Here is a 43,231-nt window from a genome sequence, read left to right on the forward strand (position 1 = left end):
GGTTCCCCTTCACCCGTCTTGCTACGCACGGCAGTTCAACGAGGCAGCCGTACGAGAGACGATGCCCGAGCCCTACCCGCTGTACGCGGCGGTATGCATTGCGTGGCGCTCACCGGTGCGCCGTCGGCGCCCCTTTACGCCCCCGTGCGACGGGGCGCACGGACGGTCACATCTCCTTGCGGAAGCGCTCCCGCAGATTCTCGATGAACTTGCCGCGCTTGGGCTTCGCCTCCACACCGCCGAAGATCCCCGCGCCCTGGACCAGCACCGTCGGCGCCTCCGGATCGGGCGACTCGGTGACCTTGACGTCGAAACCGCCGAAGATCCCGGAGCCCTTCTGTTGCAGCGTGACGTTCTCCGGGACGCGGATCTCGACACCGCCGAAGATCGCCGTCGCGTTGATCACCACGTGCCGGTGCTCGAACAGCGCCTCGGTCAGATCGATTTCCACACCGCCGAACAGCGCGAAGGCGTTCACCTTGCGCGGGACCCGCCAGCGACCCTTGCGCACGGAGCCGCCGAAGATCGCGACCAGGTTCTCGGCGGAGTCGTCCTCCCCGGCGTCCGAAGTCGAGTAGGCCGCCGTGAACTTGGCGGAGGCCGAGGAGTACGGGCGCTCACCGGCCGGCTCCCGCGACTGCCCGCCGGCGGAGCGGGAACCGTCCTGGCCCGCGGGCAGATCGCGCACCAGCGGCTCCAACTCGCCCATCGTCTTGGCCGCGTAGACGGCGTCGACCCGCTCGGAGTGCTCCTCCGCGTCCAGCCGCCCCTCGGCGAGGGCCTCACGGAGGATGTCGGCCACCCGGTCGCGGTCGGCGTCCGAGGCCCGCACATCCGCCTGCGCCACGGGCGCGGGGGCCGGCACACGCCCGGCGGACGGCTGCTTGTCGAGAGAGGTGCGCGGAGTCTCTTCAGTCACCACGCCAGCGTACCCAAACGCGATAGATCGCGACTACCCCCGCAGACCGGGATCACGGCGGGGTTCTACCCTGTCCCTGTCCCGGAAGGGCCCACGGGCCCGGGCGGTTCCGGACGGACCCTCCGCCCCGGGGCGGCCGCGCTCCCACCGCCGAGAGCCGTAAGCGAGAGGAAGAAGCCCCCGTCATGTCTGCCAGCTCACGCCCCGCCGGGCCGGAGTTCACCTACACCGACCTGCTGCCCACCGGCGCCGACCCGACGCCGTACCGCCTCGTCACCAGCGAGGGCGTGAGCACCTTCGAGGCCGGCGGGCGCACCTTCCTCAAGGTCGAGCCGGAGGCCCTGCGCAAGCTCGCCGCCGAGGCCGTGCACGACATCCAGCACTATCTGCGGCCCGAACACCTCGGCCAGCTGCGCCGCATCCTGGACGACCCCGAGGCCAGCGCCAACGACAAGTTCGTCGCCCTGGACCTGCTGAAGAACGCCAACATCGCCGCCGCCGGTGTCCTGCCCATGTGCCAGGACACCGGCACCGCCATCGTCATGGGCAAGCGCGGCCAGAACGTGCTGACCGAGGGAGGCGACGAGGAGGCGCTCTCCCGCGGCATCCACGACGCCTACACCGAACTGAACCTGCGCTACTCGCAGATGGCCCCGCTGACCATGTGGGAGGAGAAGAACACCGGCAGCAACCTGCCGGCCCAGATCGAGCTGTACGCCACCGACGGCGACGCGTACAAGTTCCTCTTCATGGCCAAGGGCGGCGGCAGCGCCAACAAGTCCTTCCTCTACCAGGAGACGAAGGCGGTGCTGAACGAGGCGTCGATGATGACGTTCCTGGAGCAGAAGATCCGCTCCCTCGGCACGGCCGCCTGCCCGCCCTACCACCTGGCGATCGTCGTGGGCGGCACCAGCGCCGAGTACGCCCTCAAGACCGCCAAGTACGCCTCGGCGCACTACCTGGACGAGCTGCCCGAGAGCGGTTCGCCCTCCGGGCACGGCTTCCGCGACAAGGAGCTGGAGGAGAAGGTCTTCCAGCTCACCCAGAAGATCGGCATCGGGGCGCAGTTCGGCGGCAAGTACTTCTGCCACGACGTGCGCGTGGTCCGGCTGCCCCGGCACGGCGCCTCCTGCCCGGTCGCCATCGCCGTCTCCTGCTCCGCCGACCGGCAGGCCAAGGCGAAGATCACCCCGGAGGGCGTCTTCCTGGAACAGCTGGAGACCGACCCGGCGCGCTTCCTGCCCGACACCACCGACGAACAGCTGACCGAGGGCGCGGGGCCCGACCTGGACGCCGTCCGCATCGACCTCTCCCGCCCCATGTCCGAGATCCGCGCCGAGCTGAGCAAGCACCCGGTCAAGACCCGGCTCTCGCTCACCGGCACGCTCGTCGTCGCCCGGGACATCGCCCACGCCAAGATCAAGGAACGGCTCGACGCGGGCGAGGAGATGCCGCAGTACCTGCGCGACCACCCCGTCTACTACGCCGGCCCGGCCAAGACCCCCGAGGGCTACGCCTCCGGCTCCTTCGGGCCGACGACGGCCGGCCGGATGGACGCCTACGTCGAGCAGTTCCAGGCGGCCGGCGGCTCCCTGGTGATGCTCGCCAAGGGCAACCGCAGCAAGCAGGTCACCGACGCCTGCGCCACGCACGGCGGCTTCTACCTCGGCTCCATCGGCGGCCCCGCGGCCCGGCTGGCGCAGGACTGCATCAAGAAGGTCGAGGTCCTGGAGTACGAGGAGCTCGGCATGGAGGCCGTCTGGCGCATCGAGGTCGAGGACTTCCCGGCCTTCGTCGTCGTCGACGACAAGGGCAACGACTTCTTCGCCGACCCGGCCCCCGAACAGCCCTTCGTCACCTCGATCCCGGTCCGCACCGGGGCCTGACCCGGGCACGGGGCCGTTCCGGCCCCTCGACGCTGGGCGCGGGGCCCGGCGAGCACACCGCCCGCCCCGCGCCCACCACACCGCCCGCCCCGGCCGCAAGCCGGCCGCGTCCGTACGAGTGAAGGACGATCCGACAAGCGGGGAAGCACACCTGGGGCCCGTAGCTTCGCGCCCATGGTCAACTCCCCGCACGAGGCGCACCACCGGGCCTTCCAGGAGCTTCCCGGACTGTTCGCGAGCGCCTTCCGACTCCTCGGTCTGCCCGCACCGGGCCGGGCCCGCGTGGACGTCCTCAACTGCGACCTCACCGAGATCAGACCCGTCGAGCGGCGGGTGGACACACTGCTGCGCCTCAGCTGCGCGGACACCACCTATCTGCTGATCGTCGAGGCGCAGACCAGGAAGGACCCCGACAAGGCGCTCAGCTGGGGCTACTATCTGGGCTTCCTCGCCAACAAGTACCCCCGCGAGCAGCCGGTGCTGCTCGTCGTCTGCCGGGACAGCCGCACCGCGCGATGGGCCGCCGGCCCCTTCCGCATCGGCCACCCGGACCAGCCGAACATGCACATCACGCCGTTCGTCCTGGGGCCGGACAACGTGCCCGTCATCACCGACATCGAACGCGCGTCCGCGGATCTGCCGCTCGCGGTCTTCTCCGCTCTGACACACAGTGACGACCCACGCATCGGTGAGATACTGGACGTCCTCGCAACGGCTCTGAAGACGAGCGACAACCCCGAGCGCGTCACCGTCTGCGCCGACATCACCGCCAGCGGCCTCGCCGACTCCCCGGCGGGCGAACTGTGGAGGGAACTCATGGCAGCAGGACTCTTCGAACTCCGCGGCTTCGTGGCCGAAGGGTTGCGGGAGGAAGGGCGCGAGAAGGGCCGGGAAGAAGGCCGCGAGGAGGGCCTCGCCGCAGGGCTGGAGAAGGGCCTGGAGAAGGGGCTCGGCCGGGGCCGCTTCGAGGGACGGCTGATGTGCCTGTTCCAGCTGTGCGAAGCGCGGGGGATCACCCTCAGCGAGGAACAGCGGGCTCGCATCTCCGCCTGCAAGGACAGCGGCCTCATCACGCGCTGGTTCCACCGGGCCGCCACGGTGGAGACGGCCGAGGAGATGCTCGCCGGAGAGGGCGTCCCCGCACGCCCGGACGACACCGTCCGCTGACCGACTCGTACGCCGCGGACCGGCCGGGCACGACAGCGCACCGGTCCGGCCGCTTTCGATGGTGAGGACCATGGCACCAGGACTCTTCGCATTTCGCGGCTTCGTGGCCGAGGGGCTGCGCGACCAGGGACGCTCCCAGGGGTGGGCCAAGGGCTGGACCGAAGGATGGCGCGAGGGGCGCGTGTACGCCCTCACGCACACGCTCCTCCGGCTGCTCGAACTGCGCCGGATCGCCCTCTCCGAGACGGACCGCGAACGCATCAGCTCGTGCCGCGACTGCGTGCTTCTCGCCCGCTGGACCGACCGGGCGCTCACGGCCCGGACGGCCGAAGACCTCTTCTCCGGCGACGGGCTGCCCCGCCCGTCCGGCGCCGCCGCGTCCTGACGCCCCGCCCCGCGTCGGCGCCGGGAATGCGCGCGGCCTCCACGATGCTGGAAGGCATGGAGGTGCGACACGAGATGAGTGAGAGCGCTGAGTACCGGATCGAGCACGACTCCATGGGGGAGGTGCGGGTTCCGGCGGAGGCGAAGTGGCGGGCGCAGACGCAGCGGGCCGTGGAGAATTTCCCGGTCAGCGGGCAGCGGCTGGAGCGGGCGCACATCGAGGCGCTGGCCCGGATCAAGGCGGCGGCCGCCGTGGTGAACGGGCGGCTGGGGGTGCTCGGCGCCGAGCAGGCGGAGGCGGTGCGCGGCGCGGCGGAGGAGGTCGCGACGGGCCGCTGGGACGAGCACTTCCCGGTGGACGTCTTCCAGACGGGTTCGGGCACCTCGTCGAACATGAACATGAACGAGGTCGTGGCCACGCTGGCGAGCGAGCGTCTGGGCGCCCCGGTCCACCCGAACGACCACGTCAACGCGAGCCAGTCGTCGAACGACGTGTTCCCCTCCTCGATCCATGTCGCGGCGACGGCCGCGGTGACGGCGGATCTGATCCCGGCGCTGGAGCATCTGGCCGCCGCGCTGGAGCGGAAGTCCGAGGAGTTCGCCGACGTCGTCAAGTCGGGGCGTACGCATCTGATGGACGCGACCCCGGTGACGCTCGGCCAGGAGTTCGGGGGCTATGCCGCGCAGATGCGGCGCGGGGTCGAGCGGCTGCGCGCCGCGCTGCCGCGGCTGGCCGAACTCCCGCTGGGCGGCACGGCGGTGGGCACGGGGATCAACACCCCGCCCGGCTTCTCGGCCGCGGTCATCGAGGAGTTGGCGCGGGTCACGGGCCTGCCGCTGACGGAGGCGCGCGACCACTTCGAGGCGCAGGGGGCGCGGGACGGCCTGGTCGAGACGAGCGGGCAGCTGCGGACGATCGCCGTCGGTCTGACGAAGATCGCCAATGATCTGCGCTGGATGTCCTCCGGGCCGCGGACGGGGCTGGCCGAGATCGCGCTGCCGGATCTCCAGCCCGGTTCGTCGATCATGCCGGGCAAGGTCAATCCGGTCGTCCCGGAGGCGGTGCTGATGGTCGCCGCGCAGGTCACGGGGAACGACACGACGGTCGCCACGGCGGGCGCGGCGGGCAACTTCGAGCTGAACGTGATGCTGCCGGTGATCGCCAAGAATCTGCTGGAGTCGGTCCGGCTGCTGACGAACGCCTCGCGGCTGCTGGCGGACCGCACGGTGGACGGCATCACCGCGAACGCCGAACGGGCCCGTGCGTACGCGGAGTCGTCGCCGTCCGTGGTCACGCCGCTGAACAAGTACATCGGGTACGAGAACGCCGCCGCGGTCGCCAAGAAGGCGATGGCCGAGCAGTTGACGATCCGCGAGGCGGTGCTGCGCAGTGGCCATGTCGAGCGGGGCGAGCTGACGGTCGAGCAGTTGGACGAGGCGCTGGACGTGCTGCGTATGACCCGTCCCTGAGCCGGCAGCTCACCTCCGGGCCGCCGCCCGCGCCGGTGCGCCCCCCTGGGCGGGGTGTTGCCGAGGGCGGCCGTGACCTGCGCCTTCGTCCGGTGGGGCCGAGCGGACGCGGGAGGTGGCCGCCGGAGGAGGACTAGTATCCGGCCATGACAGCGGAAACCTCGGCGCCACCCGCCCATTGGCCCGTCGGCGCCCACATCCTGTGGCGTTACCGGGCCAACGGCGCCACACATCCCCATATCTGTCGCCCCGTCACCGTCGTCCGCGATACGCCCGCTCTGCTCGCGGTCTGGGTCGCGCCGGGCACGGTGTGTGTGAAGCCGGAGCTCGCGGACGGTACGCCGGTGCACCGCGAGCCGCTGGCCACGAGGTACACGAAGCCCCGCAGAACCACGCTTTCCCGGTGGTTCGGTACGGGAGTCCTGAAGCTGGCACGCCCGGGCGAACCGTGGTCGGTGTGGCTTTTCTGGGACAGGGACTGGCAGTTCCGGAATTTCTACGTGAACCTGGAGGAGCCACGCACGCGCTGGGCGGGCGGGGTGGACTCCGAGGATCACTTCCTGGATCTGGAGGTCGGCCCCGACGGCAGCTGGCGCTGGCGGGACGAGGACGAGTTCGCGCAGGCACAGCATGTCGGCCTGTTGGACGGGGAACAGGCCGAGCGGGTCCGTGCTGCCGGCCGTCGCGCCGTGGCCGCCGTCCGGGCGTGGGGCACGCCGTTCGCGGACGGCTGGGAGCGGTGGCGGCCGGATCCGCACTGGCCGGTGCCCGAACTCCCGGACGACTGGGACCGCTCGCCGTTCAACACGTGACTGCACCCACCTCCCGATGCCCCTTGATACGCCCCCATACTGCAAACGTAGGATCAACGTCCGTGAGCGTGCCGCCGTAACTCCCCTGATGATCCGGGGAATTGACCGGCGGCCAGAGAGGAGCAGGCTGTGGCCAGCAGCGCGGGGGCGCACGGTCCTTCCCGGGCGTACGACGGCTTCGACCGCGCAAGCATCGACAGGTCCGGCCAGGCCGAGGCGTTCGACGCAATCGGCGACCGGTACGACGAGGCGTTCCCGCACAAGGAAGGCCAGGTGTCGGCGGCCGCGTGGTTCAGCGGGCAACTTCCGGCCGGTGCCCGTGTGCTGGACGTCGGCTGCGGTACGGGACTGCCCACGGCACGGCAGCTCACGGACGACGGCCACCATGTCGTCGGGATCGACCTGTCCCGGGCGATGCTGAAGCTGAGCCGGGACAACGTTCCCGAGGCCGAGTTCCGCCGGCTGGATCTGGCCGACGCGGAGACCGCCGGCCTGGGCCCGTTCGACGGCGCGGTCGCGTTCTTCTCGCTGCTGATGCTCCCCCGCGCGGAGATCCCGGTGGCGCTGCGTGCGCTGCACGGGCTGATCCGGGAGGGCGGGCCCCTCGCCTTGGGCATGGTGGAGTCGGACGTCGACGACTTCGCCGTCCCGTTCCTGGGGCACACCCTCCGCGTGTCGGGTTTCCTGCGGGACGAGCTGCGGCAGGTGGTCGAGGGAGCGGGTTTCGAGGTCGTCGGGGAGGACGCGTACGCGTTCGCTCCCGCGAGCACGGATGTGCCGCCCGAGATGCAGCTCTTCCTTCAGTGCCGGCGACGCCCATAGACCGCGAGCACCCAGCGCTGGGCGTGCGCCGGCGCGCAGCCCCGGATGGATGGAAACCGAACGCGTGACGGAGCACGAAAAGCCTGCGGCGAGCAGCACGACGGAGCCTGCGCAGCCCGGCGCCGCCGCACAGGTCCCCGGTGGCCCCCAGGGCACGCCGGCGGCCCCGCGTACCCATGACGCCGTACCCGCCGAGGGGCCGGTTCCGGGCGCCCGCGCCGCGGAGGAGGCCGGGGCGGGCGGCACGGCGCCGAACGGCGGTCCTGGAGCGGCGGGTTCCGGTGGGCAGGACGGCGGCGAGCGGGCCGAGCGGGAGCGGCGGGGCGGTGACCGGCTGCGCTTCGTCGGCGCCGCCACCCGCCGGATCGCCCGCGGTGTCGATCTGGACGAGACCGTGCTGGGCCTGTGCCGCGCGAGCGTTCCCGCCTATTCCGACGCGATCCTGGTCTATCTGCGCGATCCGCTTCCGGTCGGTGACGAGAGACCGACCGGGCCGTTCGTCCTGCGGCTGCGCCGCAGCGACCGCATACCCGAGGGCCCGCTGGCCGCGCCCACGGCGGCGGCCCTCTCCGACCTGGTGCCGCCGGTGATCCCGGGCCAGGAGTTCGCGGGCGGCGACCCGGTGGCCGCTCCCGGGCTCGGGGGCGGCGCGGCCGAGTTGACCGAGGTGCGGCCGGGCGGGCCGCTGGCCGAGGTGCTGCGCGGGGTCCGGCCGGTCTTCGCGGACTCCCCCGCGGCGGGCACCGCTCTGCCCGAACTCCTCGGCCCGGGCCGGGACATTCCCGAAGGCAACCGGGCCATCCTCGCGCCGCTGCGCGGCCGTCGCCGGGTGATCGGTGCGGCGGTCTTCCTGCGCAGGCCGGAGCGCCCGGCGTTCGAGCACGAGGATCTGCTCATCGCCGCACAGTTGGCCACGCACACCGCGCTCGGTGTGGACAAGGCCGTCCTGTACGGCCGCGAGGCGTACATCGCCGACGAGTTGCAGCGCACGATGCTGCCCGACGAACTCCCCCAGCCCACCGGCGTCCAGCTGGCGAGCCGCTATCTGCCGGCGGCGGAGACGGCGCGGGTCGGCGGCGACTGGTACGACGCCATTCCGCTGCCGGGCTCCCGGGTCGCGCTGGTCGTCGGGGACGTGATGGGCCACTCGATGACCTCCGCGGCGATCATGGGCCAGTTGCGGACGACGGCACAGACCCTGGCCGGTCTCGACCTGCCGCCGCAGGAGGTGCTGCACCACCTGGACGAGCAGGCCCAGCGGCTCGGCAGCGACCGCATGGCGACCTGTATGTACGCGGTCTACGACCCGGTGGCGCACCGCATCATCGTGGCCAACGCGGGGCATCCGCCGCCGGTGATGCTGCACCGCAGCGGCCGCGCCGAGGTGCTGCGCATCCCGGCGGGTGCGCCGATCGGCGTCGGCGGGGTGGACTTCGAGGCGGTGGAGCTGGACGCGCCGGCCGGTGCGACGCTGCTGCTGTACACCGACGGGCTCGTCGAGTCCCGGCAGCGCGATGTGTGGACCGGCATCGAGCATCTGCGCGAGAAGCTCTCGGCGACGGCCCGGCTCACCCGCCCGGGTGCCGCCGCCCCGCTGGAGCCGCTCTGCGACGAGGTGCTCGACATCCTCGGCCCGGGTGACCGCGACGACGACATCGCCCTGCTGGCCGCCCGGTTCGACGGGATCGCGCCGAGCGATGTCGCGTACTGGTACCTCGATCCCCGGGCGCAGACGGCGCGTCAGGCGCGCAGACTCGCGCGCCGTGCGCTCTCGCGCTGGGGCCTGGAGGAGCTGACGGACTCGGTCGAGCTGCTGGTCAGCGAAGTGGTCACGAACGCCGTCCGGTATGCCGAACGCCCCATCACGCTCCGGCTGTTGCGTACCGACACGCTGCGCTGCGAGGTGGGCGACGACGTCCCGCAGCTGCCCCGGCTGCGGCAGGCGCGCGCCACGGACGAGGGCGGGCGCGGGCTGTATCTGGTGAACCGTCTCGCCCGGCGGTGGGGAGCGACCCGGCTGTCGACCGGCAAGGTCGTCTGGTTCGAACTCGCCCTGTCCTGACCGTTCGCGAACGCTGCTGAACTCTCCCGGGCGCCCTGGGTCTTCGGGAGGCCCGGGAGGGGCCCGGCACGCCGACGCCCCGTGCCGGCCGCGACATGGCGGCCGTGCACGGGGCGTTCGTCCCGGTGGATCCGGGTGCCGCGCGCGGCGGCGGCGCGAGGGTCAGCCGGCGAGCTGGTTCTCGGCCTCCAGGGTGGTGCCGACGGCCTGCACGACCGAGGCGATCTTGAAGGCTTCCTGGATGGTCTCGCGGTCGACACCGGCCTTGCGCAGCACCTGCTCGTGCGAGTCCAGGCACTGGCCGCAGCCGTTGATCGCGGAGACGGCGAGCGACCACAGCTCGAAGTCGGTCTTCTCGACACCGGGGTTGCCGATGACGTTCATCCGCAGGCCGGCGCGCATGGTGCCGTACTCGGGGTCCGACAGCAGGTGCCGGGTGCGGTAGAAGACGTTGTTCATCGCCATGATGGCGGCGGCCGACTTGGCGGCGGCGTACGCCTCGTCGCTCAGGTTCTCCTTGGCCTCCGGCTCCAGCGCACGCAGCGCGATGCCCGAGCGGGACGCGATGGCGCAGGCCAGAACGGTGCCCCAGAGCTGCTGCTTGGGCAGCTCGGAGTTGCCTATGACGGAGCCGAGGTTCAGCTTCAGGTCCTTCGCGTAGTCCGGAAGGGCCTGCTTGAGGTCATCGAGCGCCATGGTGATCACTCACCGGCCAGCAGCGCGACCGGGTCCAGGGTCTCGTCGCCCTTGCTCCAGTTGCAGGGGCACAGCTCGTCGGTCTGGAGGGCGTCGAGCACCCGCAGGACCTCCTTGGGGTTACGGCCGACGGAGCCGGCGGTCACCATCGTGAACTGGATCTCGTTGTTCTGGTCCACGATGAAGACGGCACGCTGCGCGAAGCCGTCCTCGCCCTCGATGCCCAGGGCACGCATCAGCTCGTGCTTGGAGTCGGCCATCATCGGGAACGGCAGGTCCGTCAGGTCCGGGTGGTCCTTGCGCCAGGCGTGGTGCACGAACTCGGAGTCGCCGGAGAAGCCCAGGATCTGCGCGTCGCGGTCCGCGAACTCGTCATTCAGCTTGCCGAAGGCCGAGATCTCGGTCGGGCAGACGAAAGTGAAGTCCTTCGGCCAGGCGAAGATCACCTTCCACTTGCCCTCGTAGGTCTTGTGGTTGATCTGCTCGAACTCCTTGCCCTTCTCCAGCGAGACGCAGGCAGTGAGATCGAACTCGGGGAACTTGTCACCGACAGTGAGCAACGCGCACTCCTTGCAGGGCGGAACGCCCCTATTTGCAGGCATTCCTCGGGGTTGGACGCCCCCACCTTGCCACAGGCCGCATTGATCGCGGAAATAGCTAAGCTTGGTGCCGTTGATTGGAGTGAGTTATCAGTGACCTCAGTGCCGGACCGCAGCACCACCCGTGGCCGTCCCCGCGGTCAGGAGGCCCCGGCGCCCGGCATACCGGCACCCCGCGCCGCACAGCCCGCGCGGGGAAAGCAGCCGAGCCTCTCCCAACTGAGGGCCTTCGCCGCCGTCGCGGAGCATCTGCACTTCCGTGACGCGGCGGGCGCCATCGGCATGAGCCAGCCCGCCCTCTCCGGAGCGGTGGCCGCGCTGGAGGAGACGCTCGGGGTGCAGTTGCTGGAGAGAACCACCCGAAAGGTACTGCTCTCCCCGGCCGGTGAACGCATGGCGGCCCGCGCACGGACCGTACTGCACGCGGTCGGCGAGCTGCTGGAGGAGGCCGAGGCGGCGCGAGCGCCGTTCACCGGCGTCCTGCGGCTGGGCGTCATCCCCACCGTCGCGCCGTATCTGCTGCCCACGGTGCTCGGGCTGGTGCACGAACGGTATCCGGACCTCGATCTTCAGGTCCACGAGGAGCAGACCGCCTCCCTGCTGGACGGTGTCTCCCAGGGGCGGCTCGATCTGCTGCTGCTCGCCCTGCCGCTGGGCGCGACCGGAGCGCCGGGGACCTCCCGGATACGGGAAATCCCGCTCTTCGAGGAGGACTTCGTCCTCGTCACTCCGCACGATCACCCCTGTGCCGGCCGTCGCGATCTGCCCCGCTCCGTGCTGCGCGAGCTGGATCTGCTGCTGCTCGATGAGGGGCACTGCATGCGGGACCAGGCCCTCGACATCTGCCGGGAGGCCGGACGTGCGGAAGGTCACACGGTGACGACCAGCGCGGCGGGGCTGTCCACACTGGTGCAACTCGTCGCCGGCGGCATGGGCGTCACGCTGCTGCCGCGGACCGCCGTCCAGGTCGAGGCGGGGCGCAACGAGGCGCTGCGCACGGGGTACTTCACCGACCCGGCGCCGCTGCGCCGGGTCGGGCTGGCCCTGCGCGCGGGCGCGGCGCGCGAGGAGGAGTTCGGCGCGTTCGCCGATGCGCTCCGCGGCGCCCTGCGCGGGCTTCCGGTACGGCTCGTCCTGCCCTGACGGCGTGCCGGTGGCCTCGCCCCTCGGGTCACCCGTCCTCGCGGGGCGGGCGGCCCCGGCGGGGGTGGGGGCGCGCCTCGCCGGGCAGGCGGCCGGCTTCCTTGAGGGCACGCCGCAACAGGTAGTCGATCTGGGCGTTGGTGGACCGCAGTTCATCGGCGGCCCAGCGTGCCAGCGCGTCGTGCATCGCCGGGTCGAGCCGCAGCAGCACCTGCTTGCGCTGCCGCGGCCGGGGGGCCGGCGAGGCGGGCTCCTCGCCCTCGTCCCGAGCGGTCACCGGTCGGCCGTCACTGGTAGAGCGACCCGGTGTTCATCACGGGCTGCGGAGCGCGGTCCCCGCACAGCACGATCAGCAGATTGCTCACCATCGACGCCTTGCGCTCCTCGTCCAGTTCCACGTAGTCCTGCGCCGTGATGCGTGCCAGCGCGTCCTCCACCATGCCGCACGCCCCCTCGACGATCTTCCGCCGGGCCGCGATCACGGCTCCCGCCTGCTGCCGCTGGAGCATCGCGGAGGCGATCTCGGGCGCGTAGGCGAGGTGGGTGAAGCGCGATTCGACGATGGTGACGCCGGCCGCCTGCACCCGGGCCGTCAGTTCGGCCGCGAGCTTCTCGGTGATCTCCTCGGCGTTGCCGCGCAGGGAGAGGGCGTCCTCCTCGTGGGCGTCGTAGGGGTATTCGATCGCGATGTGCCGGACGGCGGCCTCGGTCTGCGTGGAGACGAACTCGACGTAGTCGTCCACGGAGAAGGTGGCCTGCGCGGTGTCCTGCACCTGCCAGACGACGACGGCCGCCAGCTCGATCGGGTTGCCGTACGCGTCGTTCACCTTGAGGACGGCGGTCTCGTGGTTGCGGACCCGGGTGGAGATCCGCGTCCGGGTGGTGAGCGGATTGACCCAGCGCAGGCCGTCCACCCGGATCGTGCCGGTGTAGCGGCCGAAGAGCTGGACGACCCGGGCCTCACCGGGGGCGACCATGTTGAGCCCGGCCATCCCGAAGACCGAACCGATCACCACCAGCACCCCGACGACCAGGAGCGCCGCTCCCCCGGCGGTGCTGCCGTCGGCCAGCATCCGGCCGCCGCCGACGCAGGCGGCGGCCCCGGCCAGCACGCCGACCAGGCCGAGGAAGAGGGCCAGCCCGCCGTGCACGCTGCGGGCGGTGACCTCCCGTACCTCCGGGGTCGGCATCTCCGGCCCGCCGGCCGGCTCCGCTGTCCGTCCCCGCTCCGTGCGCTGGGTGTCGTCGAGGCTCATGGGGCCTCCCCCGTTCCTTGGTTTCCGTGGTCGACGCGGTGCGGGCGGGCGCGGGGACACCGAACGTCCGAGCACCTCGACTTATCGCACTGCTCTAGCAATGTGATAGCAGATTACCGTCAGCGTGCCGCTCTGGCCAGTGCGCGGACTGCCCGAAACGGCGCGAGGGCGCAAAGAGTGGTCAACTCCCCTGCGCCCTCGCCGCGTTCCGGACCGGCTCCACCCGGAGCCCGGGCCGGCCTCACTCCGTGCGGAGCCCCTCGGGCCGCATCGTCCGCCACAGGGACGGCAGGCTCAGCAGGGAGACCAGCGCGATCACCCCGGCGCCGACCCCGACCATCGGGGCGAACACCAGCCAGTCGGTGACCTTCCGGTCCATCGTCCGCAGCAGCATCCAGCCCAGCCCCAGCCCGAACCCGGACGCCAGCGTCAGGCCCAGCACCACCGGCACCGCCGACTGCCACAGGACGGAGGCCCCGAGCGTGGACCGGCGGGTACCGAAGGCCACCAGCACCGCCAACTGCCGCTTCCGCTCCCGCAGTTGTTCCACGATCGAGACGACCAGGCTGGCGCCGATGATCAACAGGACCGCCACGGAGGCCGCGAATATGGCCCGGCTGATCCCCGCGAAGTCCTGGGAGCTGCGCTTCATCGGAGCCGAGGAGAAGACCGCGCCCGCCGGGTCCTGGTGGAAGACGGTGGTGCGTACCTGCTCCAGCGCGTCCTGCTCGTCCTTCTTGTCGATGCTCACCCAGCCGCCGTACTGCGCCTCGGCCTGCTCCGGTGCGATCGCCGACGGCGTGGCCAGCAGGCCGCTGGCGTCGTAGCCGGTCCGCTCGTCCGGCTTGGGGCGCACGGAGGCGGCCGACGCGGGCACGCGCCACTCCTGTGTCCCGGAGCCGTGGATCTTCTTGAGCTTCATCGCGGTGCCGACCGCCGGGGGCTTCTCCTGGTCGTTGCCGGACGTGGGACGGAGACGGAAGACCTGGCCCTCCCGGCAGGAGTCCAGATGCGCCAGCTCGCGGAGCGTGGCACAGCTTCCGATCATGACGCTGGTGTACTCCTCCTTGCCCTTGGTCTTGAGCATCCCGCTCATGCTGCCGCTGACCTCCCGGACACCGGGGGTCCGCTCCAGCGCCCGGTCCAGCTCCTTGCTGCGGCCGAGATCGGACATGCCGGGCATCGAGATGTCGAACTCGGTACGCCCCGCCTGGGGCCTGCCCGAACCACCGACGGTCTCGGTGTTCTCGGACTGCACGCCCGCGAACAGCATCTGGAGCGCGATGGCACCGGCGACGGCGATGGTGATACCGCTGACCGCCCGCGTGGACGAGCCGCTGCTGAGCTGGAGCCGGCGGGTCGCCAGCTGCCAGGAGATGCCGCCACCGCGGATCCGCCGCACGAGCCGCTCGACCACCCACGGCAGCAGCAGCGCCACACCGCTCAGCAGCAGCACCACGCCTGCGGCGACCTGGAGTTCGTTGACGGAGCTGGGGGAATCGCCGCCCACTTTCCCGGAGAGCGGGAGCAGGAGCAGCGCACCGACCACCGGCGGGGCCAGTCGCCACCACAGGCGGCGGGGACGGGGCACGCTCTCCCGCAGCACGCCGAGCGGCTCGATGGTGATGCCGCGCATCGCGAACAGCGAGACCGCGACGGCCACCGCCGGCACTCCGAGGGCGACCAGTGCGGCCAGCGCCGGGCTGGGGGCGAGATCCGTGGCGAAGACGCTGACGTCGAAGAGCTGGATGCGCTCTATCAGGCCCCGACCCGCCAGGAAGATCCCGGTGCCCAGCACCAGCCCCAGCACGGCACCCACCAGGGACTCACCCGCCCCCATCCGGCGTGCCATCGCCGCATCCGCACCCACGAGGCGCAGGGCGGCCAGCCGCCGGTCCCGCCGCTCGCTGCCGAAACGCGCCGCCGTACCGACGAAGACGGCGATCGGCATCAACAGCACCGCACAGGCCACCACCGCGAGCAGCACTATCGACGGGTCGAGCTTCGTCTCACCCTCCGAGGTGCCGAAGGAGTCGATCCGGTGCGCGCCCTGCCCCGCGACGAGTTTGTCCGTGCCCCGGTAGAAGGCCAGATCGCCGGGGCCCCGGAGCCCGTCCTTGCCGATCGTCCCGACGATCTTGGCGTCCAGGCGCTTCACCAGGCCCTGGGCATCGCCGGAGGCGAGCACCTTCTCCAGGGCGGGCGAGACGACCATCTCGCCCGGGCCGGGGAACCGGTCCACACCGGGCGGGGTCACCGGGTGCGCGCCGTCGGCCTGGAGCGTCCTCCCGTAAAGCTCCAGGTCGCGGTAGGTGGTGTTGGCATCGCCGGTGACAATGGTGCGGTCGCCCGCCGACGGTTCGGCGGACTCGCCCCGGAGCGAATCGGGGAAGACGGACATGGCGTTGCCGCGGGCGTCGCGCTCGTTCATCAAAGTGGGCACGGACGCGGCGCCGAGCAGCAGCGCCACACCGAGTCCGACGCCGACGGCCGTGAGCAGCGTCCGGGCCCAGCCCTGACGGCCGGAGGTCGCGAACCGGCAGCCCATCGCCAGGTCCCGCACCCACACCCGCAGACCGTGCGGGGGCCGAGGGTCTGTCATGCGACACCTGCCATGGCGCTCATGTCACGTGCCTTTCCGTCCCGGACGACGATCTCGCGATCGGAATAGGCGGCGACCCGTGCCTCGTGGGTGACCAGGACGACAGCGGCGCCGGAATCCCGTGCGGCCTCCGTGAGCAGCTGCATCACGCGCTCGCCGTTGAGCGAGTCCAGCGCGCCCGTCGGCTCGTCCGCGAAGACCACGCTCGGACGGGCGGCGAGGGCGCGCGCCACCGCGACCCGCTGGCCCTGGCCGCCGGAGACCTGCCCGGGGCGGTGGTGCCGTATGTCGTCGACCTCCAGGCGCTCCAGCCATTGGCGGGCCTGGGCCTCGGCCTGCTTGCGGCCCGCGCCGGCCAGGCGGACCGGCAGCGCGGCGTTCTCCAGGCAGGTCAGCTCCGGGACGAGCTGGCCGAACTGGAAGACGAAGCCGAAGTCCCCACGGCGCAGGGCGCTGCGCTGCGCATCGGAGAGGGCCGACAGGTCCCGTCCCCGGTAGAGCACCCGGCCGGAGTCGGGCGGGACGATTCCGGCCAGGCAGTGCAGCAGCGTCGACTTGCCGGAGCCGGACGGGCCCATGACGGCCACCACTTCGCCCGCCCGGATGGAGAAGTCCGCACCGGCGAGGGCGGGCGTCGAGCCGTAGGTCTTGTGCAGGCCCTCGGCGTGCAGCAGCGCGGAGGTGCCGTCCGCGTGGGGTGCCGCGTCGGGCGCGTGGGCGGGCGAGGGGGTCGGGGTGGCGCTCATCGGCGCACCTCCTTCGCAAGCTTGTCGAGCCGCGCCGCCGCCGTCTCCAGCCAGCGGAGATCGGCCTCCAGATGGAAGAGCGCGTGGTCGCAGATGAGCTGGTCCGCGAGATCGCCGTGGGTCTTGCGCCGCGTCAGCTCACGCATCAGGCGCAGATGCTCGGAGCGCTGGGTGTCGAGCAGGCTGCTCGCGTCGCGGTCGGTCAGCAGCGCGAGGACGAGCTTGGTGTAGAGCGTGGACTGGAGATACGGCTCGGGCTTCTCCGGAGTGGCCAGCCACTCCTCGACATCGGTGATCCCCGCATCGGTGATGGCGTACCGCTTGCGCTCCGGGCCGCCCCCCGCCTCTATGCCGTCGACCTCCACGAGGCCGTTCTTCAGCAGGCGCGACATCGTCGAGTAGACCTGGCCGTAGTGCAACGGGCGGTCGTGGCCGAAGCGTTCGTCGAACGCCCGCTTGAGGTCGTATCCGTGCCGCGGCCCCGTCTCCAGCAGGCCGAGCAACGTATGGCTGATGGACATGGCGACGACTGTACACCATGCGTATACACCTGGTGTATACCCGGATCGAGTGACCCTCCCGTCGGAGAAACCGCAGGTGAGCGGCGGAGTGAGCGACGGGAGCCGGTCGGTGCGCGTGCGCACGCCTCCGCCCCCGGAGGCGGCCGTCCGGGGTCGTCCGGAGGCAGCCGCCCGGAGACAGCCGCCCGGAGACAGCGGCGATGGACCGGCGAACCGGCGGGTCGGCGAACAGACGAACCGGCGGGTCAGGGGGCGATGGGCCGGTGAGCCGATGGGCCGACCAACCGGCAGGCGTCGCCGGGCCGGTGGGCCGGTGGGTGCCGGCGGGCCGGTGGTGGCCTCAGCCGCCGTTCACCCTGGCGGCCACCCGGTCGCCCAGTGCCTTGTCGACGTTGCGCCAGTACTGGACGGCCCGCTCCAGCACGGGCTTGCTCACCCCGTCGAGCAGATGTCCGGAGATGTTGTTCACCAGCCGGTCGCGCGCCGCGTCGTCGAGGACCTCGCGGACCATCGTCCCGGGCTGGCCGAAGTCGTCGTCGTCCCGGCGCAGCGTGTAGGCGTGCCGCACCATCTCGCCCTCGTCCACCGTCCAGCCGGCGGGCCGGAACCGGCGGCTGTCCGCTGCCGGGCCGCCGTAGGAGTTGGGCGCGTAGGGGCGGGCCACGTTCGGCGGCTCGTACCGCATCGGCCCGTCCTTCGCATAGGAACGGACGGGCGCCTGCGGCCGGTTCGGCGGGAGCTGGGTGTAGTTCGGGCCGATCCGGTACCGGTGGGTGTCCGGGTAGGAGAACAGCCGGCCGAGCAGCATCTTGTCCGGGGACGGGGCGATGCCGGGCACCAGGTTCGACGGCTCGAACGCGGCCTGTTCGATGTGGAGGAAGAAGTCCTCCGGGTTCTCGTTCAGCGTCATCCGGCCGACGTCGATGAGCGGGTAGTCGCTGTGCGGCCACACCTTCGTCAGGTCGAACGGATTGAAGCGGTAGTCCGGGGCGTCCTCGAACGGCATGATCTGGACCTTGAGCGTCCATGCCGGGTGCTCGCCGCGCCGGATGGACTGCCACAGGTCCCTGCGGTGGAAGTCGGCGTCCTCACCGGCGAGCCGGTCGGCCTCCTCCTGAGTGAGGAAGTCGATGCCCTGGTCGGTCTTGAAGTGGTACTTGACCCAGAACTTTTCGCCGGCGGCGTTGACCCACATGTAGGTGTGCGAGCCGTAGCCGTTCATGTGCCGGTAGGTGCGAGGGATGCCGCGGTCGCCCATGAGCCAGGTGACCTGGTGGGCCGACTCGGGTGAGAGGGTCCAGAAGTCCCACTGCATGTCGTGGTCGCGCAGGCCGCTGCCGATCTGCCGCTTCTGGCTGCGGATGAAGTCCTGGAACTTGAGGGTGTCGCGCACGAAGAAGACCGGGGTGTTGTTCCCGACCAGGTCGTAATTGCCGTGCTGCGTATAGAACTTCAGCGCGAAGCCGCGGGGGTCCCGCCAGGTGTCGGGGCTGCCCTGCTCCCCCGCGACGGTCGAGAACCGCGCCAGCATGCGGGTGCGCCGGCCCGGCTGGAAGACGTCCGCCTTGGTGAACTGGCTGACGTCGTTGGTGACCTCGAAGAAGCCGTAGGCGCCGCTGCCCTTGGCGTGGACCACGCGTTCGGGGACGCGCTCCCGGTTGAACTGCGCCATCTTCTCGATGGCGTAGTGGTCCTGGAGGAGGATCGGCCCGTCGGGCCCGACGGTCAGGGAGTGCTCGTCGCTCTCGACCGGGATCCCGGCGTTCGTGGTGGTGAAGTCCGTCATGGAGCGTCCTCCCGCGTACGAGGGTGGTGACGGGTCCGGCCTCCCAGCAAAACTCGCCGACACCGTGTCGGCAACCCATGTGGAAAACCCTCCCGCTCGGCCCGCGCGCCCCTTCCGCCCCCTTCGCGCTCCCCCTCCGGGACCGCCCGGCCGGCCCGGGCAACCCCGCCGCCCCCGGCTGCGTCAGCCGGATCGGGTGGTGGCGATACTGGGCGGCCGGCACCGAACGGCTCCTCCGGGACGAGCAGCCCGAAACACATACGGCACACAGAAGAACAGAAACGGGCAGGAGCAGGCAGGAAAGGGACGATGCGGCAGGACACCACAGGCCGGCCCGCGACGGAGGAGCTGGACCGCCCCGCCGGGCACACCGGCCAGAGCCCTGCCGCACCGCCCGCACCGCAGCCGGACGGAGGCCCCGCCGAAGCCGAGACCGAACAGACGGCCGGACAGACGGCCGGACAGGCGACCGAGCAGGCGCAGGCGACCGAGCACACGGCCGAGCGACCTGCCGGACCGGCGGACGGGATCCCCGGACCGAGAGGCGGGGCAGCCGAGCCGACGGACGGGACGGCCGAACCGGCGGAAGGGGCGCCCCGCGGAGTGGCGGCGGGGTGGATCTGCCCGCTGCGGCGGGCCGTCCGCGTAGGGGCCGCGCTGGCCCGGCGGCCGTACTGGGAGCCGCCCAGCTCGGCCTGGATCGTGCGCCGCTGGCCCGGGCTGACGGCGCTGTGCTGCGCCACGCTCTTCTTCTGGGTCTCGCTGACGCCCTCGCTGGTGCCGCGCCCCTGGTTCCTCCAGGGCGTGATCGGCGGGATCAACGCGGCTCTCGGCTACGCCATCGGCGCACTGCTGGACTGGCTGGTCCGCGCGGCGCTGCGCCCGTTGCGCCGGCGGCGGCCGGGGCTCTTCCCCGGCGCGCGGGCCCGGGCGCGCGCCTGGCTGGCGTACTACGCGCTGAGCATCGGCCTCACCATCGCCGCGCTGTCGTGGAGCGCGGACGCGCAGCGCACCCTGCGCCGGCTCCAGGAGATGCCCGAGACGCTGACCTGGCACTCGATGATGATCGCGCTGATGGCGATGGCGATCTGCGCCGTGCTGGTGGCCGCGGCCCGCGCCGTGCGGCTGGCCACCAGGAAGCTGATACGGGCGCTGGGCCGGTACGTCCCACGGCCGCTGGCCATCGGTGTCGGCGTGCTGGTGAGCGCGACGGCGGTGCTCGTCGGCACCCGCGACGTCGTCTTCGACCGGGGCGTGGTGGACATCGCCGCGCGCATCGCGCACAGCACCGACCAGGGCACCAAGGAGGGCATCAGCAGGCCCGGTTCGCACCGGGTGTCCGGCGGCCCGGACTCCCTGGTCGACTGGGACGACCTGGGCTACGAGGGCCGCAACTTCACCGGCTCGTCGCTCACGCCGCAGACGATCACCGCCGTCACCGGTAAACCGGCGCGGCAGCCGATCCGGGTCTACGTCGGCCAGCAGGCGGCGTCCGACGCCACGGCGCGCGCCCGGCTCGCGGTCGCCGAGCTGGAGCGCACCGGCGCGTTCGACCGCGACGTCCTGGCCATCGCCGGGACGACCGGCATGGGCTGGGTCAACTCCACGGACGCCGAGCCGCTGGAGTACATGCACGGCGGCGACACGGCGATCGTCGCCGTCCAGTACTCCTACCTGCCCAGCTGGCTCTCGTTCCTCGTCGACAAGGACGAGGCCGGGCGGGCCACCCGGGCGCTGGTCGAGGCCGTCCGCGAGCGCTGGCTGCGGGAACCGGCCGACGACCGCCCCCAGCTGGTCGTGTTCGGCGAGAGCCTGGGCGCGTACGGGATCGAGGCGTCGTTCGACGGCCCGGACGACATGCTGGCCAAGGTGGACGGTGCCCTGCTCGCCGGCACCCCCGAGTTCTCGCCCGTCCGCCGGCAGCTCACCGCTGACCGCGATCCGGGCAGCCCGGTGTGGCGCCCGGAGTACGAGAACGGCCGGCACTTCCGGTTCGCCCAGTACCCGCGCCGGGATCTGGCCCGCCCCGGGCCGTTCTCCCGCTGGGAGCATCCGCGGGTGGTCCATTTGCAAAACGCCTCCGACGCGATCGCCTGGTGGAACCCGGACCTCGCCGTCCACCGGCCCGACTGGCTGCGCCATCCGGTCGGCCCGGACGTCACCGACTCGGTCACCTGGTTCCCCGTGGTGACGTTCTGGCAGACGACGGTGGACATGGCCGTCTCCTACGGCGTGGAGGCACCGCACGGCCACCGGTACGGCAACGGCTCCGTGGACGGCTGGGCCGCCGTGGCCCCCGCCGACGGCTGGACGGACGAGGACACCGCACGGCTCAGGGAGTTCATGGAACAGCGCGAGGCCCCGTACTGAGCCGCACCAACCCCGGTACCGGAGTTCCGTGACGGTCCCGGCCCGGCCCGGACCGGCGGAATCGCGGACTCCGGCCTGACGCCACATCGGTCACCGCCCTCTCCCCCGCCGGTGGCCGCATCGGCCGGTACGGAGACGGGGCGTCCCCGCCGGGCCCCGACGCATCCGAGGCCCGTGCGCGCGCGGTTCCGCACACACGAACGGGGCGCCCCGCGTCGACGGAGCGCCCCGTTCGTGTGAGTGCCGGGGTGGTGCGGCGATCGGCTAACCGCCCCCGGTGCCGCCGCCCGCGCCGGTGGGCCCGCTCGGACCGGACGAGGGTCCGCCGTCCCCGCGGTCGCCGGGCTCGCCCCGGGACGTCCCGCGCTCACCGGCCCCGCTCCCGGAGCCGCCGGAGGACCCGGGCGGCGGCGCCGCCCCCGGTGCACCGGCCGGTGTGCCCTGCCCGGCCCCGGCCGGTGCGGCCTCCCGCAGCGTGCGTACGGCCTGCTCGTTCGCGTACCCCCGCAGATAGCCGACGACGGTGTTCGCGACGGCGACCAGCGGCACCGCCACGACCGCGCCCGGAATGCCCGCGATCAGCCCGCCGGCGGTGACCGAGAGGACCACGGCCAGCGGATGGACGCGCACCAGCCGCCCCAGGATGAAGGGCTGGAGCACATGGCTCTCGATCTGCTGCACGGCCAGGACCACGGCCAGCGTGAGCACGGCGGTGAAGATGCCGTCGGTGACCAGGGCGACGACGACCGCCAGCGCCCCGGAGATCACCGCACCCACGATCGGGATGAACGCGAACAGGAAGATGAACACGGCCAGCGGCACCGCCATGGGCACCTTGAGGAAGTACAGGCCGATCCCGATGAAGATCGCGTCGATCAGGGCCACTATCACCGTGCCGCGCACATAGCCCGTCAGTGCGGCCCAGGCGCGCGGCCCGGCGCCCGCCACACCCTCGCGCGCCGCGAAGGGGACGAACTTCAGCGCCCAGTTCCAGATGCGGCGGCCGTCGTAGAGCAGGAAGAGCGTCACGAACATCGCCAGCACCGCGCCGGAGAGGAACTCGACGACGACGGTGACGCCCTCGATACCGGCGGAGGTCAGCTCCTTGCTGTTGTCCCCGATCCAGTCGCTGAGGTTCTTGGCGATGTCGTTGATCTGGTCCTCGGAGACATGGAACGGGCCGTTCAGCGCCCAGTTCTTCAGCTCCTGGATACCGTCTTGGACCTTGTCCGTGAGGGTGTCGAGGTTCTCCATGACCTGCCACACCACGAACCAGCCGACCAGGCCCATGACGACGAAGCCGCCGATGAACGTGATGGCCGTGGCGATCCCGCGGCCCAGCCCGATCCGGCGCAGCCGCGCGACGGTCGGCTGGAGCAGCGCCGTGATGAGCAGCCCCGCCGAGAACGCCACGATCACCAGGCTGACGGCGCTGACGATCTTCATCAGCACCCAGACGACACCGGCGAGCACCAGCAGCCGCCAGCCCGCCTCGGCCGCCACCCGGACCCCCCACGGCACGGCGGCCGCGGGCTCGGGCTTGGCCGCTATGGCGGGCGCGTACTCGGGCGGCGGCGGCACGAAGCCCCGGCCCGCCTGCCCGGCGTCCGCCTCGGCGTCGGCCTGCGCCCGGCCGGCTTCCGCGTTCGACAGGCCGGGGTCGACCCCGTCGGGGCCGGGCCCGCCGCCCGCACGCTCCGCTTCGGCACGCCGCTCGGCGGCCTTGGCGGCCCAGCGGCCTACGGCCGACCTGAGCCTGTCCACTCTGCTCGTCATTCCGCTTTCCTCCGCCCCCCTCGGGCATGGGCTTCGCCGTGTGAGGGACGACGTTACCCGCGCCGATGGTTGCTTCCGGACCGCTCACCCCCGGGAGAGCGCCGGAAAACGGCGATGCCTCCCGGTCGACCACGGCCGGCTCGGGGAGCCGGAGAGGTCGTCCGGGAGGCATCGGACCTCCGGGCCGTCGGCCGGCCCGGGCGGAGTGTGACGCTCCGGATCAGTAGTAGTTGTTGGCCTGCCAGAAGCTCCAGGCCTCACAGGGGCTGCCGTACCGGTCGTTCATGTAGTTGAGGCCCCACTTGATCTGCGTGGCCGGGTTGGTCCTCCAGTCCGCGCCCACGGAGGCCATCTTGGAGCCCGGCAGGGCCTGCACGAGACCGTAGGCACCGGAGGACGCGTTCGTCGCCTGGTAGTTCCAGCTCGACTCGTGGTCCACGATGTTCGAGAAGCACTGGTACTGCCCGCCGCCGACGATCTGCTTCGCCATCGACTGGACTTCGGCCGTCGAGTACGACGACTTCTGCGGGAAGTCGCCGACGCTGCCACGGGACTCCGAGCGGCTCGAAGCGGTCTTCAGCTTCTCGCGCTCCTTGGCCTTCTTCTCGGCCGCCTTCTTGGCAGCGGCCTCCTTGTCGGCCTTGGCCTTCTTGGCCGCCGCGTCCTCGGCGGCCTGCTTGCGGGCGGCTTCCTCGGCGGACTTCTTCGCCTCGGCGTCGGCGGCCGCGGAAGCGGAGTCCGCCTGCTGCGTGAGGGAAGCTGTCTGCACCTGGGCCTGCGAGCCCGCCGGTATGTCCTCGAGGAGCGTCGCCTCAGCGGCGGTGGCCTCGACGTCGTTGGACGTCTGGCCCTGGTCGCTGCCCGCAGCAACACCGACGACGGCGCCGACGGTGGTGACCGCGGTGGCGGACGCCACGGCGAATCCCCGGACCGAAATCCGAGCAGTCACACGGTTTCCTTCCAACATGCCCGCTGGGGTGACCTCGCGGGCGCAATCGTGCCCCTGGCACTGACCTCCCTCGTACATGGCCACGGGAGGTGCTGGCCCGGTTGGGTCCCCCGAGAGGAGAGCCCGCGTGGTACTTCGGGCGGCATACGGCGCTACTGCTCTTCAGTTCTGTACTGCCTTGCGGTGTCGCACCGTTGGCGGTGCGGGTGTGCCGTATGCGGGGCCTGACAGGAACCACACCCTGCCGGACGCGGACGCGAGGAATCAATTCCGTGTTGCGTGGGAAAGCTCACACGGCGTTTGAGGCTGAGGATGGGCGGAAATGCGCGCGCGGCCGGGTCCCGGGCGCTAGGGTGCTGGACCCTTCGGCGCCGGGACCCGGCCGAGCCCGTACTCCGGCACCCCGCGACGGGGCGCCGTGTCCGGCCGAGTACCGCTGCGTTTCCCGGGGTTGCCGGGGTCGCCGGGGTTCAACGGGGACCGCGGGGCCCCGGTCTCCGCCGCTCAGCAGTACCCGGACGAGGGACGCGCGGGCAGATGTCTCACCCGCGCCTCACCTCTCTCGGTCCCCTCTCACTCGCCGCCCTCCAGCACCTCCGTCACCAGCGCGGCGATCGGGGAGCGTTCGGAGCGGTTGAGCGTGATGTGCGAGAACAGCGGGTGCCCCTTGAGGCGTTCGACGACGGCGACGACCCCGTCGTGGCGCCCCACGCGCAGGTTGTCCCGCTGCCCCACGTCGTGGGTGAGCACGACACGCGAGCCGGACCCGATCCGGGAGAGCACCGTCAGCAGGACGTTGCGCTCCAGCGACTGGGCCTCGTCGACGATGACGAAGGCGTCGTGCAGCGAGCGGCCCCTGATGTGCGTCAGCGGCAGGACCTCCAGCATGCCCCGGCCGACGACCTCGTCGATGACCTCACGGCTCGTCACGGCGGAGAGGGTGTCGAAGACGGCCTGCGCCCACGGGTTCATCTTCTCGGCCTCGGTGCCGGGCAGATAGCCCAGGTCCTGGCCGCCCACCGCGTACAGCGGCCGGAAGACCATCACCTTGTGGTGCTGCCGCCGCTCCAGCACGGCCTCCAGACCCGCGCACAGCGCCAGCGCGCTCTTGCCGGTGCCGGCCCGGCCGCCCATGGACAGGATGCCGACCTCCGGGTCGAGCAACAGGTCCAGCGCGATGCGCTGTTCGGCGCTGCGCCCCTTGATGCCGAACGCCTCGCGGTCGCCGCGCACCAGTTTGATCCGCCCGTCGGGCGTGACCCGGCCCAGCGCCCTGCCCTTCTCCGACTGGAGCACCAGACCGGTGTGGACGGGCAGTTCGGGCGCGTCGAAGGGCAGGGCGACGCTCTCCGTGGCGAAGAGTTCGTCCACGTCCTCGCCCGGCAGGGTCAGCTCCGCCATGCCCGTCCAGCCCGAGTCGGTGAGGGCCAGCTCCGCGCGGTACTCCTCGGCGAGCAGCCCGACGGAGGACGCCTTGATGCGCAGCGGCAGGTCCTTGGAGACGACGGTGACGTCGTACCCCTCGGCCTGGAGGTTGCGCGCGACGGCGAGGATGCGCGAGTCGTTGTCCTGGATCCGCCCGTGCCCGTTGAAGAGCGCGGCCGGGAGGACGGCCGGATCGGAGTGGTTCAGCTCGACGCGGAGTGTGCCTCCCGTCTCGCCGAGCGGAATGGGGGCGTCCAGCCGCCCGTACCTGATGCGGTACTCGTCGAGCCGGCGCAGTGCCTGCCGGGCGAAGTACCCCAGCTCCGGGTGGTGGCGCTTGGCCTCCAGTTCGGTGACGACGACCAGAGGCAGAACGACCTCGTGCTCGTCGAACCTGTCCATGGCCGTCGGGTCTGCCAACAGCACGCTGGTGTCGATCACATACGTGCGCCGGTCGGACTCGCTGCGCTTCTTGCTGATCACCACGGTGGGACGTACCCCCTCGGATGAGGTCGGGGAGCGACGGCGTCGCGGGGGAAGAGACCGGTCCGGGCCCGCACGCCACGGGCCGGGTGCCGGCCCTCCGCCTGCTGCGCCCGTGCCGGACGGAGCGGGAGCTCCGCGGCCCGGGCGGGCGTCCGTGGTGCGCAATCGGGCCTCCCGGGGCCGGCGGCCCGTCGACGACGCGTCGACGGGGCGCGGCCTGGGGGTGATATTCCCGCCGTGGTGGCCGGGCATGCAATGACGTAGGGCACCGGTGATTCCCGGCAGTTCGGGAGGAATACCCCGCTACGCCGGGTCCGGTGGGGTGCCGTCGCCGCCGCGCGGTCGCCGCGACCGTCGCTTTCCGGCCGCCCGCGGGTCAACGCCGGGCGGCCGGGCCTCAGTTGCCGTAGCGCCGGTGGCGGGCCGCGTAGTCACGCAGGGCCCGCAGGAAGTCGACCTTGCGGAAGCCCGGCCAGAAGACCTCGCAGAAGTAGTACTCGGAGTGTGCGCTCTGCCAGAGCATGAATCCGGACAGACGCTGCTCGCCGCTGGTACGGATGATCAGGTCGGGGTCGGGCTGGCCCCGGGTGTAGAGGTGCTCGGAGATGTCCTCGACGGTGAGGCTCTCGGCCAGCTCGTCCAGGCTGACGCCGTGGGCCGCGCGGTCGGTGAGCAGCGAGCGGACCGCGTCGGTGATCTCCTGCCGGCCGCCGTAGCCGACCGCGACGTTGACGAGTATCCCGTCGATGTCACCGGCCTTCTGCTCGGCCTCCTTGAGGACCTTCTGCGTGGTGTCGGGCAGCAGATCGAGCTGGCCGACGTGGTGGACGCGCCAGCGGCCGTCGGCCGCCAGATCGCGCACGGTGTCCTCGATGATGCCGACGAGCGGGAGGAGTTCGCCCTCCGGGCGGTTGAGGTTGTCGGTCGACAGCAGCCAGAGGGTGACGACCTCGACATCCGTCTCGGCGCACCAGCCGAGCATTTCCTGGATCTTGTCGGCGCCGGCCTTGTGCCCCTGCTCGGTGGTGCCGCCGGAGGCGCGGGCCCAGCGCCGGTTGCCGTCCAGGATGACCCCGATGTGCTTGGGCGCCCGGTCGTGGTCGAGGCGGTACTCCACCCGGCGCGCATAGAGCTTGTACACCAGGTCGCGCAGCTTCATGGGAATGGCCAGCCCCTCCGTGCCGATTCGGAATTCCAGAACCTTACTGCCGCTCGGCCGGGCGTACGAAGCCGGGCCGGTCAGCGCGGTGATAAGAAATGGCTTATGACGCACGCCACCTCTTCCGCCTCACCGTTCTCGCTGCCCGATCCGACGGCCGTCCCGTCGGACACGTTCCACCGCGCCGCCGACGACCGCTACGACACGATGGAGTACCGGCGCACCGGCCGCTCCGGGCTCAAGCTGCCGGCCATCTCCCTGGGCCTGTGGCACAACTTCGGCGACGACCGGCCGTTGCAGACCCAGCGCGACATCCTGCGGCGCGCCTTCGACCTCGGCGTGACCCACTTCGACCTGGCCAACAACTACGGCCCGCCGCCCGGTTCGGCCGAGCTGAACTTCGGCCGGATCTTCGCCCAGGATTTCCGCCCGTACCGGGACGAACTCGTCATTTCCACCAAGGCCGGCTACCTGATGCACCCCGGCCCCTACGGCGAGTGGGGCTCGGGCAAGTATCTGCTGTCCTCGCTCGACGCGTCCCTGCGCCGGATGGGTCTGGACCACGTCGACATCTTCTACTCCCACCGCTTCGACCCGGAGACGCCACTGGAGGAGACGATGGGCGCGCTGGCGACCGCCGTCCGCCAGGGCAAGGCGCGCTACGCCGGCATCTCCTCCTACAGCTCGGCCCGCACCCGGGAAGCCGCACAGCTGTTGCGGGAGATGGGCGTCCCGGCGCTGATCCACCAGCCCTCGTACTCGATGATCAACCGCTGGACCGAGGACGACGGTCTGCTCGACACGCTCCAGGACGAGGGCATGGGCTGCATCGCCTTCGCGCCGCTCGCCCAGGGGCTGCTCACCGACAAGTATCTGGACGGCATCCCGGAGGGCTCCCGTGCCGCGCAGGGCAAGTCCCTCGACCCGGGCCTGCTCACCGACGAGGTCGTGCGGCGCCTGCGCGGGCTCGACGCCGTGGCCCGGCGCCGCGGCCAGTCCCTCGCACAGCTGGCGCTGCGCTGGGTGCTGCGCGACCCGCGGATGACCTCGGCCCTGATCGGCGCCAGCAGCGTGGCCCAGCTGGAGGCCAACGTCGAGGCCCTGCGCGCCGCGCCGCTGGAGGAGGCGGAGCTGACCGAGATCGACGAGCTGGCCGTCAGCGAGCCCGGCACCAACATCTGGGCCGCCAGCAGCGACGGCTGACAGCCGCCGAGCCCCTCGGCAGCTGCCGAGGGGCGCCGCGGGGCGCCGAGAGCAGCCGGGAATGCCGACAGCTGCTCCAAGCCACCCAGAGCTACCGAGAGCTGCCCGGAGCTGCGGAGAACGGTTGAGAAGGACCGGGAACGGCCGGGAACGACCGGAAACGGCGGGAAACGGCCACGGCAGGGCCCGGAAAAGAAAGCGGGCCGGTCCGTGGGGGGGTACGGACCGGCCCGAGGGGGGGTTTCCACCATAGCTCGTTGTGCGCGGTGGTCCGCACACCGGCCGTACATCAACAGCCGTGTCGCGCCTGCGGATCCGCGTGGATCAGGCCGCCGGCGCCGCGACGAGGACGCCCCCGAGCGCTCCGAGCACCATGAACGGACCGAAGGCCATGGCCGTGCCGCGTCCCGCACGGCGGGTGGCCATCAGTGCGACGCCATAGAGCGAGCCGGACAGAAAGCCGAGGAAGGCTCCGGCGAACAGCACACCCCAGCCGTACCACCCAAGGACTACACCCAGCGTGAGCGCGAGCTTGACGTCACCGAAGCCCATGCCGCGCGGACTGATCAGGAACAGCACGAAGAAGGCTCCGGCGAGCACCAGCCCGCCGAGCAGTGCGCGGGGCCAGCTGCCGGCGGCGCCGGGCAGCAGCGCGGCCGGTCCGAGCAGCAGCGCGACGCCGGCGGCGAGCGGCAGGGTGAGGAGGTCGGGCAGCCGCTGGACGCGGCGGTCCACCTCGGTCAGCAGCAGCGCGACGGGCGTGGCCAGCAGCCACACCACCAGCTCGGGGCGCGTGCCGACGGCCGCGGTGAGCCCAGCGCACACCAGCGCTCCGACCACGACGGGAACGACCCGTCCGCTTCCGTACGCCCCTTGCGGCCCGGTGGCCGGCGCCCCTTCGTGGACGTCGTCCGGCCCCGTCCGTCCTGTGGTGGCGCACCGCGGGCACCGGGCGGCGCCCAGCAGTCCGCGTACGCCGGAGCCCAGCGGATGGCCCGCGGGGCACGCCGTACGCCACGGCTGCTCGGGCTCGACGGCCAGCCGGTACACGGCGCGGGGCAGCAGCGCTCCGACGGCCGCCCCGTACACGGCGGCGCTCACGATCCATCCCCATGGCAGCGACACACGGTGAGCCTACGGGGAGCCGGGGCGGTCCGCGCGGGCCGTCACCCGGTCGGGGCGAACCCTCCTGTGACGCAGGCAACTTGGCGATCCGCATCACGTCCGGAGGGCTTCCGGTGAGACGGCTGGTCCGCCATACGGACGCTCACGTGAGCGATTCATCTCACACCGTCACCGCGCCGGAACGGGGCCGATACCGCCCGCACCTGCGACGCAGCACCAACAAGCCGCCACAGACGCCTCGTTAACGGACTGCCGTTGTCAGTGCGGCAACGTACTGTGGAACGCATGACATCGACCCTTACCGGGCCGGGAGAGCCCGGCCGTACCCCGGAGGCCGGCACGGGAGCCGCGCCCTCGTCCACGGCAGCGAACGAGGCGATCCGCCGGTTCGTCGCCGGCCGTACGGTCTGGTCGAAGGAGGCTCTCGCCGAGCTGGACCGCCTGCGCGGGCAGTGGCAGCGCGCCGTGCGGGCCGAGATGGTCAAGGCGGCGTGAGGGCCGCCGTCTTGACCATCTCCACCTCCCGCTGAGCCGCCCGCTCGTTCCGCCTGCGTTCCACCGCGGACCGCGGCCTCCCGCTCTCCGGATCAGGCTTCCCCGGCGCCTCGCCGTTTCACCGTCTCGCCCCGGGCTCCGCCGCCCGGGGCCCTTCGCGCTGAACGCGGTCTCGTCAACGGCTCGTTGATCCGTGAGCATGGACGGGTCGCGGATCACGGACGGCGGGGAGCTCGGGTGGCGCAGCAGAAAGTACGGCGCGGTGGCGGATGGTTCCTGCGACGCCGCGCGGCGCGCGACGAGACCGCCCCTGGCGACGGCCCCGCCCGTGACGACAGCGCCGTCGGCGGCGCCGCGCACGGACCGGAGGCGTCCAGCCCGCCGGACACACCGGACGCAGCGGACGTGGCCGAGGTTCCGGACCCGGACACCCCCGAGGAGCGGGCACGGCGCGGGCGTTGGCGGCTGGTCGTCGCCGGGGCCCTGTTCGCGACGCTGATCCTGCCGCGCGTCGTCAGCACCGCGGGACAGGCCGGTGCGACGGACGCGGGTCCCTCCCCGGCCCCGAGCGCGACCGGTGCCTCGGCCCGCCCCGGCCCGAGCGGCTCGCCGACGGGCCTGCCCGGCCCGTCCGCGTCCGCCCCGCCGACCGCGCCGGCCCCCGGCTCGCCCGGCGCCCTGCCGTCCCCGCCGTCCGGGGCGCCGGGGAGCGCCGACTCCGGTGCGGGGGCGTTCCGTTCGGTGCGCGCGGGCCAGTGTCTGTCGGTGCACGACAACGGCTCCGGGTGGAGCCGCCCCGCGCCGACGGCCGCGACCCGCGTCGACTGCGGAAGCGAGCGCGCGTATGTGCGCGTGACGGCGGTACGGGAGGAGACCGGCACCTGCCCGGCGGGCAACGGGCGCGCCGAGTGGCGCCGGGGCGGCACCACGCTCTGTCTGACCAGGCAGTTCCGCACCGATCAGTGTCTGCTCGCGGAGTCGGACGGCTCGGGCGTGCGTGCGGCGCTGATGTCGGCGCCCGCGTGCTCGCAGAGGGCGCCGGCGCAGGGCCGGTTCGACCGGCTGCTGACCGTCACCGGGCTGCACGATCTCCCGGCCTCGCCGCGCGTCTGCCGCGAGGACGCGGGCGCGGACGGGCACGCGCGCTACTGGACGTGGGAGGTGGACGGCGGCGAGCGGCTGCTGTGCGCGGCCGAGGTCGGCGCCTCCGACCGCTGACCCGCCCGGCTCTCCCGCCGTGACCTGCGGAAACGCCCTCGCGACGGACGAGGGGACCGCCTCCTGACCGGTGCGTTTGACAGGCGATCCGGCGGCTGTTTCGCTGGAAATGCAGCCCATTGGTTGCCTTTCCGGGAGGGGTGTGACGGAACCGAGTGGCGGAGATGGACGAGGTCTTCAAGGCACTGGCCGACCCGAGCCGGCGGCGGCTGCTCGACAGCCTGTACGGGCGGAACGGGCAGACCCTGCGCGAGCTGTGCACGGGCCCGGCCGGGGCCGCGCTGACCCGGCAGTCGGTCAGCAAACATCTGGCGGTACTGGAGGCGGCCGGGCTGGTCACCACGGTGCGGCGGGGGCGGGAGAAGCTGCACTTCCTCGACGCCGGACCGATCAACGCCCTCGCCGACCGCTGGATCCACAAGTACGACCGCGAGCGCGCCCACGCACTCGCCGACCTCAAGACCGCCTTGGAGGCGTCCCCGATGACCGACGCGTATCTCTACACGACCTACATCAGAACGACCCCGGAGAAGCTCTGGCAGGCACTGACCGACCCGGCGTTCACCCACCGCTACTGGGGCGTCTCCTTCACCACCGACTGGCGGCCGGGCTCCCCGATGACCTGGGAGGAGAACGGCAACACGATCTCCGACCCGGCCCAGACCGTCCTGGAGGCCGACCCCGGGCGGCGGCTGTCGTACACCTGGCACACCTTCACCCCGCAGTGGGCCGAGGCGGCCGGTATCGGCGAGGAGCTGCGCGCCCGGCTCGCCGCCGAGCGCCGCTCGAAGGTGACGTTCGACATCGAGCCGGCCGGTGAGACGGTCAAACTCACCGTGGTCCACGAGGACTTCGAGGCCGACAGCACGCTGCGGTCGATGATCAGCGAGGGCTGGCCCGCCATCGTCGCCGGGCTCAAGACCCTGCTGGAGACCGGCGAGCCCCTGCCCTGAGCGGCTCCGCGGCCGGGCGCCCCTCCGCGGTGCGGCTCAGCCGGGCGCCCCTCCGCGGTGCGGCTCAGCCGGGCGCCGGGCCCGCCTCGTCCGCGCTCCGGCGCCGGTCCAGGGCGGCGTGCAGCAGCGCGGGCGTGGCGACGGCGAGGGCGCCCAGCAGGAAGGCGAACGGCAGCGCCCACCCCGCCAACGCCAGCTGGGGCACGGCGGCCGGCGCGTTCGGCACGCAGTACACGGCGCCGGCCACGGACAGGAAGCACTGGGTGCGCGGCGGCCCGTAGCGGTTGAGCCGGACCACGAGCGCGGCACACACGGCCGCCCACAGCGCGGCCCGGGGCTCGCCGAGGCCCAGCGCGTCCCGTACCTCGCCCGCCGCCCGGAACCAGAACTGGTCCTGGAGGCGGGAGACCAGCTCCGGGAAACCGGCGGCGTAGCCGGGCAGTTCGACGCCGTCCGGCAGCCGTGCGCCCGGGCCGCCGACGTCGTCCCGGACCAACTCGGTGACCAGCAGCACCGCGGCGCCGACCGCGTGCGCCAGGCCGGTGGCCCAGCCGACCGTCCACGCCCGCAGCCGCCCGCCACCGCCCACTCCGGACCCGGGCTCGGTGCCACTGCCACTGCCGCTGCCGCTCCCGGTGCCGAGGTCGACCCCGTCCTCGACGGCTCTCCCGGCAGCGCTCCCGTCGGCGCCCTGTCCAGCGCCTCTTCCGGCGTCCCCTTCAGCGAACCCGGCGGGGTCCCGGGGGCCGTCCCCGGTGCCGTCCCCGGCAGTCCTCCCGGTGCCGTCTCCGGCCGCGTCCGCGGCGGCGGATCGGTGCGCGGAGTCGCTCCCGTCCGCTGCGGCTGCGCCCCGGAGGCCCTCCGCGTCCGTCGTCGCGGCCATCGCCCAACCCCCCATCGTCCGCGTGCTGCGGCGGCTTTCATGATCAGGGGTGCGGGCCGTCCCCGTCGAGAGGGCGACGGCCCGGTACGCGGTGCCTTCGCGAGGATTTTTTGCCCCAGAGGCAAAACTTTTGCCCTGTTGGAAAGGGCGTGCCTTAATCGACGGTATGAGCCCGACCCAGCCCCCGCCCGGGGGTGCCGAGCCGGACCCGGGCGAGCTGCCCGTCTTCGCCCCGCGGATGCGCAATCTGCGGCGCCGCAGCGGGCTCAGCCTGGAGGCCGCGGCACACCGCGCGGGGCTCTCCCCCGCGCATCTGTCCCGCCTGGAGACCGGGAAGCGGCAGCCGTCCCTGCCGCTTCTCCTCACTCTCGCACGAACCTACGGCACGACGGTCGGCGAGCTGCTCGGTGAGCATCCGACGGCGGCCGACCCGGTGATCCGCGCCGACGACATGGAACCGGTCGACGCCGGCGGCTGGCGCTACCGGCAGGCAGGGCAGGCCGGCCGCGCCATGCAGGCGCTGCGGGTGCATGTGCCGCGCGGGCCGCAGCGGGAGCTCGTCCGCGTCCACCCCGGCGAGGAGTGGATCCATGTGCAGCGCGGGGCCCTGCGGCTCACGCTCGGCGAAACGGTGGAGGTCCTGCGCCCCGGGGACTCGGCGCACTTCGACTCCCTCACGCCCCATCGCCTGGAGGCGGCGGACGCCCAGGGCGCCGATCTGCTCTTCGTCCACACCCTGCTCCAGTCCCCGGCGGCCGACCTGTGTGTGACGGGCCTGCCGCGGCACGGACCCGCCGGCCGCTGACGAGGGCGGCCCACGCCGGGCCGCCCCACCGGAACCGTTCACCACACCTCGTGAAAGAGGAGGTCGGCGCTGTGACGTCGTCAACCCCCGGCCCGCAGCGGCGGGTCAAGGACCAGCCCGGAGCGGAGCGCGGCGACGGGCGCTTCCCACGCGGCCTCGCCCTGCGGCTGTTCGCGTACATCGTGGCGGGCCATCTGCTCGCCGGTTTCCTGTTCCTGCTCTTCCAGGTGGGCGGCGGAAAGTGAGGACCGCCCCGCCGCCGGGCGCACCGGGCGGCCCTGCCACCATGCACCCGTGACGAACACCCGACCGATCGCCCCGCCGTTCCCCGCCGGGCCCTCCACCGGTCAGCCCGCGCGCCCGGCCTGGCGGATCCGGCCGTTCGACGGGCTGGAGGGCGTCCTTCCCGGCGGCACCCCCGGAGACGCACGCGACGGCGTCCCCGAGGCAGTCCCCGACCGCGCCCCCGCGGACGCAGCCGACCGCGTCCCCGGAGACGGTCCCGCAGACGTACCAGGAGGCGTGCACCTCGGTGCTCACCGCCGGACGCTCGCCGGCCGCCTCACCGCCGCCCTCGGCACACAGCTGGGCGAACGGCGCACCTTCCGCAAGGCCGCCTGGTCCACCGGGCTGTGCGACCAGTACCCGGAAGCCGGACTGACCCTCTTCCACGACGACCGTGAACGCCTCGTGCACATCGAGGCGTTCGCACCGGCACCGGTCGCATACCGGGGCATTCCGCTGCTGGAGCGGCCCTTCGGCGACGTCGTCGACGAACTGACCGCCGCAGGATGCCCGTTGGCCACGGACGACACCGGCTGTCTGGCCCCGGACGCCGGTTTCCACCTCACCGGCGACCCGGACGAGCCCGCGCAGCCCGCCGAGTCCGTCAGCCTGCTCACCCGCAGCGCGCTCGACGCACCGCTGCCCCGTATGACGGACGGGCCCCGCTCCGCCGGGACGGACAGCCACCGGATCGTCCCGCACCGGGGCACCGACACCGTCCGGCTCGGCGAGGACCGCGCCGTGCTGCGTGCCCGGCTCGGGCCCGCCCTCCAGTCCACGCCCGAGTACGGAGGCGCGGCCCAGGACTGGTACTACGAGCACGGCCTCGTCCTCACCTTCGACGCGGACGACCGGCTCACCACGCTCGTCGTCTCCTACGTCGGCCGCCGCGGCACCGCCCTGCTCGACGGCATCCCGCTGCTCGACCGCCCGTACGAGGACGTGGCCGCCGACCTCGCCGCCGCCGGGATCCCGCTCACGGCCAGGGAACTCGCCGCCGACCTCCCCGACCACGGCGTCACCCTCCACCTCGTCGCCCGCACCCATCCGGCGCCGCCGGTCGCCGCCGTCGTCCTGCGCGCCGAGGGCACCCCGCCTGCCCCGGCGCACGCGTAGCCGCACGCGCCCCGGCCCCGCTCAGCCCTCGCAGGGGACGGTCGGCGCTGCTCACTCCTCGCGGGGGAAGGACACCTCGACGCGGCGGTTCTTCTTCCGGCCCTCCTCGGTCCGGTTGTCCGCCACGGGGTAGTCCTCGCTGTAGCCGCGCACGTTGAACGCCACGTCCGGGCCCAGCTGTTGGGACAGCTCCGTCTGCACCGCCGTCGCCCGCTTCTTCGACAGCGTCTTGCCGTGCGCGTAGGAGCCGAGATCGTCGGTGAACCCGAAGACGTTCACCTTGGTGCTGCTCTGCTTCTTCACCTCGTCGGCGATCGTCTTGATCCGCGCCTTCGCCCCGCTGTTCAGCTTCGCGCTGTCCTTCGCGAACAGCACCTCCGCCTGGAGCGTGAACTTCGTCTTCTCCGTGCTGTCCTCGCGGCGCTCCTCACCGCCGAGATCCTCCGTGACGAACTTGATGTCCAGCACCTTCGGCTCGGCCAGCTTCGCCCCGTCCGCCAGCCGCAGCCCCGCCGCCTGCGGGTCGACCTTCACCGGCGGCTCCGAGTCCCCGATGTTGTCCGGCGGTTCGCTGTACCCCTTGTCCCCTGGGCCGGTCTCCCCCGGCAGGGACGGAGCGGTGCCGGTCGGGATGGTGGTGGGGTCCTCGCCGTCCGCCGCCCCCTGGCCCGGCAGCCCGGCCGACTGGGAGAACGTCGGCCGCGGGGCCGGGTCGTCGGCGTGCGCGAACTGCGGCTGGACGCCCAGCACCAGCGCGGTGGACGCCGAGGTGCACGCGAGGGTGCGCACGAGACGGACGCGGGCGGGCTTCGTCGTCCCCATCGTCCCCATCGTGTCCCTCACTCCCCCGAAACCGTGATGCTGGCCGTGGGCATGTCCGCGATCTGGAAGTCGAGGGTGTCGTTGCCCTCGGGCGGGGCGGGGAACTGGGCGTACCAGGTCTTGGAGTCGCCGGACATGATGCCGCCCTTGAACGCCGTGCACAGGCAGCGGCCTTCCGTGTCCCGGAGGATGTAGTAGCGCTTCTTGCCCTTCTTGTCGACGAGCTTGGCGGCGGCCATGGAGGCCGGGTTGGCGCTTCCCACTTCCCGCTCGTCCGACTTCCACGAGACGCCGCTCCACGGGTCGTTACCGGTGTTCGTCACCTTTCCGGTCAGAGTGACGAAGCCGCCCTGGTCGCGCTTGGCCGTGGAAATGGTGAGCGAGATCCCGTCGCTGCCCTTGACCTCGGCCAGCGGTCCGTCCTCACCGGAGTCCGATCCCTGGCCGCCTCCGCTGTCGCCTCCGGACTTCTCGTCCGCTGCGGACGCGGGCTGCTTGTCGTCCCCGCCCTCTCCGCTGTCGCTGCTGCACCCGGCGACCGCAAGAACCAGGCCGGCCGTCACTACCGCAGCCGTGATGCGCGTGCGGTCCTTCTTGGTGCGCCGAACTCTCATCTCTCGCTCGTCCTCTGTCCGTTGTCAGGTACTCAGTCGACCAGTACGACCGAGAACAGGTCGGAGGGCTCCACCTCGACGTCGTCCGCGTCGGGGTCGAGGGTGAAGTCCTCTTCCGCACAGCCGATCTCGATCTCGTCCGCGTCCTCGTCGATCTCGCACAGCGGCTTGATCACCGCTGTCGCCGAGGCTTCGGCCTTCTTGCCGCCGGTGCCGGGCACGAAGGTCTTCCCCGTGTCGAAGCGGGTGCGGATCCGCACCGTGTAGCCGTCGTCACCGTTGCGGGCGACCTGTTCGCAGCTCAGCACGTCCGCGTCGTTCCGCCCGGCGAACCGGTCGGCCTCCGCACAGCCGTCCCCCGTGATGTCGCCCAGGCCGTCGAGCCAGTCCTGCAACGCGTCCTTGTCCTCCAGCGCGTCCAGGAAGCCGTCGTAGAGCTGCTCCCGGTCGTCCTGCGCCGCGGCGAGCGCGGCGGCGTCCGCCGCCGACTGCCCGCGGTTGCGGACGTCACCGGCCTGCGCGACGGCGAAGAAGGCGAACGCGGCGAAGAGCAGCAGCCCGACCAACCCGCCGTAGAGGATGACGACTTGGCCCCCGTCGCCCCGTACTCCCCTGCGCCTCAGTTCCCGAGGACCTGGTTCACGCCCTTGAGGATCGCATCGGAGATGAGCGCGTCCAGCCCGAGCGCCCTGATGGCGATGATGATGCCCGCCACCAGGATGACGATGCCCGCGTACTCGATCGAGCTGGCGCCACGGTCGCCTGCTCGTGCGTGGTTGCGTACGGCTGTCCACCAGCGGCGCACTGCGTTCGACATCGGTCTCTCCTTCGGTGGCGGCTGACTCCGGGTCCCCCGGGGGACGCGGTGCGGGGCCCGGTGCGCTCCGGGGGCCGGCCCGGAGCGGGGTGCGGGTGTGCGCGGGCGTGCGGGCACGGGAGGCGTGCCGGTGTGGTGTCACGTCACGCTTCCCCCTCCGGTGCGCGCGGCTGCGGGGCCCGGGCGGCGCACGGGCGCGGATCACCGGTGCGGGGCGCGGGCGTGCGCGCGGCGGGACGCGCGCTGCGGAGGTTCTTGACGCCCCGGGGGCCGTCGAAACGGGCCGCGGCGAAAAACCGTGCGGGCGGCGGGAGTTCGCCGGGGCACGGTGCGGTGGCGCGGAGTGCCGTCACGGTGCCCCTCCCCTCAGGTCCCCTCGCGTCCCCTCACGTCCCCTCGCGCCGCCGGTGTTCCGTACCCTCGCGGGGCGCGTTCGACGTGGTGTTCCCCCGGCCGTACGACCCCGTGTCGCTGACGGTCGTCGTACGGACGCAGACTGTGCCACAGCTCGCCGCCCCGGCGAAGAGGTACGGGCGGTTTTCGCCCCGGCGGGGTCGGTGGACGGCGGCGTGCGGGGCGGCCGGCGGGAGGGGAGGCGTGGCGGGTTCACCCGCGCGGGGACCGGGCCGCGCACGGGAACCGGGGCCGGGGTTGTGCTCCCCGGCCCCGGTCCGTTGCCCCGGCTCCGGCCCTGGACCCGGCCGTGTCGGGGCGCTCGGGTGCGCGGTCAGCCGACGCGGGCCGCGCGGGGGGTGAGTTCGCGTTCGATCTGTTCGAGGCTCTTGCCGCGGGTCTCCGGGATGCAGCGGGCGGTGAACAGGGCGAGCAGGGCGCAGACGGCCGCGTAGAAGGTGAAGGTGCCCGCGCCGCCGAGGGTGTCCAGCAGGGTGAGGAAGGTGAGCGAGACCAGGAAGTTCATCGTCCAGTTGGAGAACATCGTGGCGCTCATCGCCGTTCCGCGGATCCGCAGCGGATACAGCTCGGACGGGATGATGAACACGACCACGTTGAGGGTGGTGGCGACGGCCGCGACGAAGACGGCCACGCAGACGACGGCGAGCCAGGCGAACGACGAGTTCTGACCGCCGGCGGCGAGGGTCGCGGCGAGCCCGGCGAGGGCCAGGGCCATCACGACGGCGCCGGTGCCGAGGAGCTTCTTGCGGCCGAACCGGTCGACGGCGACCATGCCGACCGGCGTCATCAGCAGATTGACGACGCCGACGCCGACCGTCGCGAGGATGGACGAGGACGAGCCCAGTCCGCTGCTCTCGAAGATCTTCGGCGCGTAGTAGATGACGGTGTTCACGCCGGACGCCTGGCCGAGGATCTGGAGGCCGACGCCCGCGACGACCGCGGGCCGCACCGAGCGGTCGGCCAGCGCCCGCCAGCGTCCGCGGCGGGGCGCGCCGCTCGCCTCGCGTGCGGCACCGGCGGTGCCCGCGGTCATCTCGGCCAGCTCCGCCTCGACGGTCGCCGGGGCGCCGCCGCGCACCCGGGTCAGGACGGCGCGGGCCTTCTCGGTGCTGCCGTTGAGCGCCAGCCAGCGCGGTGATTCGGGCAGTGCGCACATGCCGAGGCCGAAGAGGGCCGCGGGCACGGCGGCCAGCCCGAACATCCAGCGCCAGTCGTGCGGGACGTCCTTGAGCGCGTAGTTGGCGACGTACGCCAGCACGATGCCGAGGGTGATCATCAGCTGGTTGAGGCCGACCAGACGGCCCCGGACGCGGGGCGGGGCGACCTCGGCGATGAACACGGGCACGAGGTTGGAGGCGGCGCCGATGCCCAGGCCGAGCACGATCCGGGCGGCGGTGAGCAGCGTCGCCGAGGGGGCGAAGGCCGCCAGGGCCGAGCCGGCGAGGAAGATGCCGGCCGCGCCGATGAGGACGGGGCGGCGCCCGTAGCGGTCGGAGACGTTGCCGGCGCCCGCCGCGCCGATCATGGCGCCGACGAGGATCGAGCTGACGACGACGCCCGAGCTGAACGAGGACAGCGAGAAATCGGACTCGATCTGGAGCAGCGCCCCGGAGATGACCCCGGTGTCGTAGCCGAACAGCAGTCCGCCCAGGGCCGCGACCAGGGCCACGCCGATCACCGGCCGCAGGCCCGTTCCACCGTCCCGGGCCGCGGTGGCACCAGCTGGGGCCATCACACTCGCCTCCTCATTCACCCTTGAATTGGATGAGACCAATTGTGCATCTGTCTTGGGCAAACGCAAGAGACTGCCGTAGAATCCTCACATTGGTTGGTACCTATACGGGCCCGCGGCAGGGCTCGGGGCTCGACGTGGGAGGCGCACCGTGGCCAGAGCGGCCAAACACGAGGAACTGCGGCGGGCACTGCTGGCCGAGATGTCCGGCTCGGCGCCGCACACCCCGCTCCCCACCGAGCGGGAGATCTCCGCGCGCCACGGCGTCTCGCGGAACACCGTGCGGCAGGCGCTGGACGCGCTGGAGGCGGCGGGCAGCGTCTACCGCGTGCAGGGCGCCGGCACCTTCATCGCGCCCGCCGTCGTCTCCAAGTCGCTCACCCTGACCTCCTTCTCCGAGGACATGCGTGCCCGCGAACTCGAACCCGCCTCGCGGCTGCTGGCCGCCGAGACGGTACGGGCCGGGCAGCAGCTCGCCGAACGGCTCGGCATCGCACCGGAGGCCGAGGTCGTCCGCGTGAGCCGGCTGCGGCTGGCCGACGGCTCCCCCATGTGCCTGGAGAACGTCCACTTCCCCGCCGATCGGGTGCCCGGCCTCACCGAGGAGGACCTGGGCGGCTCGCTGTACACGCTGCTCGCCGAGCGGTACCGGCTGGAGATCCGCTCGGCCGAGCAGATCGTGCGGGCCGTCGACCTCGGGGACACCGAGGCGGCCCTGCTCGGGGTGCCGCTGGGCAGTTCGGGCCTCCGGGTCGAGCGGGTCGGCCGGGACCGCAGGGACGCCCCAGTGGAGGCGACGACCACCCTCTACCGGGCCGACCGCTACGACATCCGCTTCACCGTCCGCAGGGCGCAGTCATGAGCGGGACGAGCGGGACGGGCGACACGAACGGGACGGGCGACACGAACGGGACGAGCGGGACGAGCGACAGGGGCGGCATGGGTGGCATGGGCGGCATGGCCGGCGTCAGGACGACGAGCGGTGCGGGAGCGTCCGCCGGTGCCGGTCGCCCGCTGATCGGTGCGGACGTCGGCGGGACGAAGATCGCGGTCGGGCTCGTCACCGCGGACGGCGGGCTGCTGGACTCGCTGGTGCGGCCCACCCCGGCCGCCGAGGGCCCGACCGCCGTACTGGACGCCGTCGCCGCGGCCGTCACCGAACTGCCGGGCTGGCAGCGGGCGTCGGGGCTGGGCATCGGGACCGGCGGCGTGGTCGACCGGGACGCCGGCGTCGTCCTGTCCGCCAATGATCTGCTGCCCGGCTGGGCCGGTACCCGGCTCGCCGCCGAGCTGAACGCGCGGCTGGGCCTCCCGGTGGCGGCGGACAACGACGCCAACGTCTTCGCACTGGCCGAGCAGGTGCACGGCGCGGGCGCGGGCAGCGACTCGGCGCTCTGCGTCAGCGTGGGCACCGGCATCGGCGGCGGGCTCGTCGCCGGGGGCCGGCTGCTGCGCGGGGCGCACTGGACGGCCGGGGAGTTCGGGCACATCGCGGTGCCCGAGGCCGCGGGCCGCCCCTGCAACTGCGGGCGCGAGGGCCATCTGGAGGCCGTCTCCTCCGGCCCCGCCATGGCGGCCAGGTTCGCCGCGCTGACCGGGCGGGACGGTGTGGCCGATCTGCGCGAGGCCGTCGCGGCGGCGGACGGGACGGGGCCGACGGCCGAGGCAGCCCGTACCGCGCTGACCGAGGGCGCACGAGCGCTCGGCCGGGCGCTCGCCGGGCTGGTCAACACCGTCGACCCGGAACGTGTGGTGATCGGTGGCGGAGTCGCCTCCATCGGCGCCCCGTTCTGGCAGCCGCTGACCGACGCCTTCGCGGCCGAACTGCTACCCGGGCCCGCACAGCTGCGCCCCGTGCCCGCGGCACTGGGCCCGCGAGCCGCCGTGATCGGCGCGGCGACGCTGCTCCTGGAGGACGGGTGAGGGGCGGCCCTGAGCAGGGTTGACCGGCACTGATCAACACTGCTCAGCACTGGTCAGCGCTGGTCAGCACTGACCGGTGCGGACGGCGGGGCCGGACGACCGGCGTCCGACGGCGGACGACCGTCGGCGGGCAACCATGAGGAAGGACGGAGCATGACCGAGGCCGAAGCCGGTGGCGGCGGGGACCACCCCGGCACCACCACGACGAACACGGCGAACGGCGCAGCCCACATGGCGAACTCAGCGAACTCAGCGGGCACCACGGACGCGACGGGCGCCGCGAACACGACAGGCACCGCGGGCACCGCGGGCGCCGCGGGCACCGCGCCCCGGGAGCGCGCGGACGCGCTGCTCTCCGCGCTCCGGGGCCGCCTGGTCGTCTCCTGCCAGGCGCCTCCGGGCGATCCGCTGCGGGACCCGGCGCACATGGCCGCGATGGCCGCCTCGGTGGCGGCGGGCGCCCCGGTGGCGGGCGTGCGGGTGCAGGGGGTGGACGACATCCGCGCGGTGCGGGAGGTCGTCGGGCTGCCGATGATCGGGCTGTGGAAGGACGGCGCCGAGGGCGTCTACATCACACCGACCGCGCGGCACGCGCTGGCGGTCGCCCGGGCCGGTGCGGAGATCGTCGCCGTGGACGCGACGGAGCGGCCCCGTCCGGACGGGCGACCGCTGCGCGAGACGGTGGAGGCCGTGCACGCGGCGGGCGCGCTGCTGATGGCGGATGTCTCCACCGCCGAAGAGGGCCGTACGGCGGCGGCGCTGGGGGCCGATCTGATCTCCACCACGCTCTCCGGGTACACCCCGTACAGCCGCCAGGGTCCGGGCCCCGACCTGGAGTTGGTCGGTGAGCTGGCCGGCACGGTGGACGTGCCCGTCTTCGCGGAGGGGCGACTGCACACGCCGGAGCAGGCGCGCGCCGCGATCGACGCCGGAGCCTGGGGTGTGGTCGTGGGCGGCGCCATCACCGCACCGGCCGCGATCGCCTCCCGCTTCGCCGCAGCCCTGCCGTAGGGATGCCGCAGGGATGCCGCAGCAGTGACGTAGGGATGCCGTAGGACTGCCGCAGCCTGCCGTAGGACTGCCCGTGGGCTGCCGCAGAACCACTGTGGACTGCCGCAGCGCGAGCAAAACGGTCAAACCATCATCAATGGCTCCGCAATCCGCCCCTCCGGGGCCGGACTTCACCGGTCCGGCGAAGCCGCCGCGCCCCCGCCTTTCCGTGAGTCGACTCACAGCTCCCAACACCCGGCGCAGTTCCGGGATTCCGGAACGGGTAACCGACACCTTTGTGTTTTCCCAGCGCACTGCACATATGCGATCAAGAAAAGGAAGCGGGGCGTGAATTCGGTCGCATTGCGACAAGCGCCGTGTAAACGATCATTTTCTTGTCCATGGGAATTCCCTGTGCTTAAGGTGCCCGAGCTGTCGCGCGCCAGGAGTGCGGCAGTTCGCGATCAGACGCCGAATCCTGCCGCTGATCTGCGAAAACACCACCGTTGGCAGGAGCGGGGGAACCAGGTAAGTGCCCCGGAGGGCCGGACGGCCCGAGGGGCTTGGGGTGAAGCCGTGCTGGACGCGCAGGGCGCGTGACCGCACGGCCGGGCCACTGCTCCGGCCCGAATCCGACAGCTCACCTCGCAGGCGTAGGAGAGGAACTCCCCTATGTCCGGAACCCATGCCCACAAGTCGCGGCGCCGTATGCGTCGTGCTGCCGCGCTCGCCCTCACGGCGAGCGGCGCCGGCATCGTGCTCCCGCTGATCACTTCGGGCAGCGCGCACGCCGCCTCGGT

Annotated in this window: 39 protein-coding genes and 1 riboswitch; of the genes, 19 read left to right on the forward strand and 20 right to left on the reverse strand. The window is 72.4% G+C overall.

Going from position 1 to position 43,231, the window contains the following annotated elements:
* Positions 1-166 precede the first annotated feature (166 nt).
* Positions 167-919: a DUF1707 SHOCT-like domain-containing protein gene (locus SCA03_RS22905; protein WP_030885388.1), complete on the reverse strand. Its 753-nt coding sequence runs from the start codon at positions 917-919 to the stop codon at positions 167-169.
* Between the two features lie 185 nt (positions 920-1,104).
* Between SCA03_RS22905 and SCA03_RS22910 the strand changes: the two genes are divergently transcribed.
* From SCA03_RS22910 to SCA03_RS22940, 7 genes are all read left to right on the forward strand, one after another.
* Positions 1,105-2,805 (forward strand): fumarate hydratase, encoded by a 1,701-nt coding sequence (locus SCA03_RS22910; protein WP_030885391.1) that lies wholly within the window; start codon positions 1,105-1,107, stop codon positions 2,803-2,805.
* 174 nt (positions 2,806-2,979) lie between these two features.
* A complete protein-coding gene (locus SCA03_RS22915) occupies positions 2,980-3,972 on the forward strand; it encodes a hypothetical protein (protein ID WP_086818220.1) in 993 nt (330 codons plus the stop codon).
* Positions 3,973-4,042: 70 nt separating this feature from the next.
* On the forward strand, positions 4,043-4,357 hold the full coding sequence (locus SCA03_RS22920) for a hypothetical protein (RefSeq protein WP_086818221.1): 315 nt from the start codon (positions 4,043-4,045) through the stop codon (positions 4,355-4,357).
* Between the two features lie 74 nt (positions 4,358-4,431).
* Entirely contained in the window at positions 4,432-5,826 is a 1,395-nt protein-coding gene (locus SCA03_RS22925; protein ID WP_030885400.1) for a class II fumarate hydratase, read from the forward strand.
* A 146-nt stretch (positions 5,827-5,972) separates the two neighbouring features.
* Complete coding sequence (gene fomD, locus SCA03_RS22930) at positions 5,973-6,638, forward strand: cytidylyl-2-hydroxypropylphosphonate hydrolase (protein WP_030885403.1); 666 nt, start codon at positions 5,973-5,975, stop codon at positions 6,636-6,638.
* A gap of 129 nt (positions 6,639-6,767) precedes the next feature.
* On the forward strand, positions 6,768-7,460 hold the full coding sequence (locus SCA03_RS22935) for a class I SAM-dependent DNA methyltransferase (protein ID WP_086818222.1): 693 nt from the start codon (positions 6,768-6,770) through the stop codon (positions 7,458-7,460).
* A 49-nt stretch (positions 7,461-7,509) separates the two neighbouring features.
* The gene (locus SCA03_RS22940) at positions 7,510-9,522 is read left to right on the forward strand and encodes a SpoIIE family protein phosphatase (RefSeq protein ID WP_086818223.1); all 2,013 of its coding nucleotides are present in this window, start codon (positions 7,510-7,512) and stop codon (positions 9,520-9,522) included.
* Positions 9,523-9,684: 162 nt separating this feature from the next.
* Here the strand turns inward: SCA03_RS22940 and SCA03_RS22945 are convergent, their stop codons facing one another.
* Together SCA03_RS22945 and SCA03_RS22950 are read right to left on the reverse strand one after the other, a co-directional pair.
* Positions 9,685-10,218, reverse strand: coding sequence for an alkyl hydroperoxide reductase (locus tag SCA03_RS22945; protein WP_030885412.1), 534 nt, complete (start codon positions 10,216-10,218; stop codon positions 9,685-9,687).
* A gap of 5 nt (positions 10,219-10,223) precedes the next feature.
* Positions 10,224-10,778 carry a peroxiredoxin gene (locus SCA03_RS22950; protein ID WP_030885415.1) on the reverse strand — a complete coding sequence of 185 codons (555 nt, stop codon included), beginning with the start codon at positions 10,776-10,778 and terminating at the stop codon, positions 10,224-10,226.
* A 201-nt stretch (positions 10,779-10,979) separates the two neighbouring features.
* Here SCA03_RS22950 and SCA03_RS22955 point away from each other — a divergent pair, with 201 nt between their 5' ends.
* Positions 10,980-11,960: a LysR substrate-binding domain-containing protein gene (locus SCA03_RS22955; RefSeq protein ID WP_078873639.1), complete on the forward strand. Its 981-nt coding sequence runs from the start codon at positions 10,980-10,982 to the stop codon at positions 11,958-11,960.
* A gap of 28 nt (positions 11,961-11,988) precedes the next feature.
* Here the strand turns inward: SCA03_RS22955 and SCA03_RS22960 are convergent, their stop codons facing one another.
* The 6 genes from SCA03_RS22960 to SCA03_RS22985 all read right to left on the reverse strand — a co-directional run bounded on the left by SCA03_RS22960 (position 11,989) and on the right by SCA03_RS22985 (position 18,871).
* On the reverse strand, positions 11,989-12,237 hold the full coding sequence (locus tag SCA03_RS22960) for a type II toxin-antitoxin system antitoxin (RefSeq protein ID WP_030885421.1): 249 nt from the start codon (positions 12,235-12,237) through the stop codon (positions 11,989-11,991).
* A gap of 10 nt (positions 12,238-12,247) precedes the next feature.
* The gene (locus SCA03_RS22965; RefSeq protein ID WP_037851393.1) at positions 12,248-13,150 is read right to left on the reverse strand and encodes an SPFH domain-containing protein; all 903 of its coding nucleotides are present in this window, start codon (positions 13,148-13,150) and stop codon (positions 12,248-12,250) included.
* A gap of 307 nt (positions 13,151-13,457) precedes the next feature.
* The gene (locus tag SCA03_RS22970) at positions 13,458-15,818 is read right to left on the reverse strand and encodes an ABC transporter permease (protein ID WP_086814504.1); all 2,361 of its coding nucleotides are present in this window, start codon (positions 15,816-15,818) and stop codon (positions 13,458-13,460) included.
* Positions 15,815-16,564 carry an ABC transporter ATP-binding protein gene (locus SCA03_RS22975; RefSeq protein WP_078875085.1) on the reverse strand — a complete coding sequence of 250 codons (750 nt, stop codon included), beginning with the start codon at positions 16,562-16,564 and terminating at the stop codon, positions 15,815-15,817. The genes SCA03_RS22970 and SCA03_RS22975 overlap by 4 nt, the downstream gene beginning before the upstream one ends.
* Positions 16,561-17,085 carry a PadR family transcriptional regulator gene (locus tag SCA03_RS22980; protein ID WP_030885434.1) on the reverse strand — a complete coding sequence of 175 codons (525 nt, stop codon included), beginning with the start codon at positions 17,083-17,085 and terminating at the stop codon, positions 16,561-16,563. The genes SCA03_RS22975 and SCA03_RS22980 overlap by 4 nt, the downstream gene beginning before the upstream one ends.
* Before the next feature lie 340 nt (positions 17,086-17,425).
* On the reverse strand, positions 17,426-18,871 hold the full coding sequence (locus SCA03_RS22985) for a catalase (protein WP_030885437.1): 1,446 nt from the start codon (positions 18,869-18,871) through the stop codon (positions 17,426-17,428).
* 309 nt (positions 18,872-19,180) lie between these two features.
* Here SCA03_RS22985 and SCA03_RS22990 point away from each other — a divergent pair, with 309 nt between their 5' ends.
* Complete coding sequence (locus SCA03_RS22990; protein WP_141275624.1) at positions 19,181-21,241, forward strand: alpha/beta hydrolase; 2,061 nt, start codon at positions 19,181-19,183, stop codon at positions 21,239-21,241.
* Positions 21,242-21,505: 264 nt separating this feature from the next.
* Here the strand turns inward: SCA03_RS22990 and SCA03_RS22995 are convergent, their stop codons facing one another.
* The 4 genes from SCA03_RS22995 to SCA03_RS23010 form a co-directional block, all read right to left on the reverse strand.
* Positions 21,506-23,017: an AI-2E family transporter gene (locus SCA03_RS22995; protein ID WP_051846640.1), complete on the reverse strand. Its 1,512-nt coding sequence runs from the start codon at positions 23,015-23,017 to the stop codon at positions 21,506-21,508.
* Between the two features lie 220 nt (positions 23,018-23,237).
* Positions 23,238-23,984, reverse strand: a complete 747-nt coding sequence (locus SCA03_RS23000; protein ID WP_170297916.1) for an aggregation-promoting factor C-terminal-like domain-containing protein — start codon at positions 23,982-23,984, stop codon at positions 23,238-23,240.
* 555 nt (positions 23,985-24,539) lie between these two features.
* Positions 24,540-25,877, reverse strand: coding sequence for an RNA 5'-3' helicase PhoH2 (gene phoH2 / locus SCA03_RS23005; protein WP_030885448.1), 1,338 nt, complete (start codon positions 25,875-25,877; stop codon positions 24,540-24,542).
* Between the two features lie 397 nt (positions 25,878-26,274).
* Positions 26,275-27,036: an isoprenyl transferase gene (locus SCA03_RS23010; protein ID WP_030885451.1), complete on the reverse strand. Its 762-nt coding sequence runs from the start codon at positions 27,034-27,036 to the stop codon at positions 26,275-26,277.
* A 105-nt stretch (positions 27,037-27,141) separates the two neighbouring features.
* On the opposite strand from SCA03_RS23010, the gene mgrA reads away from it, so the two are divergent.
* Positions 27,142-28,239 (forward strand): L-glyceraldehyde 3-phosphate reductase, encoded by a 1,098-nt coding sequence (gene mgrA, locus SCA03_RS23015; protein ID WP_086816264.1) that lies wholly within the window; start codon positions 27,142-27,144, stop codon positions 28,237-28,239.
* Positions 28,240-28,563: 324 nt separating this feature from the next.
* Here mgrA and SCA03_RS23020 read toward each other — a convergent pair whose 3' ends face one another.
* The gene (locus SCA03_RS23020) at positions 28,564-29,343 is read right to left on the reverse strand and encodes a prepilin peptidase (protein WP_308698155.1); all 780 of its coding nucleotides are present in this window, start codon (positions 29,341-29,343) and stop codon (positions 28,564-28,566) included.
* Positions 29,344-29,649: 306 nt separating this feature from the next.
* On the opposite strand from SCA03_RS23020, the gene SCA03_RS23025 reads away from it, so the two are divergent.
* The 3 genes from SCA03_RS23025 (at position 29,650) to SCA03_RS23035 (ending at position 32,030) form a co-directional block, all read left to right on the forward strand.
* Positions 29,650-29,859 (forward strand): hypothetical protein, encoded by a 210-nt coding sequence (locus SCA03_RS23025; RefSeq protein WP_030885457.1) that lies wholly within the window; start codon positions 29,650-29,652, stop codon positions 29,857-29,859.
* A gap of 237 nt (positions 29,860-30,096) precedes the next feature.
* Positions 30,097-31,077, forward strand: a complete 981-nt coding sequence (locus SCA03_RS23030) for an LppU/SCO3897 family protein (protein WP_141275625.1) — start codon at positions 30,097-30,099, stop codon at positions 31,075-31,077.
* Between the two features lie 164 nt (positions 31,078-31,241).
* Positions 31,242-32,030: an ArsR/SmtB family transcription factor gene (locus tag SCA03_RS23035; RefSeq protein ID WP_086818324.1), complete on the forward strand. Its 789-nt coding sequence runs from the start codon at positions 31,242-31,244 to the stop codon at positions 32,028-32,030.
* A 64-nt stretch (positions 32,031-32,094) separates the two neighbouring features.
* Here the strand turns inward: SCA03_RS23035 and SCA03_RS23040 are convergent, their stop codons facing one another.
* On the reverse strand, positions 32,095-32,913 hold the full coding sequence (locus SCA03_RS23040) for a hypothetical protein (protein ID WP_141275626.1): 819 nt from the start codon (positions 32,911-32,913) through the stop codon (positions 32,095-32,097).
* Positions 32,914-33,079: 166 nt separating this feature from the next.
* Here SCA03_RS23040 and SCA03_RS23045 point away from each other — a divergent pair, with 166 nt between their 5' ends.
* The 3 genes from SCA03_RS23045 (at position 33,080) to SCA03_RS23050 (ending at position 35,119) form a co-directional block, all read left to right on the forward strand.
* Positions 33,080-33,718, forward strand: a complete 639-nt coding sequence (locus SCA03_RS23045) for a helix-turn-helix domain-containing protein (RefSeq protein WP_030885469.1) — start codon at positions 33,080-33,082, stop codon at positions 33,716-33,718.
* Positions 33,719-33,789: 71 nt separating this feature from the next.
* Positions 33,790-33,963 (forward strand): DUF6126 family protein, encoded by a 174-nt coding sequence (locus SCA03_RS35245; RefSeq protein ID WP_169729714.1) that lies wholly within the window; start codon positions 33,790-33,792, stop codon positions 33,961-33,963.
* A gap of 49 nt (positions 33,964-34,012) precedes the next feature.
* A complete protein-coding gene (locus SCA03_RS23050; RefSeq protein WP_141275627.1) occupies positions 34,013-35,119 on the forward strand; it encodes a hypothetical protein in 1,107 nt (368 codons plus the stop codon).
* A gap of 51 nt (positions 35,120-35,170) precedes the next feature.
* Here the strand turns inward: SCA03_RS23050 and SCA03_RS23055 are convergent, their stop codons facing one another.
* From SCA03_RS23055 to SCA03_RS23075, 5 genes are all read right to left on the reverse strand, one after another.
* Entirely contained in the window at positions 35,171-35,941 is a 771-nt protein-coding gene (locus SCA03_RS23055) for an OmpA family protein (RefSeq protein WP_086818319.1), read from the reverse strand.
* A gap of 17 nt (positions 35,942-35,958) precedes the next feature.
* Positions 35,959-36,555 carry a hypothetical protein gene (locus SCA03_RS23060; RefSeq protein WP_086818318.1) on the reverse strand — a complete coding sequence of 199 codons (597 nt, stop codon included), beginning with the start codon at positions 36,553-36,555 and terminating at the stop codon, positions 35,959-35,961.
* A gap of 32 nt (positions 36,556-36,587) precedes the next feature.
* Entirely contained in the window at positions 36,588-37,178 is a 591-nt protein-coding gene (locus SCA03_RS23065) for a pilus assembly protein TadG-related protein (RefSeq protein ID WP_212767447.1), read from the reverse strand.
* Positions 37,175-37,372 (reverse strand): hypothetical protein, encoded by a 198-nt coding sequence (locus tag SCA03_RS23070; protein ID WP_086818317.1) that lies wholly within the window; start codon positions 37,370-37,372, stop codon positions 37,175-37,177. The genes SCA03_RS23065 and SCA03_RS23070 overlap by 4 nt, the downstream gene beginning before the upstream one ends.
* A gap of 727 nt (positions 37,373-38,099) precedes the next feature.
* The gene (locus tag SCA03_RS23075; protein ID WP_030885489.1) at positions 38,100-39,518 is read right to left on the reverse strand and encodes a sugar porter family MFS transporter; all 1,419 of its coding nucleotides are present in this window, start codon (positions 39,516-39,518) and stop codon (positions 38,100-38,102) included.
* Between the two features lie 151 nt (positions 39,519-39,669).
* Between SCA03_RS23075 and SCA03_RS23080 the strand changes: the two genes are divergently transcribed.
* The 3 genes from SCA03_RS23080 to SCA03_RS23090 all read left to right on the forward strand — a co-directional run bounded on the left by SCA03_RS23080 (position 39,670) and on the right by SCA03_RS23090 (position 42,452).
* On the forward strand, positions 39,670-40,380 hold the full coding sequence (locus tag SCA03_RS23080; protein ID WP_086815754.1) for a GntR family transcriptional regulator: 711 nt from the start codon (positions 39,670-39,672) through the stop codon (positions 40,378-40,380).
* Positions 40,377-41,441 carry an ROK family protein gene (locus SCA03_RS23085; protein WP_230988862.1) on the forward strand — a complete coding sequence of 355 codons (1,065 nt, stop codon included), beginning with the start codon at positions 40,377-40,379 and terminating at the stop codon, positions 41,439-41,441. The genes SCA03_RS23080 and SCA03_RS23085 overlap by 4 nt, the downstream gene beginning before the upstream one ends.
* 231 nt (positions 41,442-41,672) lie before the next feature.
* Entirely contained in the window at positions 41,673-42,452 is a 780-nt protein-coding gene (locus SCA03_RS23090) for an N-acetylmannosamine-6-phosphate 2-epimerase (RefSeq protein ID WP_086815762.1), read from the forward strand.
* A 438-nt stretch (positions 42,453-42,890) separates the two neighbouring features.
* A riboswitch (cyclic di-AMP (ydaO/yuaA leader) is annotated at positions 42,891-43,098 on the forward strand.
* The last annotated feature ends 133 nt before the right edge of the window (positions 43,099-43,231 follow it).

It is taken from the genome of Streptomyces cacaoi (assembly GCF_006539165.1).
GTDB classification, from domain to species: Bacteria; Actinomycetota; Actinomycetes; order Streptomycetales; family Streptomycetaceae; genus Streptomyces; species Streptomyces cacaoi.

Excerpts from the sequence above, each read along its gene's own strand:
- SCA03_RS23060 (WP_086818318.1), bottom strand. The coding sequence starts at position 36,555 with ATGAGAGTTCGGCGCACCAAGAAGGACCGCACGCGCATCACGGCTGCG.
- SCA03_RS22945 (WP_030885412.1), bottom strand. The coding sequence starts at position 10,218 with ATGGCGCTCGATGACCTCAAGCAGGCCCTTCCGGACTACGCGAAGGAC.
- mgrA (WP_086816264.1), top strand. The coding sequence starts at position 27,142 with ATGACGCACGCCACCTCTTCCGCCTCACCGTTCTCGCTGCCCGATCCG.
- SCA03_RS23090 (WP_086815762.1), top strand. The coding sequence starts at position 41,673 with ATGGCGAACTCAGCGAACTCAGCGGGCACCACGGACGCGACGGGCGCC.
- SCA03_RS23025 (WP_030885457.1), top strand. The coding sequence starts at position 29,650 with ATGACATCGACCCTTACCGGGCCGGGAGAGCCCGGCCGTACCCCGGAG.
- SCA03_RS22920 (WP_086818221.1), top strand. The coding sequence starts at position 4,043 with ATGGCACCAGGACTCTTCGCATTTCGCGGCTTCGTGGCCGAGGGGCTG.
- SCA03_RS22995 (WP_051846640.1), bottom strand. The coding sequence starts at position 23,017 with ATGACGAGCAGAGTGGACAGGCTCAGGTCGGCCGTAGGCCGCTGGGCC.
- SCA03_RS22940 (WP_086818223.1), top strand. The coding sequence starts at position 7,510 with ATGGAAACCGAACGCGTGACGGAGCACGAAAAGCCTGCGGCGAGCAGC.
- SCA03_RS23070 (WP_086818317.1), bottom strand. The coding sequence starts at position 37,372 with ATGTCGAACGCAGTGCGCCGCTGGTGGACAGCCGTACGCAACCACGCA.
- SCA03_RS22980 (WP_030885434.1), bottom strand. The coding sequence starts at position 17,085 with ATGTCCATCAGCCATACGTTGCTCGGCCTGCTGGAGACGGGGCCGCGG.
- SCA03_RS23045 (WP_030885469.1), top strand. The coding sequence starts at position 33,080 with ATGAGCCCGACCCAGCCCCCGCCCGGGGGTGCCGAGCCGGACCCGGGC.
- SCA03_RS23085 (WP_230988862.1), top strand. The coding sequence starts at position 40,377 with ATGAGCGGGACGAGCGGGACGGGCGACACGAACGGGACGGGCGACACG.
- SCA03_RS22965 (WP_037851393.1), bottom strand. The coding sequence starts at position 13,150 with ATGCCGACCCCGGAGGTACGGGAGGTCACCGCCCGCAGCGTGCACGGC.
- SCA03_RS22985 (WP_030885437.1), bottom strand. The coding sequence starts at position 18,871 with ATGACGGACTTCACCACCACGAACGCCGGGATCCCGGTCGAGAGCGAC.
- SCA03_RS23010 (WP_030885451.1), bottom strand. The coding sequence starts at position 27,036 with ATGAAGCTGCGCGACCTGGTGTACAAGCTCTATGCGCGCCGGGTGGAG.
- SCA03_RS23040 (WP_141275626.1), bottom strand. The coding sequence starts at position 32,913 with ATGGCCGCGACGACGGACGCGGAGGGCCTCCGGGGCGCAGCCGCAGCG.
- SCA03_RS22970 (WP_086814504.1), bottom strand. The coding sequence starts at position 15,818 with ATGACAGACCCTCGGCCCCCGCACGGTCTGCGGGTGTGGGTGCGGGAC.
- SCA03_RS22925 (WP_030885400.1), top strand. The coding sequence starts at position 4,432 with ATGAGTGAGAGCGCTGAGTACCGGATCGAGCACGACTCCATGGGGGAG.
- SCA03_RS22915 (WP_086818220.1), top strand. The coding sequence starts at position 2,980 with ATGGTCAACTCCCCGCACGAGGCGCACCACCGGGCCTTCCAGGAGCTT.
- SCA03_RS23055 (WP_086818319.1), bottom strand. The coding sequence starts at position 35,941 with ATGGGGACGACGAAGCCCGCCCGCGTCCGTCTCGTGCGCACCCTCGCG.
- SCA03_RS23075 (WP_030885489.1), bottom strand. The coding sequence starts at position 39,518 with ATGGCCCCAGCTGGTGCCACCGCGGCCCGGGACGGTGGAACGGGCCTG.
- SCA03_RS22990 (WP_141275624.1), top strand. The coding sequence starts at position 19,181 with ATGCGGCAGGACACCACAGGCCGGCCCGCGACGGAGGAGCTGGACCGC.
- SCA03_RS22910 (WP_030885391.1), top strand. The coding sequence starts at position 1,105 with ATGTCTGCCAGCTCACGCCCCGCCGGGCCGGAGTTCACCTACACCGAC.
- SCA03_RS23000 (WP_170297916.1), bottom strand. The coding sequence starts at position 23,984 with ATGTTGGAAGGAAACCGTGTGACTGCTCGGATTTCGGTCCGGGGATTC.
- fomD (WP_030885403.1), top strand. The coding sequence starts at position 5,973 with ATGACAGCGGAAACCTCGGCGCCACCCGCCCATTGGCCCGTCGGCGCC.
- SCA03_RS22975 (WP_078875085.1), bottom strand. The coding sequence starts at position 16,564 with ATGAGCGCCACCCCGACCCCCTCGCCCGCCCACGCGCCCGACGCGGCA.
- SCA03_RS23035 (WP_086818324.1), top strand. The coding sequence starts at position 31,242 with ATGGACGAGGTCTTCAAGGCACTGGCCGACCCGAGCCGGCGGCGGCTG.